The organism is Kribbella pratensis (assembly GCF_004366075.1).
Classification (GTDB): Bacteria; Actinomycetota; Actinomycetes; order Propionibacteriales; family Kribbellaceae; genus Kribbella; species Kribbella pratensis.
Window position 1 is genome coordinate 1,750,815 of the sequence record NZ_SODU01000002.1, and the last position, 57,671, is coordinate 1,808,485.

Genomic DNA, 57,671 nt, shown 5'->3' on the forward strand with positions numbered 1-57,671 from the left:
AGGACAGTGACGGTGATGGAAGGCCTCAGCGTAGCCTTTAACCCGCCGTGGCGCCGATTCACTGCGTCCGGTTTGCAGCCCTGTGGTGCGCGGCTGGCAATGCCGTCCGGCGCCGACGCCACCTGCACGCCGATCGAGCTCGCCGAGCACCAGCGGGAGCGCTACGTCCGCGTCGGTACTCGCGACGAATCCCGAACGCTCGTCGTGACTCCTCCCCACATGTCTGTCTCGTATCAATCGGCGGAGAACACCACCAATCCGTCAATTCGTCCGCTGAGGCTCTCCCGAGAGGAGATCATCGAGCAGCCAGGCATCCTGATTCTGAACCTGGATGCTGATGCAGAGCCGAAACTGCACGTCATCACCTCTGCGGGTAGCCTCCAGGTCGTTGAGCCAGTCTTCGGCCGGGCCGGCGTGTTCCACTTCAAGCTCACGCGGATCGTGGACACCCTCACCGCGAACCCGCAGGCAAAGTTGGCGCTGACCGATGATGGCAATCTGGTCGTAGCGACGATCCGCCCCAGGCAACTCTTCAGTCGCATAACCGTGAATGACGGTGTCCTTGAGCTCGCTGACTGTGTCGACGTCGAGGGCCTGAAGGCACTCGTCTACGCCACCCGCGCGCCGTGGCGAGCGCCGGCAATAGTCCCAGTGAGCGACGGACGAGTTCCCTTGCCGGAGTGGTTGGTCGATGGTGGTCCGCTCCGTGTCCTGGCCCGTGTCGACGATCCCTGGGCACCGCTACCCGTACCCGCGTGGCCCGAGGGACCGCAGGTCACCTTCGTGGAAGCCGACGGCTATGTCCTCGACGACAACGCCGAGGCAACGGCGCTGTCGGCCTACCTCGCGGGCCTTCGAGAGTTCCCGTCGTCCATCCAGGATTTCACCCGCCTGTGGTCTGTTCGCGGTCTGCTGGTCCAGCTCGGAGTGGGATCTCGGATCGACGACATCGCTCATGCGATCGACGTGGCGGTGCACAGCAGCCCGCGTGCGGCTCTTCTTGCGCTGACCAGTTCTCAGGCGCCGAACGACGCTATCCCGAGCCTTATCGTCCGGGCTCATCTGGCATGGGCGGACCTGAAGGATGCGCACGCTGAGCAGGCGCCGGAATGGTCGATGCGCGGCGCTCTTCCAGCTGCGCTCCTGTCAGGAGCGGATGCGGAGTGGTCTGCGGACGAGGTAGAGGCCGCGATTGGCGTCTGTGGTGACGCGGTGAGCGAGCTGCTCCGGGGGAACGACAGATTTGCTACGGCGGGACGCTTGGATGCGGCCGCAGACATTTTCGATCGCGAGCCAGTGCGGCGTGAGGAGTTCGTCCGTCAGGCCGGCTTGATTCCCCAGGGCCTGCTGTCGGCAGAGTCTCGGGTGATCGCAGCAATGCAGCTGGTCAAGGAGCGGCGGGACCGGCGTCTGGACTGGTCGGTGAAGAACGCGCACACGATCCTCCTCGAGTCCGACCGGATGATCAGGATGCTCGGCGACCCAGCCGCCGAGGCTGCCTTCGCCGCTCGACGCCATCTGACCGCGACCGGGGGGTGGCGGGTCATTCCGTCCATCTCGTTGGGGTTTGCGCTCGCCGCACGACATGCTGCGCGCGGCAACGAGCTCGCCGGAGGCTGGCTCGATCGGCGGTCGCGCGTCTGGACCGCCTTGGCCACAGTCGTTCCTCAACTGGTCACCATCGATCTGATCGTCGCCGAGCTGCTCACGGCAAGCTCGGTGACCAGCAAGAGTCAGGAGACGAAGCAGTGACCACGAGCATCGACGGTATCGCCACGGCTGACGAGATCAAAGGCACCTACCGGCGGTACCTGCAGTCCCTTCTGGCCGTACGCGATGCGAAGATTGGTGCCGCATTGCGAACGGCGATCGATCAGACGCCGATGCTCGACAAGGGACCGTACCTGGAGGCGACTCCGCCGTACGCTCCAGGCGTGTCCGTTGAGGGGCTCATCAGGGCAGGCGTACTCACCCCTGGCTTTGCCGATCTGGCCAGCGAAGCGCTGCCTCTCGACCGCGCCCTCTACATGCACCAGGAGCAGGCCATCCGGAAGACGGCCGACGGCCGTAATGTCGTTGTTGCCACCGGCACTGGCTCTGGCAAGACGGAGTCCTTCCTCGTGCCCATCCTGGACAGCCTGGTACGCGAGCAGGAGCGGGGCGAATTGGGTCCTGGCGTCCGGGCACTTCTCCTCTACCCGATGAACGCGCTGGCCAACGATCAGATGAAGCGCCTCCGGCAGCTGTTGGCGGGATATCCCGCGATCACGTTCGGTCGGTACACCGGCGACACCGAGAACGATGCGCAGCGTGCCCGAGAGGCCTTCGGCGAACTCAACATCGGTGAACCGATGCTCCCGAACGAGCTCTTGAGCCGGCAGGAGATGCGTGCCACGCCACCACATCTGCTGCTCACGAACTTTGCGATGCTTGAATACTTGCTCCTCCGACCCCTCGACATGGACCTCTTCGCGACCGGAGACGACTCCAGGTGGAGATTCATCGTCGTCGACGAGGCTCACGTGTACGACGGAAGCCAGGGAGCCGAGATCGCGATGCTCCTACGGCGCGTCCGTGACCGAGTCGCCCGTGACAGGCCTATTCAGTGCATCGCTACGTCGGCAACCGTTGGTGGCGACTCTGACCCGCAGGAAGTCACGCGGTTCGCATCGAACTTGTTCGGTCAGCCGTTCGAGTGGATCGACGGTGCACCTGACCGCCAGGACCTTGTGACTGCCACGCGTGTCGATGCGCCGGCCGGGCCGTTCTGGGGCCCGCTCTCAGCACGCGATTACATCGGACTGACCCAATCCGAGGACAGAGACGCTGCTGTGATCGCAGCAGCCCGTCACGCAGGATGGCAGCCAGCGGACTCTCGCCAGACGACCGCAGCAGATGCGCTGCTACACGAGCAGTCGCTGGCGACACTTCGCAGCGTGCTGGCCGCCGGTCCGCAAACCTTCGATGAAGCCGCATCCACGATCTTCGGCGCGGGGACTGAAGGTGTCGCCGGATTGGCGGCGATGGTCGAACTTGCCAGTGCCTTGCGTGCGAAGGACGGCACAGCACCGCTGTCGGCGCGGTACCACCTCTTCCTGCGGGCCACCGAGGGGGCTTTCACTTGCCTGTCGCCCAAGGGGCCGCACGTCCACCTCGCGCGGCACGACGAATGTCCGGACTGCTCGGCGCCGGTCTTCGAGGTTGGGTCTTGCAAGCGGTGTGGCGCCGTCCATGTCGTAGGTGCGCTGACCCCAGAGGCCGGCGTTGTCCGTCTCCGCCCACGCAAGGCGGGTAGCAAAGACACGTGGATGGTGCTCGGTGAGCAGCAAGCACTGACTGACGACGACGAAGACGCCGTCGCCGACGATGGCGTAGATGTCACAGCTGATGACGCCATGTTGTGTACTGCTTGTGGCAATATCGAGAAGCCGGGTACAGCGGTATGTCACGCCTGCGCATCGAGCGGGCTCCGGGCAGTACGGCGACTCAAGCAGCGTGGCGAGGACATCGCTGGCTGTTTGGTCTGCGGAGCGCGTGGTTCGGGCACCGTTCGCGTTTTCGAGACAGGTTCAGACGCTAGCGGCGCGGTCATCACAACATCGCTCTACCAGAAGCTTCCGCCGAGCGCCGATCTGAATGAGGGGCAACGGCCTGGCGAGGGCCGGAAGCTGCTGGCCTTCAGTGACAGTCGCCAGGCTGCGGCCTACTTCGCGCCGTACCTCGAAGACTCCTACGCTCGTCTGCAACGCCGACGCCTCATCACGCAGGGTCTGGCGGCGGCACGCGCTGACGAGGAACCTGTGGCACCAGACGACGTCGTGTTCACGACTCGCGCTGCTGCGTCGGCCGTCAAGCACTTCCATGGTGGTATGACCGCTCAGCAGCAAGCTCGCGCCATCGCTCCCTGGGTGATGGCCGAGGTACTTGCGACGGATGACAGACAGTCACTCGAAGGCCTTGGGCTGATGCGCGTTGCCCTCTACCGGGACCCGAGTTGGCAAGCACCGAGCCCGTTGACTGACCTGGGACTGACCGAGGACGAGACATGGGCCTTCATCCAGGAACTCATGAGGTCGGTGCGACAGCAGAGCGCAGTCACCATGCCGGACGAAGTACCCGCCAACCACGAGATCTTCGCGCCACGGCTGGGACCCATTCGGCTCCGGCTTTCGGGTCCAGAGGCTGTCCGCAAGGTGCTATCGTGGCTGCCAGGCAAGGGAACCAACCGTCGCGTCGATTACGCACGGCGTGTACTGGACTCCCTCGGCGTCGACGCCGATGCGCTCAAGCTGCTGAACGGTATATGGAACTTCCTGACCGCAGCACACACGCCGATTGACTGGCTCAAGCCGGCCACCGAGCGCGGCCTCGGGGTTGTCCATCAGATTGACCACGAGCGCCTGCGGCTCAGCTGGGTCACCGATGCCAACCCGGTTTATCAATGCGACGTATGCAGACGTACGGCGCCGTTCTCGGTGCGCGGCGTCTGCCCAGCTATCGGATGCGAGGGAACGCTCGAGAAGTTCGTGCCACCGGTGCAGGACGAGGACCACTACAGGTCGATATACCGGTCAATGCACGCCGTCTCTCTCAAGGCAATGGAGCATACCGCGCAATGGGCGAACACCGAAGCTGCCGCGATTCAGCAGAAGTTCATTCGTGGCGAGGTCAACACGTTGTCGTGCTCGACAACCTTCGAGCTGGGGGTTGATGTCGGTGACCTCCAAGCCGTCTTCTTGCGGAACATGCCTCCGAGCACTGCCAATTACCTTCAGCGTGCGGGCCGTGCTGGTCGCCGTTCCGGTACGGCCGCCCTGGTGGTGACCTATGCACAACGTCGGTCCCATGACCTGACTCGGTTCGCCGAGCCTGAAGTCATGATCACCGGTGCGGTCCGGGCACCCTACGTGCCACTCACCAATGAGCGTATCGACCGGCGCCATGCGCATTCGGTTGCAATGGCGGCGTTCTTCCGATGGCTCTTCGAGTCTACGGGGCGGATCGACAGGACTGCTGGGGAGTTCTTCCTGTCTGGCAACGACCAGGCGGCCTCGGTAACGCTGGTGAAGGGCTACCTGACCCCGGTGTCCGACGAGGTCACAGAGGCACTCCGCCAAATCCTCCCAGCCGATGTCGCTACCGAGTTGGACGTAGATGGCGGGACTTGGGCGGCCGCGCTGATTGAGCTCCTTGATACGGTACGCGCCGAGCTCGAGAACGAAATCGTCACTCTCGAGGAGCTCCAAGACGAAGCCGCGCGGAGTCAGAAGTTTCAGTTGGCGCAGCGTTACCAGCAGGTTGGCAACACTCTTCGGAAGCGGGACCTCCTTGGTTTCCTCGCCAACCGGAACGTTCTGCCGAAGTACGGCTTCCCGGTCGATTCCGTCGAGTTGCGTACCAATCTCGGCTACGCCAGCCGCGTCGGCGCCAACCTCGACCTGACACGCGACTTGTCGCAGGCGATCTACGAATATGCACCGGATGCAACTGTCGTCGCCGGCGGTCAACTGTGGACGTCACGCGGGATTTACCGGCTACCTGGGCGCGATCTCGTGGAATATCGGTACCACGTATGTAAGCGCTGCGGTGGATTCAGGCACGGCGTCGAACATGTCGAGCCCGCTTGCGAGCACTGTGGGGAGGTCGCGCACTCGGCGCCCCGGACCCTGACAATTCCGGAGTACGGTTTCGTCGCAGGGCGGGAGCCACAGAAGCCGGGACCGCGTCCGCCTCGACGTTCTTGGAGCGGCGCCGTCCATGTCCTCTCCGAGCCAGCCGAAGCCAGGTCTCACAAGATGTCGTTTCACGGCGGAGAGATCGCCGTCACTGTCGGGCCGCGCGGCCGCCTGATCGCCGTAGCTGACGGGCCTTCCAGCAGAGGCTTCTGGGTCTGTGACTGGTGCGGTCACGGGGCCGCCAGGATCTTGCATCCGAACAAGCCGCCGAAGCACAATCACCTGCTCAGGAATCTGCCATGCTCGGGCCCACAGCGACTACTGGACCTCGCCCACGATTACGAAACTGATCTGCTGACACTTGACGTTGGCCTGCCAGGCTTCCGCGGTGAGCAACAGGCATGGAAGTCAGTCCTCTACGCGATCATCGAGGCAGCGTGTGACGTGCTCGAGATCGCCCGCGACGACATCGGGGGATCGCTGTCGCCGTTCGGTGTCGACCAGTGGTCGGTGGTTCTCTTCGACGCCGTGGCCGGTGGCGCAGGTCATGTGCTGCAGATCGAGGCCAACCTCGAGCGCGTGCTAGTCGCTGCCCTGCGGCGCGTGAGCACCTGCGAGTGCGGTCCGGAGACCTCGTGCTACGGATGTCTACGCAGCTACGGCAATCAGCGCGATCACGATGAACTCTCGCGGGGCGCCGCCCAACAGATCCTGGACAGACTCCTCGCCGACGCTGGAAGTGGGGCAGCGCACGCGGAAACGGCAGACCGCAATTGAGCGCGGGACACGCGTTGAGGTTTACCTATGCGCTCTTCATGTCTCATTCATTGCCAGAGCTGTAGGAGACTCTTGTGATCGATCCGAAGGACCTCTCGCGGCGTGGATTCGAGAAGGCCCTGATGACGCAGCAGGCGCTGGCTGTGGCCAACGTCGCTCGTCTTCGTCGTGTGCATCCTGATATGAGCCCGCGTGAACTGCTCAGATACCTCGACCGCGCCTACCTGATTGCTGTCACTACGACGGGAGGTGCGGCGGGGGCGACTGCGGTGGTTCCAGGTGCGGGTATCCCAGGAGCACTAGTCGACATGGCGGCGTTTACAGAGGCCTCCGTCCTCTACGCACTCTCGTGTGCCGAAGTGCATGGGCTCCACTCGGAGGATCTGGAGCGCCGTCGGTTGTTGGTGCTGACCGTTCTTATGGGCGACAGCGCTACCGGGGCGCTCAGGACGGCGGTAGGTCGAACCGGCCCTCACTGGGCGAGGCGCATCGTGACTGCGATTCCGATCACGACAATCAATCGCCTCAACAAGCTGCTCGGACCTCGATTCATCACGAAGTACGGGACGAGGCAAGGGCTGCTGGTGTTGAGCAAGCAGGTGCCGCTTGGAATTGGTGTAGTACTAGGTGGCGCTGGCAACCATCTGATCGGTCGTGGCGTCGTTGCCTCTGCGCGTACGGTCTTCGGCGGGCCTCCGAACGAATGGGAGCCAGGGCAACCAAGTTCTGGAGGCACGACGAGATGAGCAAAGGTGCCCCTGCGGCGCGGAACTGGCGGCATACTTTCGAGGTGGTCGGGTTCCGACCGAGCGGCCAGTTCGGAGCGATGCGGGCTCGTGTCGAGGATGTCGACGCCACGGTGCTGGAGGACGGGCTCGGCCGACTTAGCATGACGTTCACTCACGTCGGGCGGCGCTCGGCGATGCAGTACGAGGTTGCCGTTCCTTTCGATGTAACCGTGCAGCAGGTGGCTCGATTGATGGCGAGCGCCTTCGAGCGAGCGCATCCTGAGACCCGCGAGAAGACCGCAACTCCGGACCTGTCCGCCGTCGACCACAATTTCGTTCGGGTGGGCGGTGTGGTCGTTGAGCGTGAGCAGGCGTTCGCTTGGGCTCACGAGTATCTGACCGGATCATCTTGGGCGTATCCCGGCTACGACGCGTACTACGCTCGTTCCGACCCGCAACGCATCGAGGACGCTGATCTGCTGGCACCTGTGCTGCTCAATGTCAGCCGTCTGACCCTGAAGGCCTACTACGGGTTGCAGAAGCACCGCGAGCGATTGCAGGACTGCCTCGCTGCAATTCCTGAGGACGCCGAGCTGATCAGCGCTGGAGACCACGACCTGGAAACGATCCGCAAGCTATTCGCTGTGCTCAATGCCCCCGGAATCCCGGATGTGCAGGGAACGATCCTGGCCAAGATCTTGCACCGTAAGCGGCCAGCCTTCATTCCGCTCTACGATGAACGCGTCCGCCGCTGCTACCAAGTGGGTCCGCGAGCCCCGCTACCCGTCAGGCGCCGTCGGCCGTGGGGAGAATTTTTCGTCACCCTCGCGATGGCTATGCGCAGTGATCTGGTCGATCAGCGCGACACCTGGACCGAGATCGCGAATCTCGCCACCAGCCCAAGGATCAGCTTGTTACGCGCGCTCGACATCGTCGCCTGGCGTGCTGGCGGTGTCGATTCAGCTCCGCATCGCTGACTTGTCGGCGTTGGCGCCATCCATGCCATGTCCCACGGTTCCGTGAATCCCGGAGTCCCGATCAGACTTTCGACTGCGAGACGAAGGTCACCGTCCGCGGGATCCGCGGCCGGTGAGGTAACTCGGGTAGACCAACCCTGAGGGCTCTAGCATCCCTCAGTCCTGCTCGGTCGACGGGGAGATGGCGGTGAGCAGCTCCTCCGCCAGGGTGCGGGCATTGGCAACTAGGTTTACGGTCGCGAATCGTATTCGGTGCCCTTGGATGACCACCTCTTCGTCGACATGCTCGCCGACGCTGGGATGCAACATGAGCCCCTCAGACCTTGTGTCAGGCTCATCGGAGTCCTGGGACATCAGGTAGGCGTAGATCTGGTACACATAGCCGCTGGCCAGTGTCGCCGTCCGGTAGTGGCCCGCCTTGGTTATCGAGGTGAACTTGGTGTCAATCACGATCCGGCGTGGTCCGGCGTCCGCCGGGCTCGGGTGCTCCAGGACAACGTCGAGCTGCATACCGGGCAGGATCGCTGCCATTCCGCCGGAGGCGGCTGTCACGTTCCACGACAGGCGCTGTCCGTGCGTGACGGTCCAGCCAGCGGGGGTGAGTCGATGCCGGTAGAAGCCGTACGCCGCGTGCTCGAACAGCCTGCGCAGGTACTGGTCCTCTAGGGAGGGAAGCGGCAGCATGCTGCCGCCTGACTCGGTCGTTGGGATTGCAAGCGCGAGTAGCAGCTCGGCGGCAGCAATCATCATCCGGTCGCGGGTGAGAAGTCGCTGGCGTTGCATGGCGGGCACCGCGCTGAGGGGCGGGCAGGGGCCGTGTACGCCGGCAGCGCCGAGCTGGAGAGCCAGAGAACGGTACTTCGGCTCGCCCGGTATCAGAACCGCGGCCCGTTCGAGGGCGGCCTTGGCTAGGCGGTTTGCGGCGGTGTCGGTGACGATTTCGTCGAATGTGCAGTTCACCTGGCCGCGTTGGAGGAGCTGGCGGCGCTCTGTCGGCAGCACATTGATACGGCCTCGAACCCGGTGGGTGGCACGTGTGGTCTGCTGGAAGCCCACCGACAGTCCGGTGTGGAGTCGTACGGTTACCTGCTCGGCGAGGATCCGAGCGACCAGGTCAGGGAGATCCTCAGGGTTCTCCTCAGGGGCGACGAGGCCCGTGCCCGCGGTGCGGTAGAGCCTGGATGCGTACAGCTGGAGTAGCCAGACGTTTCGGATCGGAATCTGCACGGCTATCCGCCCAGTAGCTTGCGGTATTCCGCCTCGGCCACGTCTGGGCGGTCGAACCAGTACTCCTCAAGGAGCGGCCGGACGTCGGTGTCGACAACACGACGCCACCAGTCTGCGGTGTCGAGCCCGGTCTGTTCGAGGCGGACCGCTGGTGTGAAGTAGCTGTGGCCGACGCAGTACTGGCGACCCAGGGCGCTGTCCTTCGTGATGGTGTCGTTGAGGCTGCGGACCCGATTCCCGCAGGTCTCGAGGACGTCGAGGTCGTAGCCGAGGCCGCTTAGGTGCTGCACCCAGTCGTCACCGAAAGCTGGCTTGAGCTCGATGAATGCGAAACGCCTACGCAGTGCCATATCCACCATGGCGAGGGATCGATCGGCAACATTCATGGTGCCGATGAGGTGCAGGTTGGGAGGGACAGCGAACCGTTCGTCCTTGTTGCGCGGGTAAGCGAGTCGGATTGCTTGTTCCGGTGAGCGCTTGTCTGCCTCGATCAGTGTCAACAGCTCGCCTAAGATCTGGGCTGGATTGCCGCGGTTGACCTCCTCGATCACCAGCACATACGGGTGTTCCGGATCTGCCTCGGCTTGGCCGCACATGTCGAGGAACGGACCATCGGCCAACTCGAGCCCCATGGTCCCGGGGCGCCAGCCACGGACGAAGTCCTCGTACGTCAGCGAGGGGTGAAACTGCACAACCTGGACACGGGTGCTTCCGCGCTCGTCGCACAAGGCCCATGCAAGTCGGCGGGCGAGCCAGGTCTTGCCGGTGCCGGGTGGGCCTTGGAGGACGATGTTCTTGCGCGAGCGCAGACGCTCAAGAATCGGTTCAAGCTCGGCGGTAGGGATGAAGCAGCCGTCGTCGCGGATGGACTCGACGTCGTACGTCTCCCCAGTGAGCTCCGGCACTGGGTCACCCGAAGCGATCGGTGTGAAGATCGCTTCGCCGTCCAAGGTATCCGGGGCGGTATCCGGCGTCGTCGCGAACAGGTATTTCCATGCCGCATGGGACAGCTCAGGGAAGGAGTTGTACGGCGTACCCGGGTCGGCCAGCCACGCTACCAACGCTTCGGTGTTCGCCAGGAATTGCTCGCCGTCGATTCGGGCGTCGAGAGACAGCGTCGCCGCAACCTCGGGAAACTGCTTCTTAAGGAAGGTGGTGTTGGTCGAATCGTAGGCCGCGAACGTGTGCGGCCGGATCCAGTAGATGCCCATGCTCAGCTTGCGAGTGCCGCCGGTAGCGCATGCATCGAAGGCGGTGACCAGTCGTTCGCGCGTCTCTTCGGTGGGCTCGGCGGCGTAGCCGATTGCGGCGCGGCACAGTTCCCACAAGGAGTCGACATCGTGAGGGCCGCGCTCGTTCTCCCACGAGACGTACCAGGAGTTGAGGTTGTTGACTACAGGGACGCCAGCGAAGGTGTCGGGATACGGCGGTTGCAGGCCGAACTCCTCGCCAAAGGCACGCGCGATGAGGGCGCGAGCTTCGTTGCGTATACCCCGGTTAAAGCTTCCTAGCACCGTGAAGGGGTCGACGTCACGCAAGGGACCGTAGCTGCCGTCGGTGCGGTGATCGGACTGCAGATACTTGAACAACTGAGGGCGCCCCGACGCTGCGGCTACCTGCCACACCTTCTCTAGAAGCGCCGCCCGATCACTCTGGTAGGCCAGGAAGGCGTCGGTGAGGCGTGGGTAGAAGTCCGCCCACGCGTAGTTGTCCTCGACGCTTGGCTGAGGCGACGCCAGGAGATGTGCGATCTCCTCCTCAGCGGTTGTGATGGCGAATAATGTTGTCGCGGCGCTGACCTCATTCTGGGCCGCCTCCGATAGCTCGGTACGAGGCACACCGGTACGCGTCCACGTCACCGGCCTCCAGTGTCGGTAGACCTGACTCTCGGGGTGAAACTCATATGGGCCGGTGACGGTTCCGATGTCCAGGGTCCTGTTAGCCCGATTGGGGCAAACGACCACGTCGCCCTCGGCCATCGCGTGCACGAACCGATAGAGAGTCCCTGCAGTTGCCGGGATCGACGTCTCGTCGAGCTCCGGCATATGCTTCGCCACCGCGGCTTTGAACGCGTCGCGCGTCGCGCCGATCTCAGCCAAGTCACCGACTTCGTCCCACCCGATCCTGACCGCCCCGTTAGCGACCGGGTTGATGTCCGGCCGATCGTTATGGATTCCCCACATTGTCGCCATAGATCGCCAGCGTAGTCCGGGTCGCAGACACTGGTCAGCAATCTACTGCCCGGAATCCTCGACGATCGTTGCGTTTGACTTCCGGAAGACGGGACCTCACGGCGCGGCCGACAGGCCGGAGCGATGGACGGTCGGGCGCGTTGACCGCTCAATGCATGTAGAGGCCGCCGTCTACGTTGAGGGTTTGGCCGGTTATGTAGGTGGATTGGTTGGAGAGTAGGTAGGCGATTGCGGAGGCGACGTCATGGGTTTCGCCGACGCGGTTGACGAGGAGGGTGTCGATCAGGTCTGCGCGTGTCTCGGGGGTTAGGGGGCCGCCCATGATGTCGGTGTTGATGGGGCCTGGGGCTATGGCGTTGACCGTGATTCCAAAGGGGCCCAGTTCTCGGGCTAGGGCTCGGGTTAGGCCTATTACGCCGGCTTTGGCTACGGAGTACGGGGTTTTGCTGTAGGTGCCGCCGCCTCGTTGGGCTGAGGTGGAGGAGATGCTGACTATTCGGCCGTAGTTGTGGCGGACCATGGACTCGGCTACTCGGCGGGTTACGTAGTGGACGCCGTTCAGGTTGGTGTTGATGACTCGGTGCCACTCGTCGGAGGTCAGTTCGAGGTAGGGGACGGGGGAGCTGACGCCGGCGATGTTGGCTAGCGCTGCTAGCGGTGGGAGGGCGGCCTCTAGTTCGTCGATCGCTGTGCGGACCTGGGCTTCGTTCGAGACGTCGGCGGTGACGGCGTACGCCGTGACGTTGTGGTTCGCGGCGATCTCCTCGGCGAGTGCCTTGCCGCCGACAGCGTCGATGTCGAGGATGCCGATGTTCCAGCCCTGCGAGGCCAAGAGCAACGCGGTGGCTCGGCCGATGCCCCGCGGGGATGCCGCGCCGGTCACGACCGCGGTACGCGCGCCGGGTGCGTCCGCGGTGTGGTCGGCGGTGTGGTCGGCGGTCACTTGGCGGCTCCGTAGTCCTGGCCGGGCTTCCAGTCGCTGAAGGCGTAGTCGGCTTCGGAGACTTTGGCGCCGGCGGCCTTGGCCTTTGTCAGGGCCTGGGCACGGTCGGCCGACGTGGCGTCGCTCAGCTTCTTCAGTTCGGCCTTGAGGTCCTTGATCGATCCGCCCAGGTAGCCCTGGACGATGTTGCCGACGTGCGGGGTGACCGGCTTGCGCAGTGCGTCGACGCGCGCTATCGCGGGGTTCTTCACGATCGCCTGGGGCATCAGGAACACGTTTTTCTTGCAGTACTCGACGCCCTTCTTGTACGCGTCGACCACGTTCGACGACGCGACGAGGTCGAGGTTCAGCGGCGGTTGGTCCATCGCCTCGACCATTCCCTTCTGGTAGTCGTCGGACATGAAGGACGCGATCAGCTTCCCGGCGACGTCGGGATTCTTGCTGTCGGCGGAAACGAAGTACGTCGCAGCCGGCCGGCCGCGGTAGCACCACGGATTCATGCCGGAAGTCGGCACCAGAATCTGTCCGGACGCGAGCTTGTCGACGATCGTCGGTGCCAGCGCCTTCGATCCACCGGCACACCAGATGCCGTCGATGAACGTCCCGACCGCCCCGGACGCGTACCGGGTGCGAGCATCGACGACACCGAAATTGTTGGAGCCCGGCATGATCAACTTGTCTTCGTTCAGCTGCTTCAGGAACTCGATCACGCCCACGTAGGCGTCATGGTGATAGGCGTACTCGCCGGTGGTGAACTGCAGCCCTTGGTATCCGGGGAAGCCGGCAGCCTGCGCCATGTCGTCGACCTGGTCACGGATGCGCCCGCCGTCCGCACCGATCGCCAACGTGAGCGGCTGGATCCCGGCCGACTTGAGCTTCCCCAACGCGTCCTTGAACGCGGCGTAGTCCGTGGGGACGTTGTTCGGGTCGAGTCCGGCCTTGGACCAGTGGTCCTTGTTCACCCACACCAGCGTCGAGCTCTGCCGGAAACTGAACATCGGGAAGCCGTACAGCTTGCCGTCCAGTTGGGTGATGCCCTCGGTGAACGCGTCCTTCGGAAGCTTGGACTTGATGTCAGCCGGGATCGTGACCTCGTGTACCCATTTGCCACTCACCAGGGCAGGCAGCGGAAGCCCGATCACGTTCGAGTAGACGTCCGGCATCTTGTTGGCCTGATGCGCGAGCTGGAACGCCTGGGTCGCCTTGGACGCGTCGTAGTACGTATGGGCGACGTTGGTCTTCAAAGACGGCGATTGGGTCTTGGCCCAGTCGTCGTTGAGGTGCTTGAACGAACTGAAGTGGTCCCACCAGTCCAGCGTTCCGGTGGCGCCTCCGCTCGTGCTCCCGGACTGAGAGCTCGAGCCGCTGCATCCGGTCGCGGCTCCGACGGCGGCGAATACTGATGCGCCGAGCAGACTGCGACGTGTCATCCCGGTCATTTCTACTCCTTAGGACTTGACTGCTCCGGAGATTCCCTCGACGAAGTAGCGCTGCAGGAAGATGAAGAGCACGACCACGGGGACGATCGAGATCACCCCGGCCGCGGCCATGCCGGACCAGTCGGTCGCGGTCTCGCCGACGAACGCCTGCATGCCGACGCTCACCGTCCGGAGATCCGGCCGGCTGAAGGTGAACACCAGTGGCAGGAAGAAGGCGTTCCAGGTCGTGATGAAGGTGAGGACCGCGACGGTCGCCGTGACCGGCATCGCCAGCGGCAGCATCACCGAGAAGAAGATACGGACGAACCCGGCGCCGTCGACGACCGCGGCCTCCTCCAGTTCGCGGGGGATCTGCCGGAAATATCCGTAGTACAGGAGGATCGCCGACACGTACGCCCCGCCGCTGAGCGCCAGGATCATTCCACCCAGCGAGTCGATCAGGTGCAGCTGCATCGAGATCTTGACCACCGGGATGATCGTGTAGCCGGTGGGGACGAACAGCGTCGCGATCAGTACGCCGAGGAACACCTTGGACCCGCGGAATCGGTAACGGGCCAGGACATAGCCCGCGGTCGCGCAGCGGATGGTGACGATGACGACGGTGATGACTGTGGTGACCACGGTGTTGATCAGGTACCGGCCGAAGTGCGCGTCGTTCCACGCCCGCGCATAGTTGTCCCAGACGAACTTCGAAGGCCACAGCTTCAGGCCGCCCGCAAACATCTCCATGTTGTCCTTGAGCGAGGCCGACAGCATCCACAGGAACGGGAAGATCCAGAGCACCGCGATACCCACCAGGAAGAGCGCGGCGATCCACCAAGGCAGCCGGTGCAACAGCCGCCGTTGCCGATCCGTGCGTACGACGACTTGCGCTGTCATCGCTGGTCTCCTCTCAGCCGGCGACCGGCGTACACGCCCCACAACTGAAGGGCTCCGACGACGGCGACCAGCAGCCCGAAGATCACCGCAGCCGCGGAGGCGTGTCCGAGTTGGGGGATCGAGGCGGCGAAGGCCCAGCGGTAGATGTAGATCTCGATGATCTCGGTGTGGAAATACGGTCCACCGCCGGTCAGGGTGTACATCAGGTCGAAGTTGTGGAAGGTCTCTTCGACCGTCAGCACGGTGATGATGATCAGGAACGGCTTGAGCATCGGCAGCGTGATGTGCCGGAAGAGTTGCCCGGTGCCGGCGCCGTCGATCCGGGCGGCCTCGTACAACTCGTACGGGATGGTCTGCAGCGCCGCGAGCCAGTAGATCATCGTGACGCCGAAGAACTTCCACACGTACAGAACAGCTGCTGTCGGCAGGGCCAGGTGCTGGTCACCCAGGAAGTCGACGCCGCCGAACCCGAGCTTCGTCAACGCCGTGCTAACCGGTCCGCTGGCCGGATCCAGGATGAAGCGCATCACCACGCCGATGATCGCCGTCGTGGTCACCACCGGGATGAAGAACGCCGAACGCAGTAAGCCGATCAGGGGCAGCTTCGGCGAGTTGAGAACCATTGCCAGCAGCAACGTGAGCAGCACCCGCGCCGGCACCACCAGCAACATGAAGAACAATGTGACCTTGAACGAGTTCCAGAACAGCGGATCGGCGAAGACTTCGCGGTAATTGCTCAGGCCAACGAACTTCTGATCGGCGTCGAAACCGTTCCACTCGACCAGCGAGTACCAGTAGCTCGCGATGATCGGGTAGATGGTGTAAACGCCGTACAGCACGACGGTCGGCACCAGGAAGATCCAGATCCAGGTGGTCCTGAGTCGTACAGATCTGCCAGTCATGATCCGGTTACCTGATCTGGCTGAGCGCGAAGGTGCGGGGATCGTTGCCGATCCGGTGGCCGGCCTCCAGCGCGGTGATCGAGGCGACCTCGTCGTCGGTCAGTTCGAACCCGCCGAGATCGAAGTTCGCGCGGATCCGTTCGGGAGAGACCGACTTGGGGATGACGAGATGTCCTTGTTGGAGGTGCCAACGGAGCACAACCTGGGCCGGCGTCACGTGATGAGCGTCGGCGATCGACGCCAGTACCGGAAGATCGAGATCGTGCCCCTGACCGAGCGGAGAGTACGCCGCGATCGCGATCGACCGCTCGCGGCACAGCTCGGTCAGGGCGCGCTGCTGATAGCTGGGATGCAGCTCGATCTGGTTGACCGCCGGAACGATCTCGCTCTCCTTGGCCAAGCGGTTCAGGTGTTCGGGCAGGAAGTTCGACACGCCAATCGCCCGTACCCGCCCGTCGGCGTAGATCCGCTCCAGCGCACGCCAACTGTCGACATAGCGATCGGCAGTCGGGTGGGGCCAGTGCACGAGATACTGATCCGCGTAGTCCAGGCCGAGGCGCTGCAGCGTTTCGTCGTACGCCGTCAGTGCCGACTCGTAACCGTGCTCCCCGTTGCGCAACTTGGTGGTGACGAACAGTTCGTCGCGCGGAAGACCGCTGGCCCGTACGGCGGCACCCACACCGGCCTCGTTGTTGTACGCCGCCGCAGTGTCGATGTGGCGGTACCCGACCTCGATCGCCTGCTCGACCACGCGCTGGGTGTCGCTCGGCGGGACCTGGAAGACGCCGAAACCACGCTGGGGAACCTGTACGCCGTTGTCAAGTGTGATCATCGCGGTCAGCTGCTCGGTTCGAGGATCAACAACGATGCCGACGGCAACGGCAGCGAGACCTCAAGAGACACCTCGCCGTCGACCGTGAGGCTGCGTTCCGGTTCGAACTCCTCGAGACCCTGCCGGCTCTTGATCGTGGCCAACTGTTCGGCGGTCGGGTCCTGGGGCGAGCCGAGCCCTTGCCAGACGGTGAAGGCATTGCTGTGGTCGGCGTCGATGCGCAGATGCCGCAACCGGTACGATCCCGCAGCCAGATTGCGCAAGGTCAAGTTCACCGGTGTCAGGTCAGGGCTGGTCTGGTACTGGTCGTCGATGTGCCGCCAGACCAGTACGGCGACGCTCCCGTCCTCCGAACGCGAAGCCAGGGCGTCGACTTCCTCGGGCATGCTGCTGCCGTCGGTGCCCTCGAGCTCGCTGACCTGCCAGGCCGCGTCCGAGGTCGTGCGGAGACGGTCCTGCCCTAGCAGCGACAGCATCCGATAGGCGTTGAGGAACGGCTTCTCGACGCCGCCAGCGGTGAGGAAGGAGCGGGTGCCTTCGAAGTAGCGTTCGGCCTCGAAGTAGAAGCTCCACGAGGTGGCGTACGCGACCTGCGCCGGCTCAGTCGCGTTCAGATCGAGGATCTTCTTCATCAGCTTCGCCTGGAAGACCGGGTAGTACTCGGTGTTCTGGAAGCTGTAGTTGCGGTTGTCGTAGCGTCCGAAGTGCGCCGGCACCGCCGCGTCGCACTCGTCGACGATCACCGGCAGCTCGGCGTACGCGTCGTACGAACCGATCAGCCGGTTGAACTCGCGCAGGTCGTACAGCATCTTCGTCGACGACGGGCTGAGCTGCTCGGCCGCTGGCTCGGCGAACGGGCGGTAGTCGCGGGTCGGGAAGTGGCAGCCTTTCGTGTGGTACGAGATGAAGTCCAGCGGCTCGCCGCGACGCGAGGTGTAGTCCAGGAAACCCTGCAGGAAGTTCAGTCCGCCGCTGGTGACAGCCGGTCCGCCGACCTTCGCCTCGGGCAGCACGGCCCGGATGGCCTGGACCGTTGCGGTGTAGAGCTCGTTGTACTGGTCGAGGGTGCCGCGCCAGTAGTCGATGTCCGGCTCGTTCCACAGCTCCCAGAGCCAGGTCTTCACCTCGGCCTCGCCGTAGCGGTCGATGCAGTGCCGAACCGTGGCGCTGATCAGGCCCGCCCACTTCTCGTAGTCCTTGGGCGGATATCCCCAGGCGCCCGCCTCGTAGTTGGTGTAGGCCGTCGGGCTCGGTACGACGGTCAGCTCGGCGGCCTCGGGTGGCAGCAGGTCGCGCGGTGTGAAGCCGAGCTCCACCAGTAGGTGGTGTCCGGCGCCGACAATCGCGTCGTACGCCTGATCCAGCAGGGTGAAGTCGTAGTACGGGTTGCCGTCGGCGTCCTCGTGGTAGACGTTGCCGGAGCTCCAGTGCGGGATGCCGAATCCGCTGCCGGAGCAGTACATGTAGTGCGGCCGGACGAAGTAGCCGGCGCCGGAGAAGTCGGCGAAGGTCTGCAGCAGGCGCTTTCCGGTGGGCATGTACGTCCAGTTGAACTCGTCGTACCCGAAGCTCTCCCAGATGCGCGCCAGCGGGCCCTCGATCTCCGCGGCGTCGACCTCGATCGTCGCCGCGGTGACGTGCGGAGCGTCGGGGTTCCGGGGAGCGGCGGGCGGGAAGGGGCCAAGTGCCCTGCGTCCGGTGTGAACCGCTGTGTCTGTGGTCATCGGCGTCGTGACCTCTCTCTGCCTGAGCGGGAGCTTCAGAGTCTGCTCGGCACTTCGTTTACTGTCAATGGGTAACTGTTTACAATCTACAGTGATGCTCGGGAGGGGTTAGAGTGCATCGGATACTGGCGGTAACTGGCTTGAGGAGGTGGTCGGCTTGATCCCCGACGATGTCGTGTCCCCGCTGCCGTCGCAGCGCGCTCTCGGTGATCTGGTGACCGACGTGCTCCGGGAAATGATCACGGGCGGCCGGTTCCAGCCGGGCCAGCATCTCAAGGAGACCGAGCTGGCCGAGGCGCTCAAGGTCAGTCGCGGTCCGATCCGGCAGGCGCTGGCCCGGCTCGAGGAAGAGGGGCACGTGGAGCTCCGGCGGCACCGCGGGGCGTTCGTCAGCACCTTGACCAGGACCGATGTCGAGGAGGTGCACACCCTTCGCGGCGCGATCGAACGACTGGCCGCCGGCCGTGCGTGCACCCGGATGCAGGGCGCGGGCTTCGCCGAGATGGACGAGGTCCTGGAGCAGATGAAGAGCGTCGACACCAAGATCGATCCGGAGGACGCCGTACGGCTGGACCTCCAGTTCCACGACATCATCTACGCGTATTGCGACCACTCGCGCGTGCAGCGCGTCTGGGAATCCATCCGCGGGCAGGTGACCGTTTTCCTGCGCGCGCGGAACGCGAGTTTCCCGGATTTCCTGGAGGTCGGCTACAGCGAGCACAAGGAGCTGCGCGACGCGCTCGCTCTGGGGGATCCGCAAGCTGCGCAGGACGGAATCGACAAGCACATCCTCGGCGCGTACGAGCGACTGAAGCGACTCAACCTGCCTGACCGCTGACCTGCTCGAGTGTGGTTTGTGGAATGGTTGCAGGATGGTGGATCCACGGGCGCAGCGGACGATCGATGCGTTGCTGAGCGCTGCGGAAGAGCTCTTCGCTGCTCGGTCCGTCGCTGACGTCACGGTCGAAGAGATAGCGGCGACTGCTGGTGTCGCGGTCGGGTCGGTTTACAACCATTTCGGATCGAAGGCCGGGCTGTACGCCGCCCTGGTCGAGCGGGCCGTTGTCGTGGATCGGCAGTTCATGGATCTCGCGTACGTCGAGGGCCGCGGACCGGTCGAGCAGTTGTACGCCGCGGCCGATGAGTATCTCGCGTTCTATCTGGCGAATCCGGAGTACTTCCGGATGCTGGCGTTTCCGGCGGAGCCGGGGAGTTACGCCGCGGGACAGGAACTCGCGGACCGGTTGGCGGACTCCGTGGACGAGCAGAACCGGCGGATGGTCGACGCGATCAAGCGCGGTATCAAGGCCGGCACGATCCGTAAGGTCAACGCGGCGGACATGGCAACGGTGCTGTGGTCCTCGTGGAACGGGATCATCAGCCTGGGCTGGCGGCAGGATCGCCTGCAACGTAACCCGAGACAGCTGAAGCGCCTGCTCCGCGCGGCGACGGACGCCTTCGCCCGCGGTCTGCTGGTCGAACGCGACTGAGATTGCGGCCGGCAACGGCCGGTGCTAGGGTGCGGACACTTCTTGCAATGATTACAAGAAGGAGGTCGCGGCGTGATGACGGACTCGCGCGATGCGCGGTTGGGTACGGCGTACGAGGTCGAGTTGCCGGCCGGCACGTTGCGGTACCACGCAGTCGGGGACGGTCCGCCGATCGTCTTTGTGCATGGGTATCTGGTGAACGCGAACCTGTGGCGGAAGGTCGTGCCGCTGTTGTCGGGGCAGTTCCGGTGCATCACGCCGGACTGGCCGTTGGGGTCTCATCTGGTGCCGATGAACCGCGACGCCGATCTGTCGCCGCCCGGAATCGCGACGTTGATCGCGGATTTCCTGGTCGCACTCGATCTGCGGGATGTGATCCTGTTCGGCAACGACTCGGGCGGCGCCTACAGTCAGCTCGCTGCGGCGACGTACCCGGAGCGCATCGGAAGGCTGGTGCTGGCCTCGTGCGAGACGCCGGACTGCACGTGGCCGCCGACGCCGGGCGGCTTTCCGCTGCTCAAGCGGACGGCGGTACATCCGTTGACGTACCGCGCGCTGTATCAGGTGCTGCGATGGCCCGGGAGTTGGCGATGGCGGAACACGTACGGCTGGCTGGCCAAGTACCCGATCGACGAGGTCACGATGCGCAGCTACATCGATCCGGTGCTGAACGATTCGGCGATTCGGTGCGACGGGCGGAAGGCGATCGGCTCGGTCGACGAGCGGTACAGCCGGGCTGCCGCCGCAACGCTCGTCGAGGAGTTCGGTAAGCCGGTCGACTTCCTCTGGGCTGGGGAGGATCACGTGTTCCCGACGGCGCACGCGACGGCGTACGCCGAGCGGCTCGGGACCCGGGTGCAACTGATCCCGGACTCCTTCACGTACGTCGCTGAGGATCAGCCCGAGCTTGTCGCGCGGGAAGGGTTGGCGCGATGGCAGCAATAGGTTCGCCGGACTGGGTGGCTGAGACCAACGGTGCGCTGGGGTTGCGGGATCAGGTGCGTTTCGTCGCTCAGGCGATCGTTCGGGAGCTTGCGCCGCGGCATCGGGGTGGAGCCGTGCTCGCTGTGGATCGAACTCCGCCGAGCACGGTCGTCGCGCAGCACGTCACCGACTTCGCTCGGACCGTCCTGCCTGCGCCCTTGCTGCACCACAGCATGCGCTCGTGGCTGTGGGCGTGCATGCTGGCCGACCTCGATCGGATCGAGTACGACGATGAGCGCCTGTACGTCGCTGCGCTGTTGCATGATGTCGCGCTTTCCGACTCGCATCGTCCCGGTCCGGCGGCTGCTTGCTTCGCCGTACATGGGGCGACGGTCGCGCGTGATGTCGTGATCGGGGCGGGTGGAGGTGCTGCGTTCGCTGACGATGTGGCTGATGCGATCGCGGCGCACTTCAATGTCGCCGTACCGCTGTCGTGGGGTGCCGAGGCGCACCTGCTGCACGCGGGCACGCATCTTGATGTGGTCGGGTTGCGGCGGTTGGAGATCGCCCGGAGCAGCGTCGACGAGGTTCACGCGCGAGAGCCTCGGGCTGGGTTCGCCGGCCATTTCCTCGCTGTGATGCGTGAGGAGGGGCGGCTTCGGAAGTCGTCCCGAGCCGGGTTGCTGTGGCGCCTCGGGATGGAGCGCTCGGTCCGCCGGGCCGAGCGGGCAGTTGCATGCGAGGACCAGCCGTAACCGGGAGGAGGGGTGGAGTCTTCGTCGGCTCAGTGTGCGACCATCGGCTGATGGAGGTCTTGCGTGTCGAGGAGTTGGCGGCCGTTCACCTGGAGTTGGCTGGGGAGAGTGACAGCGGACGTAGTGCGACGACGTTGTACACCCGCCCCGGGGCCCGGTTGCGGCAGACGTTGATCGCGCTGGATGCCGGTCAGACTCTTGGCGAACATCAGAGCCCCGGTGACGCATCGCTGATGTGCCTGCAAGGGGACGTCGTCCTGCGGGCAGGTGACGCCGAGGTCGAACTGCGGGCGGGAGATCTCGTGGCGGTACCTCCACAGCGCCACGACGTACACGCTCGAACTGCGTCTGTTCTGCTGTTGTCAGTTGCGCTGCACTGAGGACTTCGCGGACCGGTCAGGACACCGAATCGATGCGGTGTTCAGTGGCGGCGAAGGTGAAGGTGTCGCCGGGGTGGAGGTCCTTGAGGGCGGCGTAGAGGGGTGCGTCGGTCGTCATGCCTTCGTACGTGACGCCGTCGCACTCGAACGGTGAGCTGACCACGCCGACGACATAGTGGTTGTCGTCGAGTACGACGATCGCACCCGGCCGGATCTCGCTGGTCGGGGCGAAGTCGATGCTCTCGGCCTGCGCCACGGTGCTGTGCTGACGTTCCGCGACGTCCTCGTAGAGTCCTCCCAGGTCGCCGGCTTCGTCGGACTGCGACTGGTCGTCGACGGAGAACGAGGAGTCGGGGTCGAGTCTGGCCGCCGAGTCCTCGCGGCCCACGGCGGCGTCGGTCGCGCGGAGGTGTGCCTCGAGATGCGCGACCAGAGCCTCCTTGACCCGCAGTTTCGCCTTGCCGTCCATCGCGCACCCTCTCCTTGCCGTCGCGAGCTCGTACCGCACCAAGTGTCTCGCACGACATCACGTCTGCTGGGTGACGGAAAGTTCCGGAACCAGTTCCGGAACCGGCAGGGGGTGTTGGCGGGTGGATTCCGACCTTAGAGTCAGCGTGCCTGTAAGGGCTTTCCCAGGTGGTTGGAGGGTTTGTGAGGCGGACTCTTGGGCTGGCGGTCGTGGTCGGGGTAGTGGCGGCCGGGCTGGCGGCGGGTGGTGGACCTGCGATGGCGCAGCGCGGGGCGGTGGTCAGTGGGTCGTACTCGAGCGGTGCGGCACACGCCTGGCAGCCGTTGCCGACGACGTACGTCGGGAATGACGCCGGTACTGCGGACGCGACGGTCGTGATCGATCCGAGTGTGAGCAGGCAGAAGTACACCGGTGTGGGTTTCTCGCTCGACGAGACGAGCGTGTCGAACCTGTGGAAGCTGACGCCGCAGGAGCGGGAGCGAGCGGTCCGGCTGCTCGTGGATCCGAAGACCGGCGCCGGGTTCGACCGGTTCCGGTTGACGATCGGGAGCCCGGACCTGATCGAGCATCTGCCGTTCTGGTCGTACGACGAGTTGCCGGCCGGTGTCACCGAGGATCGGAACCTGAAGTATTTCTCGATCAAGCGGGACGTGGACGCACACATCGTCGACACGGTGCAACTGATCCAGAAGTACAACCCGCGGGCCACGTTCTTCGCGTCGGCGTGGAGTGCGCCGGCGTGGATGAAGACCAACAACCGGTTCACCGGAGAGGTCGCGCTGAAGCCGGGCAGTACGACGTCGTACTACCAGGTCGGCAAGCTGCGCGACGACTGCATCGACGTGTTCGCGAAGTACTACGTGAAGTACCTGCAGGCGTACGCGCAGCGCGGCATCAAGGTCGACGCGCTGACGCTGCTCAACGAGCCGGGGATCGACGTGGTGTACCCGGCGATGGACATCAGTGTCGAGCAGCAGCAGAAGCTCGCCGTCGCGATCAAACGCGAGGTGCGGCGCGCCGGGCTCCGCACGCAGCTCTACGTGCACGACTTCAACTTCTGGGACTGGCGCGTCCCGAACAGCACGGAAACCAAGAACTACTACCGGATCTTCAACGATCCGGAAACCCGGAAAGCGTCGGACGCGATCGCCTTCCACCCGTACTGGGGCGACCCGACGGTGATGCGCGACGCGTACGAGGAGTTCGGAAAACCCGTGCACATGACGGAAACGAGCGACCTGAATCCGGAAACGATTCTGAACTATTTCCGCCTCGACGCGTCGTCGTACGTCCTGTGGGCGCAGACCACCGACCAGGACGGCGGCACGCTGCACTGGACGCCGGCGCGCGACAACAACATCGACTGGGAAGAGGTCGGCCGGACGACGAAGTGGCCGAACCGGCTCGTGAAGGTCGACACGACGACGAAAACGTTCTCCGTGCGGGACGAGCTGTACGCGATGGGGCAGTTCGCGAAGTACCTCGGGCCGGAGCACACCCGTGTCGAATCGAGCGCCACCGCGAACGGCATCAGCAACGTGGTGTTCAAGGACCGCGGGGACAACTTCGTCGCGATCGTGGGGAACGCCAACGCTGCGCCGAGCACGGTCCGCATCACGCTGGCGGGCAAGTCGTTCACCGTGACGGTGCCGGCCAACGCGTACGCGACGTACCGGTGGCACGGCGATGTCCCGTCGTCGCACCACAACCGGGCGCCGCAGTTCACCGACGTTCCGAACGTCACCGCCGACCAGTACCAGACCACGCAGCTCCAGTTGCAGGCGACCGATCGCGACCAGGATCGGCTCGCGTACTACGCGACGGATCTGCCGGCTGGCGTCAGCCTCGACGCGAGCACCGGTCTGGTGCGCATCCACCCGACCGTCGCCGGCGAGCAGGACCTGAAGTTCCGCGTTACGGACGGCGTGGCGCATGACGAGGTCACGGTGCACCTCACCGTGAACCCACGCGGCGCGCCGGTGGGTGAGAAGGTCGAAGCGGAGTCGTACGTCGCTCAGCACGGCTGGACCGATGGCGGCGCCAACTTCGTCGAGAGCAACCCGGCCGCGAGCGGCGGCAAGAACGTCGGCTGGACTGCGGCCGGCAACTGGTTGCAGTACCGGGTCGACATCGCGCGGGCGGGCATGTACGACCTCGAGTTCCGGGTCGCGAACGGGACGGGCGCTGTTGCTGCGGACGCGATATCCGTGCGCGACGCGGCCGGGACTGTGCTGGCGAAAGTCTCGGTCCCGGACACCGGGGGATGGGCGAGTTATCAGTCCGTTCAGACGCAGGTGACCCTGCCGGCTGGGGATCAGGTGATCACCGTGTACTGCGAGACGGGCGGCTTCAACCTGGACTACCTGCGTCTGGCAGGCTGACAGGTCGACGCCTCGCCGTTGCGCAAACGATTGCACAACCCGTCGGAAACGTGTCACCCTTGATGCCCAGAATCGCTGCACATTGCATCGTGAGGAGCGCCAGGGTGACACGTATCGCCTTTCTGCATACCGGGGCCGTCGTCATTCCGACATTCGCGGCGCTTGCTGCCGAGCATCTGCCTGGCGTGGAGGTGCAGAACCTGCTCGACGACAAGATCGTCGCCGATCTGGGTCGGGGTGCTGCGGCTGAGCAGGTCGCCCAGCGGCTCGCTGACCTTGGTGGTGCCGCGGTTGCGGCCGGCGCGGAGGCGGTGATGTTCACCTGTTCGTCGATCTCGCAGCACGCCGGTCCGCTTGCCGATCGTCTTGGCGTTCCGGTGTATCGGGTCGACGAGGCGATGGCGGACGAGGCCGTTCGTGCTGGTGACCGCGTGAGTGTGATCGCGACGCTGCCCACGACCGTGCAGCCGACGGCAGCACTTCTGCGTGAGCGGGCCGAGCTCCAAGGACGCGACGTCGAGATCGACGAGGTCGTCGTACCGGGTGCGTTCGAGGCGGCCGTCGCGGGAGATCGCGGTCGTCACGACTCGCTGGTGGCGGAGGCGATCAAGGCGGCGTCCGGGGACGTGGTCGTCCTCGCGCAGGCGTCGATGGCCTCGGCGGCCGAGGGGCTCGACCTCGCCGTCCCGGTCCTCACCAGCCCCGAACGTGGCATCCGCCGCCTGGCCGAACAGCTCAAGTAAGCCGCCGTCCGGCCGAGGGGCTCAGCCGCAGCTCAGTCGGCGGGGCGGGATCGCTTGCGGCCGCCGATTGTGCGGTCGAGGACGCCGTAGCCGGCCAGGCCCAGCACCGAGACGGCCACCAGGAACAGCACGACCGCGACCGTGATGTTCGCCGGCCGCGCGATCAGCCCGGCGACGGCCAGGACCACGCCGATCACTGCGAACGAAACAACCAGTCGTCGGCTCATCGGCTCGTACATCACGACGCCGATGCTATCCGGCGCACAGCTCCGCGAGTCACCCCATGCACTGGCGCATGGCCGGCGCGCAACCCAGACTGGCGGCATGGGTGGGGGAATGGTGGCGATGCTGTTCTCGGACATCGAAGGGTCGACGCTGCTGCTGCACCGGTTGGGAGACCGGTATCTGGAGGCGCTGGAAGATCATCGGCGGATCCTGCGCGCGGTCTGGACGGCGTACGGCGGGACCGAGATGGGGACCGAGGGCGACAGCTTCTTCGTCGTGTTCGGGACGGCCGGCGCGGCGGTCCGGGCAGCCGTCGACGGGCAGCGGCGACTGGAAGAGCACCGATGGCCCGACGGCGAGCGGTTGCGGGTGCGGATGGGGATTCATACCGGTACGCCGGGTGTGTACGACGGCGACTACTGGGGCATGGACGTCCATCTCGCCGCACGGATCGGGGCCGCCGCACACGGTGGGCAGATCGTGGTGTCCGCCGTCACCGGTGAGCTGACGCAGCTGCCCGACGGGGTCACGCTGCGCGATCTCGGCACGCACCATCTCAAGGACATCCCGGAGCCCGAGCACCTGCTCCAAGTCGCCATCGACGGGCTAAAGGCCGAGTTTCCGCCACCACGCACTCTCGGTACGTCGAGCAGCCTGCCGGCACCTGCGACACCGCTACTAGGGCGCGAACAGGATCTCGACCGCGTCACCGGTCTGCTCGACCGCCCCGACGTACGCCTCGTCACCCTGACCGGACCGGGCGGGTCGGGCAAGACCCGCCTGGCGATCGGCGTCGCCGCGGAGTCGACCACGAAGTTCCCGGGCGGGGTGTACTTCGTTCCGCTCGCGGCGGTCACGTCCGCGCGGGTGCTGTGGACGACGATCGCCGAAGTCCTCGACATCCCGCCGCGGGAGCGCGGCCGGATCGTCGCCTACCTCGCCCAGCGGACCCTGCTGCTCGTCCTCGACAACCTCGAGCAGCTCCCCGACGCCGGCAAGGTTGTCGCCGAGATCATCGAAGGCGCGCCGCACGTCAAGCTGGTCGCCACCTCCAGACGAGCGCTCGGCCTCACCGGCGAGCACCTGCACCCGGTGCTACCACTCACAGATGCCGCCGTAGAACTTTTCGTGCAGCGCGCCCAGGCCGTCCGGCCGACGTTCACGCTGACCGACGAGAACTCGGCCGACGTGGTCGCGATCTGCCGCCGGCTCGACGGGCTCCCGCTCGCGATCGAGCTGTGCGCGCCGCGGGTGCGGCTGCTCAGCGTCAAGGAGTTGCTCTCCCGGATCGATCAGGCCCTCGACATCGCGTCCACGAGTACGGTGACCCCGGAACGTCAGCGGACGCTGCGGGACACGATCGCCTGGTCGTACGAACTGCTCGGCCCCGAACACCGCCGTACCTTCCGTTGCCTCGCCGTCTTCGCCGGCGGCGCCGACCTGGCCGCGGTCGAGAAGGTTGCTACCGGCATCGATCCGGTCGACGCCCTCGCCGAGCTGCACGACGCCAACCTGATCACGCTGTCCGACGGACCGGACGGCACCCGCGTCCGGATGCTGGAGACCATCCGCCGGTACGCCGCCGACGAGCTGCAGCCGACCGCCGAAGCCGAGGCGGTCCACCGCGAACACGCGACGTACTACGCCGACCTCGCCGACCACCTCGAGGCGATCAAGAAGACGATGTCCGATCCGCCTGTCGAGCGGGCCGAGGCTGACCTCGACAACTTCCGCGCCGCGCTGACCTGGGCGACCGAAAACGACGTCAGGACAGGTCTGCGCCTGTGCTCGGCGCTCGGCTGGGTCTGGCTGTTCGGCGGCTACATCGCCGAGAGCCGTGCCTGGCACGAGCAGGTGATCGCGGCTGCCGGTACGACGTCGTCGCCGGAACTGGCCGCCTGCCTGCGCGGGTTGAGCAACCTCCTGCTCATGCAGGGCGAGACGGACCGCGCCGACCACCTGACAACCCGCAGCCTGGAGATCGCCCGGGAGCTGGACGACCCGGCCGGTATCGCGTTCGGAATGACCGTGCTCGGGTCGGTGCAACGTCAGCAGGGCGATCTCGACGCTGCGCGGGCGACGCTCACCGAGGCGGTCGAACGACTCCGCACCCTCGACGACGACTGGCGCCTGGCGCGGGCGCTCAGCCACCTCGGCGGCATCGAGGAGGATCTCGGGAACCTGGAGCATGCCGAGGACCTGCTTCGCGAGTCCCTCACGATCACCGAGTCGATCGGGGACGCCCACGAGATCGCAGCACAGGGACAGAACCTCGCGTATCTGCTGATCCTCGCGGGCCGGCTCGACGAGGCCGCCGAGCTCGCCCGCGGGCTGCTGCCGACCGTGCTGGCGCTCGGCAGCCCGAGTCTCACGATGGCGTTCTCGAACACCGTCATGAACCTGCTGATCCGGCGCGGCGACCCGGTCGGCGCCGCACGCCTGTTCGGCGCGGAGGAGGCGATGGGCGAACGGCTCGAGATCCCCAACCCGTACCTGGAGGAAGAACTCGCGGAAGCCCTCGAACTCGTCGGCGACACGCTGTCCCGCGAGGCCTGGGAACGTCACCGTCACACGGGCCGCACCGAACGCGTCGAGGAGCTCCTCGACCGGTTGTCACTCTGAACGTACCCAATGGGTGTTTCAAGTGGTTGACCACTGACGGGGCCAACTACATACTGCTTGCACCGCCGTCGGCGGGCTGTGGGGGCAGCTGGGGTGTTCATGGGGAACATGGGGGGCAAGTTATGCAGGTTTTGAGGTTGATTCGTGCTGCGCTGATCACGGGGATCGTCGGGGGGACGCTCGCCGTCCCGGTGGCGGCCTCGGCCGAGGATCTGCCGAGCACGAGTGTTGCGGTCAGTTCGGTCATGCCCAGTCCTGGGGAGACGATCACGGCGACCCAGACGGTCACCAACATCGGGGGCTTCACGCTCGTCAACGCCCAGGCGGCGATGTACGCCTTGGACCAGTCGCTGACAGACTGGTTCCAGCTGGTCAGCTGTAGTGGGGCGACGACGAACTGCTTCGTCGCCGACGGGCAGAACTTCCGGGCCGCGCTCGGCGATCTTCCGGCGGGCGAGAGCCGGACCGTGGTCTGGACGCTGCGGGTGCGGGACGACACGAGGACCGATCCGTTCAGAATGCGCATCCAGCTCCGGGCCGACAACTATGCGTTCGACATCCTGGACGGCCCGAGAGTCGACATCGTGCCCGGCGCGGCCGACATCGCGGTGACGCTGAACGCCTCGGTGCGGTCCGGGCTGGTGCCCCGGATCACGTACACGGTCACGATCAAGAACAACGGGCCGGGCGCCGCGACCGGTGTGCGTGTGCTCGGCACCGTCCCGAGCAATCTCACGTACGCCGCCGGCGGGACCTGCACACGGGTGGGGACGACCCGGACCGCGAACTGCGATGTCGCGTCGCTGGACAGTGGCGCGAGCACGACCCGGACGTTCGCGGGTGATGCCGGTGTGCTGACGATCGGCACGCTGCAGGCGACGGCCGCGCGTACGGCGAGTTCGCCGGACGATCCGGTGGCGACGAACGACAAGGCGACGCGGACCTGCACAGCACTCACCGGGCTGATCGTGCGCTGCTGACAAGTCACTGAAGTACCTACGACGGCCGGCGGCCGCGGGCTCAAGTCCCGCGGCCACCGGTTTTTGTGTGTCGGCGCCTTGCATCGAGGGGCTGGTCAGGTTTACGGTCCGGGTTAACGTTTAAGTGAGTGTTAGTGAGCACTTCTTCGAAACTTGGAGCAACTATGATCAGTCGGCGACGGTTCCTGCAGGTGACCGGTGCGGCGATTGCCACCTCCACGCTGGCGGCCTGTGGCGACGGCGGGGCGGCAGGAGGAGGCGCCAAGGCGTCGGGCGACCTCAAGCTGCCGACGTACAAACCGTTCGAGGGTCTGCACCCGGACTTCCCGGGGGCCGAGTCCGGCCTCGAGCCCGGGTTCCTGAGGTTCCCGGCGGACGCGGTCGCGAGCGTGAAGGCGCCGCCGCTGAAGAGTGCCGTCACCGCGCTGACCGAGACGTTCGCGACGCCTCCGCCGCCGATGGGCAGCAACCCGATGTGGCAGGCGCTGAACTCCGCGCTCGGCGGTGAGCTCCGGCTGACCATCGGCACCGATCCGGGCTACCCGGAGAAGTTCGCGACGCTGCTGGCCAGCGACTCGCTGCCGGACCTGATGTGGCTGCCGCCGAACCAGGGCATCCCGAACATCGGCCCGATGCTCGAGGCGAAGTTCCAGGACCTGACCAAGTACCTGTCCGGCGACGCCGTCCTGGAGTACCCGAACCTGGCCGCGCTGAAGCCGGCTTCCTGGCGGACCGCCGTGGTGAACGGGAAGATCTGGGGCGCCCCGATCCCGTCGACGCCGTTCGGTCAGGTGATGATGGGCAACCCGAAGACCTGGGCGAAGGTCGGCGGCCTGCAGTGCACCACCGCGGACGAGTTCTTCGCCAAGTGCAAGGAGCTGACCAACGGCACGAACTACGCGCTCGAGCCGGCGATCATCAACATGCTGCACATGTTCGGCGAGTGGTTCGGCGCCCCGAACGCCTGGCGCGTGAACCAGGACCGGTCGCTGACGCACCTGTACGAGACCGACAACTACAAGGCCGCTGTCGAGTACGCCGCCAAGCTCTGGGCGGCCAGGGTGTTCTACCCGGACCTCAACCTGGCCGACGCGACGCCGAAGACCGTGAACGGCCAGATCGCCGCGCAGGTCGTGGTCGGTCCGCGGGCGACCGCCGACTTCCGGAACCTGGACCCGACGCTGTTCGTGGACACGATGATCCCGTTCGGCCACGACGGCAAGGCGAAGCCGGTCTACGACATGGGCTACGGCACGGTCGGGTTCACGCCGTTCAAGAAGACCGACGAGGGCCGGATCCGCGAGCTGCTCGCGCTGATGGACTATCTGTCGGCGCCGTTCGGCACCAAGGAGTACCTGGTCAAGAACTTCGGCGTGGAGGGGCAGCAGTACCAGCTGGACGCGAACAAGAACCCCGTGCTGACGAAGGCCGGTCAGCAGCAGGCGCCCGGTCTGGTCAGTGCGCTGCAGATCATGAACTCCCCGGAGAGCGTGATCTTCAACCCGGCGTACCCGGACGACACCAAGAAGATCTACGCGACCGAGCAGCAGCTGCTGAAGTTCGCGATGCGGAACCCGACGGCCGGCACGTACTCCGACACGTCGAGCAAGGTCGGCCCGAAGCTGACCGCGGCGTTCCGGGACACGATCGTCGACATCGTCACCGGCCGGCAGAAGCTCGACGCGTACGACGAGGCGCTCAAGCGCTGGAAGTCCGGCGGCGGTGACAAGATGCGTGACGAGTTCGCGGCCGTGCTCCCGGCGAGCGTTCCGGTCACCGGGTCCTGATCGATGCTGAAGGCGAACTCGGACAAGCGGCGGGCCAAGAACGGCCTGCCGCTGAAGGCGAAGTGGCGCCGGGACTGGCAGATGGTCCTGCTGATGATTCCCGGCGTCGTCTTCCTGCTGGTGTTCTTCTACCTGCCGGTGATCGGCAACGTGGTCGCGTTCCAGGACTTCCAGCCGTACCTCGGCATCATGCACAGCGAGTGGAACGGCCTGCAGAACTTCGTCAACCTGTACGCCAACCCCGACTTCTGGGACGCGTTGCGGAACACGTTGCTGCTGGCCGCAGTCCAGTTACTGCTGTTCTTCCCGGTGCCGATCGGGCTGGCACTGATCGTCGACTCGCTGGTCAGCAACCGCTTCCGGCGCTGGTTCCAGACGATCGCGTACCTGCCGCACTTCCTGTCCTGGGTGCTGGTCGTGACGCTGTTCCAGCAGTCGCTCGGCGGAGCGGGGTTCGTCAACAACCTGCTCCGGCAGGCGGGACTGGACCCGATCCCGTTCATGACGAATCCGGACACCTTCCCGCTGCTCGTCGTCGCGCAGCTGATCTGGAAGGACGCCGGCTGGGCGATGATCATCTTCCTCGCGGCGCTGACCACCGTGGACGTCTCGCTCTACGAGGCGGCCGCGGCGGACGGCGCCGGGCGCTGGCGGCGGCTGTGGCACATCACGCTGCCGGCGCTGCGGACGGTCATCGTGCTGCTGCTGATCCTGCGGATCGGCGACATCCTCAGCGTCGGGTTCGAGCAGTTCATCCTGCAACGCGACTCGGTCGGTCCAGGTGCTGCCGAAGTACTGGACACGTTCACGTACTACGCCGGAGTGGTCGGCGGGGACTGGAGCAGCGGGGCCGCAGCCGGCCTGGCCAAGGGCGTGGTCGGTGCGTTGCTGCTGTGGGGTGCCAACTCACTCGCTCACCGGCTCGGCGAGCCGGGAATCTTCCAGAGGCGCACATGAGACCTGTGTGGAAAGAGAATCCGTCACCGGGCTACCAGGCGATCAAGGCGGTGATCCTGGGTGGGTTCGCGCTGGTGATCGTCGTACCGATCCTGGTCGTGATCTCGACGTCGCTGGCCAGTGACAAGGACATCATCGACGCGGGCGGGTATGTGCTGTGGCCGTCGCATCCGACGGTGAAGGCGTACCAGACGCTGTTCAGCGGCGGTCTGATGGGCAGGGCGATCCTGGTCAGCGTGTTCGTGACGATCGTCGGTACGGCGATTGCTCTCGCCGTCACCATCGCGCTCGCGTACGCGACGTCGCGACCGGTGCTGTTCGGGCGGCCGGTGCTGTTGATGGTGCTGTTCACGTTGCTGTTCGCGCCGGGCATCATCCCGATGTTCCTGGTGGTGAAGCAGCTCGGGCTGCTCGACAGCCTGTGGTCGCTGATCCTGCCCGGCGCGTTGGGGGCCTTCAACTTCGTCGTACTGCGCACGTTCTTCATGAACGTGCCGGGCGAGTTGCTGGAGAGCGCCCGGATCGACGGCGCGAGCGACTTCACCATCCTGCGGCGGATCATCATGCCGCTGTCGAAGGCGGTGATCGCGGTCGTCGGGCTGTTCTACGCGGTGGGCTTCTGGAACGCGTTCTTCAACGCGCTGCTGTACCTGAACGACACGTCGAAGTGGCCGGTCCAGGTGATCCTGCGGACCTACGTCCTGCAGGGCAAGTCGCTGTCCGCCGACCAGCTCGGCGTCCACCCGCCGCCGCAACCCCAGTCCCTGCAGATGGCGGTCGTGGTGGTCGCCCTGGTGCCGATCGCCATGGTGTACCCGTTCCTCCAACGGCACTTCACCAAGGGTGTAATCACCGGTGCCGTCAAGGGTTGATCTGCAAGAATCGATATATGTCCTCACCTTTGGCTGAGCGGCCGACGCTGCGGATGGTGGCGAAGGAGGCCGGTGTCTCGGTCGCGACCGTGTCCTACGTGCTGTCCGGACGGCACCGCAGCCACACGATCAAGGACTCGACCGCGGACCGGGTCCGCGAGGCCGCGTCGCGCCTGGGCTACCGGCGCAACGACGCGGCCCGCGCGATCCGGACCGGCAAGTCCGATCTCGTCCTGCTGTCGCTGAACGTCCTCGCGGACCCGTGGTCGCAGGCCGTTGCGGCCACGGTCAGTACGGCGGTGTCGCCGCTCGGGAAGACCGCGCTGATCGTCGCGGACGGCGACTGGCGGACCGTGCTGTCCAACCGGACACCGGACGTGATCTTCATCGACAGCATCAAGCCGGACCCGGAGCAGATCGCCGAGCTCGAGGCGTTCGCGGCGCAGGGCGTGCAGATCGTGGCGTTCAGCGAAACCCTGGAACCGCAGGGGTTCGACGTGATCCGGTCCGGCGCCGAGCCGCGTTGCCACCTCGCGGTGGAGCACCTGCTGGAGCACCACGATCGGGTCGGCGCGCTGACCTCGCGGACCACCGGCTTCGCGCGCTTCGATGCGTACGTCAACACGCTGCGCGCGGCCGGCAAGCCGATCAGCAGCGACGACATCGAGGTCTTCGAGCAGCATCCGGAGGGTGCGTACCGGGCCGCGATGGCGCTGCTGTCCAAGCCCGATCGGCCGACCGGGCTCTACTGCACCACCGATTTCGCCGCGATCGCCGCCGTCCGGGCGGCGCACCGGCTGCGCATCGACGTACCGGGGGATCTGGCGATCGTGGGTGTCGGGAACACGCCCGAGGGCGAGCACCTGGACCCGTCGCTGTCCACTGTCGGACCTGTCGGCTTCAACGAGGCGCTCGCCCGGATCATCGTGAGCAGACTGACCGACCGGGAGGGCGCACCCGGCGAAGTGTTCGACTTCCCCTGGCAACTCATCGTCCGGGAGTCGTCTTGAGTCAACGTCCGGTGACCGCGATCCTCAACCGCACCGGGGAACGCGTTGCACGCGCCGCCGTCTGACGACTGGGAGCCGGTCGACATCGGCGAGTCCGACACGTCCGTCTACCGCCGAGATAACACCTTCGCCAAGTGCTGTGGCCCATCCGGCATCGCCGAGCTGACAGCCGAACGCGACCGCATCACCTGGCTCGCTTCAACGGGCTTCCCCGGCGCGACGGTGGTGGACTGGCTCGAGCCGACCTCGCCCCAGCCTGACGGTCTCGGGTCGTCCTCGGGTGGGGCATGTCTGGTGACCTCTGCGGTGCCGGGGGTTCCCGGCGACACCCTTCCGCCGGCGTCGCACGATCGTGCCACGCGGCGGCTCGGGGCGACTCTTCGTGAGCTGCATTCGCTGACCGACTGCCCGTTCGAGCGGCCGCTGGCGGAGGTGATCGCGACGGCGACCGACGTCGTACGGCGTGATGCCGTGAACCCGGCGTACCTCACCGACGAATGGCGCCGCCTGCGGCCGTCGGAGCTGCTCGCCCAAGTGGTTGCTGAGCGCCCCTATATCGAGAGCGTCCTGGAGCCGGTCGTCTGTCACGGCGACGCCTGCCTGCCGAACATCTTCTTCGATCCCGAGACCCTCGAAGTCACCGGCCTCATCGACCTCGGTCGTCTCGGAGTCGCCGACCGGTACTCCGATCTCGCCCTCACCACGATCCAGCTCCACGACGAGTGGTCCGCCGACCCGGCGCCGTTCCACGAGGCGTACGGCGTACCGCATCCGGACCCGCGCCGCCTCTATTTCTTCCGTCTCCTCGACCCGCTCACCTGGGGATGAACATGAGAGTCGAACTCGTTGCCTTCGTCGTCTCCCGCGAGCACGCCTTCGAAGGACGCCCGCAGGACGGCCCGCGCCCCGACCCCGAACGGGTCGCGCGCACCGAGATCGAGGTCCGCGCCGACCTCGGCATCGTCGGCGACCGCTACTACGCCCAGGCAATCCACAAGAACGCGGCCGTCACGCTCATCGACGCCGCCTCCCTCGACGAGGTCGAGCGCGTCCTCGACCTGGACGCACCCCTCGACCCGCACCTCACCCGGCGCAACATCACCCTGCGTGGCTTCCCGATCGACGAACTCGCCGCCCACCGCGCCTCGGACGGCACCCGCATACCCGGCCGTCGCTTCACGCTGGGCTCGATCACCTTCCAGGCGAACCGCCCGGCCAACCCGTGCGCGTGGATGGACGAGGTCCTCGCACCCGGCGCGATGAAGGCGCTGCGCAGCCACGGCGGCATCCGCGCAACCCCACTCACTTCCGGCACACTCCGCCTCGGCCCAACAGACCTCAACGTCCTGGACTGAGAGGCTTTCGCTCGACTTTTGGTCCCGCGGCTTACCGTCGGAGTGTGAGGCTGGTGGGTGTGCTCGTCGCGCTGGCGGCGCTGGCCGGATGCAGCGACACGGCTCCGGCCAATGACTCGGTCCTGCCAACCAACCGAACCACCCCGACCACCAGCCCAAACCCACCCACAGAACCCGCCACGACACCCTCGCCCACGCGCACCACGCCCCGCCCGACCCCCACTGTGTCCGGCCCGGTGAGCATGTCGATCCCCGCGATCGGCGTACGGAACCTGCGGGTCGTCGGGTACACCGGCACCGCGGACGACCGGCCAGGCACCCGGATCCAGAACCGCGGTGTCGCCGCCAGCCCACGCGGCCGCGCCGGCGGCGTCGGACCTGGCGAGATCGGGAACTTCATCGTGACCGGCCACCGCGTCAGCCACGGACGACCGCTGGAACGAGCGCCGGAGCTACAGAACGGCGACCACGTCGTCATCACTGCAGGCGGAACGGTGTACGACTACGTCATCACCCGGACGATGACGATCTCGTTCCGCCGGCCCGTCGAGAAGGCTCAACAGAATGCCGCCGTACCCGGCAACCCCGGCGCGGAACCGACGAAAGCGATGCTCACGATCTCCACCTGCGCCACTCCCGAGGACCACGCAGCAGGCAACTACTGGCACGACGAACTGGGCAACCCCGAACACCGCATCAACAAAATAGGCACCCTGGTCGCCACCCGCTGATCGTTCAGTGGGTCGGCTGCAGGTCGCGGATCAGCGTCGTGGGCTTGCCGGCGAGCGCGGCCGGGAGGAGCTTGCGGAGAACCGGCAGGCGGAGGAACCGAAGCAGCACGCGACGCGCGACCAACTCGAACCGGGACTGCGGCAGGAACCACCGCGCGGTGGACCGCGCGACCTTCTGCTTCTCCTCGACGACAGGTCGCCATACGCGTTCGTACTCAGCCAATCCGTCCTCGATCGACGACGAGCTCACCAGCTTCTCCGCGAGCAAGAACGCCCCGGCGACCCCGAGCGACGCGCCCTGCCCAGCCAGCAGCGACACCGCCCCACAAGCGTCACCGACCAATGCGACCCGCCCCGAACTCCACCGGGGCATCACGATCTGCGCGACCTGGTCGTAGTAGATCTGGTCGTCGGCCGGGCACAACTCCAGCGCCCGCGGCACCACCCAGCCGAGATCGCCGTACGCCGACCTGATCGCCGCCCGGGTGTCGGCCGGCGTCACGGGATCCGCCGTACGGTGCACCGCGAACGACGCCACTCGCCCGTCCCGCAGCGCGTAGAACCCGAACTGGCTGCCCATCGTGTCCGTCAGACAGAACCGCCCGCCCACCTCGGCGTGGATCTCCGGCGCGTCGAAGCTGTAGGCCGCGGTGTGAAAACCGAGGAACCGCAGGTACGTCGACTCCGGCCCGAACACGAGCCGGCGTACGGCGGAATGGATGCCGTCGGCACCGATCAACAGCTCCCCGTCGAGCGTCGACCCGTCGGCGAGCTCGACCCGTACGCCGTCTGAACGCGGCGTGACGCCCGTGAGCGTGGCGCCGTACCGCAGGTTCACGTCGCCCGGCAGGTGTTCGCGCAGGACCTGTTCGAGATCCGGTCGCATCATGCTGAGCACGTCGCCTTCGGCGAACTGCAGGATGTTGATGCCCGCCTGCTGGCGGCCGTCCTCGTCGACCAGGACCGCTTCTTCGACGTGGTACGCGACCTCTTGCATCGCGGGCAACAGTCCCATCGCGCACATCGCGTCGTATCCCGGGCCGAAGAAGTCGATCATGTAGCCCTGCGGGCGGGGACCGGGACTGCGTTCAAGGACGGTGACGTCCTGGCCGAGCGCCGACAAGCGGTTCGCCAGCGCAAGTCCGGCGATCCCGGCTCCACAGATGATCGCGTGCATGTCAACTCACCAGCCTTCGCAGAACGGTAGTCAGGGCTGGGGATTCCGGCCCGAGGGTCCGATGCAGGAGCAGGCCGTCGATGGTTGCCGCGAGGACGGCGGCGGTCGCGGCCGGCTCGACGACCTGGTGGATCGTGAGCCAGTCGGCCAGGCGGGTCCGGAAGTCCGTCACCAGGCCGGCGATCTGCGTGTGCAGACGCTCGTCGCGGGTCGCGGCCAGGTAGGTCTCGGTGAAGAGCAGCGACATCGGGTCGGTCCCGTCGTACTGCTCGATCGAGGCCAGCAGCGCGTCGATCGCGACGGCCGGTGTGGTCGCGGACGTGAAGAGTTCGTCGGTCGTAGTGAGCACCTGCCGCATGGCGCTGATCGCGGCCTCGGTCAGCACGTCCTGCACGGACGAGAAGTGGTAGTGCACGACGCTCGGGGTGACACCGGCGCGCTCGGCCAGGATCCGCGTGCTCACCGCCGACCAGCCGCGCTCGGGGATCAGCTCAGCCGCAGCAGCCAACAGCCGCTGCCGCACCTCCTGACCTTGTTTCGCCGTCGGCGCCATCGCATTCCTCCAGGGCGATCGTCCTGTACGATCGTCCTGATCGTAGAACATGCCGCAGTGGGAGGGCAAGCAGGCCCGGAGCTACTTGCGGCCGAACTTCCACCATTTCGGCTTGTTCATCTTGATCTCGTCGGCGGTCATCGGGGGCGGGACCGGGGGACGGGACTCCTCGGTGAGGAAGTTGCCGGACTCGGTGTCGTACGGCGTGACGCCGAGGCGGCGGCTGATCTCCATCACGATCGGGATCGACCGCGGGCCGTCGTTCAGGTAGAAGGTGATGTCGCGGACCTCGACGCCCTTGCCGATCGTCATCTCGACGTCGTACTCCGGACTTCGCAGCGCCAGCCAGGACGGTTTGCTCGTGTCGACGTCCGGCACCACTTCCCGGACCTTGGCCACCACGTCGGTCGCCAGACCGACCGCCGGCGGCTCGTAGTCGACCGGAATGTCGTCGAGGCGCCGTACGCCTCCTGGCCCGCGCATCGCATACACAGCCCAACTCATGCCCCCAGCATGCCAGGCGGCTCAGCGCTTGCGGGCGGCGAGCCACAGGGTAGTGGGAGTAAAACGGGATGTGCCTGGAATTTTCGTTCAGCACAGTGGGGGAATGACTCAACTTGATCCGGTGATTCGCTCTTTCTATCGGGACCGGTACGTCGAGGACGATCGGCTGGTCGTCCGCGGGCACGGCCGGCTCGAGTTCCTGCGTACCCAGGAGTTGCTGCGGCGGTGGCTCCCGCCTGCGTCCGTCGTACTGGATGTCGGTGGTGCGACCGGCGTCCACGCGCGATGGCTTGCGGCGGACGGGCATCAGGTCACGCTGGTCGACCCGGTTCCGGAGCATGTGGAGCAGGCGGCGACGATCGGGACGTTCGCGGCAGAGGAGGGCGATGCGCGGGCACTCCGGCAGGGGGATGCGAGCGTGGACGTGACGCTCCTCCTCGGTCCGCTCTACCACCTGGTCGACGCGGCGGATCGTGCGCGGGCGTTGGCGGAAGCGGTACGGGTGACGCGTCCCGGTGGGGTAGTCGTCGCCGCGGGCATCAATCGGTACGGCGGCCTGCTCGAGGCCGGCAGCAACGGCACCCTCACCGAGGAGCGACTGCCCCTGTTCCTCGACGCCTTCGCCTCCGGCAGCATCGACGGCACCAACGGCTTCACCGTCGCCTACTTCCACCACGCCGAAGAACTCGCCACCGAACTCACCACAGCCGGCCTCACCGACGTAGAAGTCCTCGGCATAGAAGGCCCCGCCAGCAACATCCTCGAGAACGCTGCCCCGGACGCCATCGAAACCCTGCTCCCCGCCGCCGTCCTCCTCGCCCGCCAGGTCGAATCCGACCCCAAACTCCAAGCCGCCAGCCCCCACTTCCTCGCCCACGGCCGCGTATCCGACTGAACGCGGTCCGTAGTCGTCAAGCGGTGCGTGGTCGCGGAATGGTGTCAATAGGTGCAATGCGGTTCTCGGGATGGCGGTCCAGGCCGTAATATCGTGCGGCGGCCGGCACTGGGGGTGTTCCGGCCCTTCTGATGCATCGGGTGGGACCGGCGGACGGCCGGTAACTGGGGAGAAGCGGGAAGTTATGGCGGACAAGCCGGCACCCAAGCCTGGGCACTTCCTGCCAGGCGGCGACGGGGACCAGATCGCGGGCGACGACCGGAAACCGGGGGTTTCCGCACCGTCGACGGCCTCGTCGAACGCACCCTCGGGGGCGCCGTTGGCGGCACCCACGCCGCGGCTCGGCGGGGAAGCGCCGCCGACGCCGCCGCAGTTGAGCGGGTCCCGGATCGACTCCCGTCGTACGACGCTTCCCGGCGGCCGTCTCGGTCCGCCGCCGGCCGACGACCGCGCCGCCGCGGCGTACCGGGAGGTGTTCCACCCGCAGCCGGTGCCGTTCGTCCCGAAGCAGCGGTCCAAGGGGCTGATCGCGCTGATGGTCGTCGCGGTGCTGGTGTTCCTCGGCGGCGGCGCGACGTTCGCGGTCAAGGTGCTCTCCTCGCCCAGCTTCAACCTCCCGAATCCGAACGGCACGCCGTCCGCGAAGTCGAGCGGCGCGCCGACGACCAAGGGCCCGATCGGCAAGGGGACGCCGGGCACCGACATCGTCGGCAAGAACCCGATCTACGCCGCCGGGGCGCTGGCCGTGGCGAAGTGCCCGGAACCCGCGTTCCGGCCGACGTCCATGGAAAACGTCCGCTCGTACTACCAGGCGCTGACCGCGTGTATGGACAAGGCCTGGGAGCCGATCGTCACCAAGGCCGGGTTCGAGTTCCGGTCGCCGAACCTGGTCATCTTCTCCGACGGTGACGAGACCGCCTGCGGCGTCCAGCACGACCTCGCCCTGTACTGCCAGGACGAGCACGGTGGCAGCGCGACCATGCCGTGGCAGGAGCTCGTCGAGGAGTATCCGAAGAACAAGGCCGAGGTACGCGCCGAGATGGCCCAGTCCTTCGGCTTCGTGTACGGCGTACACCTGCAGAACCTGACCGGGATGGCCGAGGCCTCCGACAACCTCGCCGACACCGCGGCGAGCAAGGCCGCGCAACTGGAGATGAACCGGCGTGCCGCGCTCCAGGCGTACTGCTTCGGCGCGGTGTTCTTCGGCGCGGCCAGAACGAGCTTCCCGTTGCGCGGCGAACTGCTGAGGCAATGGAACGGACTCATCCAGCGGCGCGGCGACGAGAACACCAAGGACAAAGTCCGCGACCACGGTTCCAGCAAGAGCCTTGCGCTGTGGATGAACCAGGGCCTGGCGACAACCAACCCCGGGTCCTGCAACACTTTCGTCGCAGCATCCGCCAAGGTCAGCTGAGCGAGATAGGAACGATCGATGCCTGACTCCGAGGAAGGTGTGCCGGGGCCCGGGCACTTCGCGTCCGGCGAACCGGCAGCCGGCACACGCCCGCTGACCCTGAAGAGCACGCAGCCGGGTGGCCTCGGTCGAGCCCGCTCGGTGTCGCTCGACGACACCCCGGTACGTCGTAAGGCACGTCCGCTGCCGACAGAACCGGGTACGACGAGTGAGTACAGCGGCCCGCCCGCCGCGCCGCGGACCGGCGTACCGCTCACGCCGCTGACCGGCACCCGCCGCGTCGGCGGCCCCCGCCCGACCGGCTGGCACTCGAACCCGTCGCGCTCCGGCGCCCAGTTCACCACCGAACCACCACCGGCCGCCCCGCCGCGACAGTACTCTCGGCCGGTCATCGTCGGCTTGTCGATCCTGGTCATCCTGATGCTCACCGGCGCCACCATCGCCGGATTCCGCCTCGTCGACTCCTACGGCAACGTGGAAAATCCCCTCGCCCAACCCTCGGTGCGAAAGTCCCAGGCCCCACTCCCCATCCCACCGAACCCGACGGTCACCGTCACCAAACAGGGCGTTCCGGACGTGGTCCGGCTGCAGCAGAACAAGATCTACACCGCCGGCAAGGTCGGCGCCGTGAGCTGCAAGGAGCCGGCGATCAAGCCGGACTCCCAGTCGGCGATCCTGCGGTACTACAGGGCTCTCGCACCCTGCCTGGACAAGGCCTGGGCGCCGGTGCTGCAAAAGTCCGGCTACCCGTTCCGTCCGCCGAAGGTGGTGCTGCAGACCAGCCAGAACACCTCGGCGAGCTGCACCGGCGAGGAGGACGTCGCGTTCTACTGCCCGGCTGACGAGACCATCTACGTCAGCTGGAAGGAAGACGCCAAGTTCTACAAGACGGATCCGCTCGCGGCGCGAGTGTGGATGATGGACACGATGGCGCACGAGTACGGCCACCACGTGCAGAAACTCACCGAGATGCTCACCGCCGCCGGATCCCGCGAGGGTTGGGCGAAGACGAAGGCGGAGGAACTCGAGTGGAGCCGGCGTACCGAGCTGCAGGCGAGCTGCTTCGGCGCGGCCTTCCTCGGCGCGAACAAGAAGGCTCTCGGCCTCTCCGGCCGCAAGCTGAAGCTCTGGGAATGGGAGACCCAGCACAGCGGCGACGAGTACAACCCGAAGAAGATCCGCGACCACGGCTCCCGCAAGAACTACTGGCTCTGGTCCGAACCCGCCTTCAAATCCGCCGACCCCAAGGTCTGCAACACCTTCACCGCCCCCGCCGCCAAGGTGAGCTGAGCGTGCGCCGAGCGGCTTTGGTTGGGGTCGTCGGGCTGCTTGTGGCGATTGCCGGTGGATGCGAGCGGACGGATGGCGCGCTCCCGGACCCGGTGACACCCGGCACCAGTACGACGCCGAGTCCGACACCGAGCCCGAGTGCGACACCGACGACTAGTCCGACACCGAGGACGAGTCCGACTCCGAGTCCGAAAGCGAGTCCTAAGCCCAAGGCTGTGCCGGGCAAGCCGGCGGCTACTCCGACGTACAGCCCACGGGGGCAGAAGTACCTGGTGCGCAACAGGATCTACTCGGCGGGACAGGTTCCGGCGGTGGCGTGCGTAGTGCCAGACGTCGTGCTGCGATCGCAGAAGGCCGTGCAGCGGTACTTGAACGCGTTCCAGGACTGTCTGCAGCGAGCGTGGAAGCCAGTGGTAGTGCGTGCGGGCGTCAGGTTCCGGCCGTCGGCCGTGTACGCCGTCCGCCAGGGATCGAAGACGGCTTGCGGCACCTTCGCCGAGAAGGACCACGCCTACTACTGCCCCGCGGATTCAGGGATCTACTTCGACTGGGAGGAGCTCGGCCAGTGGGAGGACTACGGCCACGTGGCGGCGCAGGTGTACACCCTGGTCACGATGGCGCACGAGTTCGGGCACCACGTGCAGGAACTCGTCGGGATCTCGACGTATTACGACGATCGATGGGGCGAGGTCGCCGGATCGGCTCACCTCGAGCCGATGCGTCGCCACGAACTGCAGGCGTCCTGCTTCGGCTCCGCCTTCCTCGGCGCTAATCAGACCCCCCTCGACCTGTACGGCGCCAGGTACGAGGCGTACCTGTCGGAGGCGTCGTACGGTGACCACCCGCCGGCGACCGCGCGGGATCACGGATCGCCCCAAAGCAATACCGAGTGGGCGGCGGCCGCTTTCACCGCCATGTCGCCGGCCGCCTGCAACACGTGGGTCGCCCCGCGGGCTGGGTGAGCTGAGATGCGTCGTACGGCACGTGTGGTGGCAGTGTTCGTCGCCGTGGTGTTGGCCGGTGGCTGCACTCGAGAGGTTGCCGCGCCGGAGGTGACTCCAACCGCGACTCCGACTGCGACCACGGCTCCGGTACAAGCGCCGGTCGGGAAGGCGGTGCAGGCACCGGAGCCGATCAAGGACGAGCTCCTGCTGTACAACCCGCTGTACAGGGCAGGTCAGATCGCAGCTGTCAGTTGCTCGCTGCCGACAGCGAAGCTGGCGAACAAGCAGGCGATGATCCGCTACGCGAACGCCTTTGTGGCCTGCCTGGACAGGGCTTGGGCGCCGGTGATCACCCGCGCGGGATTCGACTTCGTCCGGCCGTCCGCCGTGTACTCGTCGCCGGCGGGAACGAAGACGGACTGCGCAGTGATGGACAAGGAGTACTACGGTCTCTACTGCTCCTCCAACCACGGCATCTACTTCAACTGGCCGGAGTACATCGTCGAGGGAGCGTCCCAGGAAGACACCCGAGCGTCGGTGCAGTGGCTGATCGCACACGAGTACGGCCACCATGTGCAGGAAGTGACGGGCATCCTCGACCAGTACCACGAGCGCTACTCCTCGGCTCGGGATGCAGCGCAGGAGCAGGTAGAGGAGCACCGCAGCGAGATGCAGGCGCACTGCTTCGCGGCGGCGTTCTTCGGGGCCAACCGGGAGACGTTCCGGATCCACGGGGAACGTCTCGATCACTACGGGCATCCCGGGTACTACCGTCGTGCCGCCGACTCGATCAACTTCGACAGGTGGTTACGGCAGGCGTTCAAGGCGAAGGGCCCGAGCGGTTGCAAAACCTGGGCGGCGCCGGCGGGCAGTGTTACCGGAGTTTGAGTTTGAAGCCTTCGTGGGTGTTGGCGAAGCCCAGGTTTGTGTAGAAGCGGTGGGCGTTGGTGCGGGATTTGTCCGACGTGAGCTGGACGAGGCTGCAGCCGCGGGTGCGGGATTCTTCGACGGCCCATCGGACGAGCATGGTGCCGAGGCCGGAGCCGCGGGCGGGAGCGGCGACGCGGACGGCCTCGATCAGGCCGCGGGTGGAGCCGCGGCGCGACAGGCCGGGGATGATCGTCAGCTGGAGCGTGCCGATCACCTCGCCGTTGCGGTCAGCAACCATCAGCAGTTGGTTGGAGTCGGCATCGATCTGCTCGAACGCCGCCAGGTACGGCGTCAGGTCGTCGAGCGACTCGCGGGTGGCGCCGAGCTGGTCGTCGGCGATCATCGCGACAATCGCGGCGACGTCGGAAGCGGTGGCGCGGCGGATGACGACATCGTTCATAGGTACAGGATCGCAAACGCCTGAAGCGGTTCAGTCGGCAGGGTAAGCACCGAAGTACCGCCATGGTGATTGCCTTACGCAAACACCTTTCCTTGTCCGGCGCGCCTGGAACGTTGTTTGCCCAAGGCATCGAAGGGTACGAGTGATACTGGACACCACTGCATCCGCCCGTGCCGGGGTTGGGGCAGTTGTGCGCCGACAGCGGATGCGGGCCAGTCCGGAAGGAACATCCGATGTCAGCGTTAGCAATCGACTTCACCCAGCCGTTCGAGGATGCGTTCAGCAAACTGCTGTCGTTCATCCCGAACCTGCTGGGCGGCCTGGTCATCCTGGTCGTCGGCTACTTCGTGGCCAAGATCCTCGGCAATCTCGTCGGCAAGCTGCTCGGCCGCGTCGGCTTCGACGGCTGGATGGAACGGGCCGGCGTCTCCGGTGTGCTGCAACGGTCGGGCACGGGGCTGACCGCTTCGGCGATGCTGGGCAAGGTCGTGTTCTGGTTCGTCTTCCTGATCAGCTTCACGATGTTCGCCTCCGCACTCGGCGTTCCGGAGATCTCGAACTTCATGAGCGACATGCTCGGCTACATCCCGCGGATCTTCGCGGCGATCGTGATCGTCTGCCTGGCGGCGTTGTTCGCCAACTTCCTGGCCGCGGTCATCCGCGGTGCGACCGGTAACGAGACCCTGGCCAAGGTGGCCCGGTACGCCGTCCTCGTGTACGCCGCGTTCGCCGCGCTGACCCAGCTCGGTGTCGCGGTCCAGCTCACCGGCAACACGCTGCTGATCGTCCTCGCGGGCGCCGCGCTTGCTCTCGGTCTCGCTTTCGGTCTCGGGGGCCGCGAGATGGCCGGCCGCGCACTGAACAACCTGTTCGACAAGGACAAGATGGTCAAGCCGGCCGCGCAGAACGGGATGGACGGTACGACGGCGTACCCGCAGCAGGGCGACTACCAGGGCCAGGGAAACTACCAGGGCCAGGGCAACTACGAGGGCGGCTACCAGCAGCCCACCCAGCCCACCCAGCCCGCCCAGCCCACCCAGCCCACCCAGCCCGAGCAGCATCCGGCCGCCCACAGCTCCGGCAACTGGTCCAACGGCACCCCGTCGAACGGCACCTGGCAGCAGGGCCAGTAACCAAGAAGTTCACACCGAGGCGGTTCTCCTCACGCGGGCGGCAATCCAACCGGGTTGCCGCCCGTCCCTGTGAGCGAAGGTGGTCGCTGCGTGTGATTCGCAGCTCGACAGGATGTGTCAGGTGGCCGGGTAGTGCACCTGAGCGTGAATACGTCCGCGTGTACAGCGTCTCGCCGGTGCTCTACCTGTCGAGCTGCCGATCGCCGAGCCGAACCCTCGGTGGGACGGCGCGTCACCAGTTGCGGGGCACTTGCTCCACGCAAACCGTCGTAGGTTGGCACCTGTCAGCTGTTGTCGGGGCCGGCTTTGCGGACCTCTTCTACCTTTGTCATGGCTTCGCGGAGGTCGGCCAGCCAGGTTTCGCTGTGCTGGGCGACGAGTTTGACGCACCAGCCGAGGGCGTCGCTGCGGGAGCGGGCCACGCCGGCGTCGACGAGGGTGTCGAGGACCTGGCGTTCGGGCTGGCGGAGGCGGGTCATCACCGGCGCGGACAGCGAGGTGAAGACGGTGCGGGTCTCGCCGCAGCGCAGACCCCACGCGACCTTCCGCCGGGTGGCGTGCTCGAGTTCGCGGGCGATCTCGATCCGGCGCTCGCGGGTGTCCTCGCGGAACTGCTTGATCCGGCCTTCCTCGGCGGCGGAGCGCTCGGCCGCGCTCACGTCCTTGTTCTGCTCGGGTGCGGGGATCCGGCCGACGATCAGGATCTCGTCCCGGTCGATCTCGAGTTCGATCTCACCCTCGAACCAGTCGCCCGGCAACCGTCCGGTCAGCCAGCCCCGCACCTTCTCCTGCTCGGTCTGTGTACTCATGTAATCATGATTACATCCAAGCAGGTCGAGCTCAAGTAATCACCAGTAGGTCACTGTGTACGCCGCGTGCGCGTCCCCGTCCGACAATGCGACATGCGAGATGCCGATCCGCAGGATCCGCCCGGTGGCGTCGTTCTTGTACGTCGTGTACGTCGTACCCGCCGCACCCTCGGCCGAGATCCGTCGCCAGTGCGATCCGCCCGTCGCGGAGATGTTGTGCAGTTGCCCGACGACCTTCGGCGTCGCGTAGTAGGCGGTCCACTTCGCGTCGCCGCGCCCCCAGGCCCGGACGAGGTTGTCCGACCACTGGACTGCGTTCCAGGCCTTCGGCTCGCCGGCGAACTTGGCGGTGTACGCGGCATGCCAGCCGTCCGCGGCGCGCAGACCGACGTTCTGTACGCCGATCGTGAGGTTCCCGCCGCGGGCGTCGTCGTGGTACGTCACGTAGATCGTGCCCGCGGCGCCTTCGGTGGAGACGCGCCGCCAGTGGATCCCGCCGCGCGTCGTCTGTGCGTAAAGGGTGCGTGCTGCCGCTGTGGATGCGTAGCAGTTGGTCGCCGCGGTGTCGCCGCGACCCCAGGCGCGAACGAGCCGGTCGGCGTACGACACCGCCGAGATGCTCTTGGCGGACTGCAGTTGGCTGCAGCTGGTGGTGGTGCCGGCGTTCGCCGGCGCGGCGCCGGTGAGAAGCAGCGGTGCGGTGACCGCGAGTGCTGTCGTGCTACCTAGACCAATGATCCTGCGAATCATCATCGACCTCCCGAGTGGATGTGGTCCTACTGGTGGGACGCCACACCGCACTCGGGAGTTTGCATCGGATTCGAATGAAACAGGCCTGCAACATCAAGCAGCCGGCGGTGGCGCGAACGCCGCACGTAACCGTTCCTGAGCGCTCGTTCCGGCGGCCGTGTGGTCAAGACCGAGCAGGGCCGCACCGACCACCGGCGGTATGTCGACCACGCGCGGAATCGCCTTCGGGGCAACGTCGGCGAGCAGCTTCGTGACCCGGTCGAGAAGAATCGAGTGGCCTGCCGTCAGCACGCCGCCGCCGAGGACCACGGTGACCCGCTCGCCGAGCAGGTCGAGCCGCCGCAACGCGCTCGACGCCATCGCGACGATCTCCTCGGCCTGCTGCTGAATGATGCCTAGGGCAACAACATCGCCATCGGCCGCGACCTGGAACAGCACCGGCGCGGCCTCCAACTGCCGCTCGGCCGGCAGCTCACCGAAGTGGAACGCCTCGATCACCGCGGTCAGGGACTCCATCCCGTAGTGCATCGGCAATGCGGTGAGCAGTGCGGTGGCGGGTCCGCGACCGTCGTCGGCCCGGGACGCCGACCAGAACGCCTCCTCGGCCAGCTGTGCTCCGCCACCCCAGTCGCCGGTCAGCTTGCCCAGGGCTGGGAACCGCGCGGTCCGCCCGTCCGGCAGCATTCCGGAGCAGTTGATGCCCGCGCCGCAGACAACCGCGACACCACGCGGCTCGTCCACCCCGGAGCGCAGCAGCGCGAAGGTGTCGTTGGTGACGTACACCGACTCGGCCCAGCCGCGGTCCTCGAAGACAGCGGTCAGTCGCTCGACCTCTATCGGCAGGTCGGCGTTGGCCAGGCACGCCGAGATCTGCTGCACCAACGGTACGTCGCCGACGCGCAGGCCGGCCGCGGCCGCCGCAGCCCGGACCAGTGGCTGCAGTCCGTCCACAGCGGCCGCGGCGCCGATCCGCTGCGGTTCGAACCCGCCGCCACGCGCCGTACCGAGTACTGCCCCGTCGGCTGCGACGAGAGCGACGTCGGTCTTGCTGTTGCCGGCGTCGAAGGCGAGAACACCGCCTGGGACTAGCGCGCCCACGGGAGGTAGTCCTTGTTGTGCGCCAGCAGTTTGTCCGTGAGCTCCTGTGCGATGGAGATCTGCCCGACCAGTGGATGCGCCAGCAGAGCTTGGAACACTCGCTCCGATCCGCCCTTCACGGCAGCCTCCAGCGCCAGGTCCTCGTACGCCGTCACGTGGGCGACCAGTCCGGCGTACAAGGGCTCCAGTGGGGAGACCGGCTCCGGTGTCGTGCCCTGTGCGTTGACCGTGGCCGGCACTTCGATCACAGCGTCATCTGGCAAGAACGAGAACGTGCCGTTGTTGAGAGTGTTGACGACCTGCACGTCGCCGGTGTCGTTCAGCAGGGACGAGGCGAGGGCGACGGCCGCCTCGGAGTAGTACGCGCCGCCGCGCTTCTCGAGCAGTGCGGGCTTCTCGTCGAGCTGCGGGTCGGCGTACATGTCGAGCAGCTCCCTCTCGAGTGCAGCGACCTCAGCGGCTCGGGACGGCTTTGTCAGCAGCTCCTGCACCACGGCGTCGTGTGCGTAGTAGTAGCGCAGGTAGTACGACGGCACGACGCCGAGCTGTCGCACCAGGTCCGGTGGGAGGTGCAGGTCATCCGAGATCTCGGACAGGTGTTCTTCTAGAAGTTGCGGCAGCACATTCGAGCCGTTGACGCGGACCGCGCGCTCCCAGGTGAGGTGGTTGAGCCCGACGTGGTCGAGCGACACCTCCTCCGGTGTCACTCCCAGCATCGCGGCGAACCGGCGCTGGAACCCGATGGCCACGTTGCACAGCCCGACTGCCTTGTGCCCGTGGGACAGCAGGGCCCGCGTCACGATCCCGACCGGGTTGGTGAAGTCGATGATCCACGCGTCCGGATTGGTACGCCGTACTCGCTCGGCAATGTCCAGCACGACAGGTACCGTCCGCAGCGCCTTCGCGAGACCGCCGGCACCTGTGGTCTCCTGACCCACGCAACCGCATTCCAGCGGCCACGTCTCGTCCTCGTTGCGTGCAGCCTGCCCACCGACGCGCAGCTGCAGCAGTACGGCGTCCGCGCCCTCGATCCCCGCGTCCAGGTCCGACGTGGTGATCACCCGGCCGGCATGTCCTTGTTTGGCGAAGATGCGCCGCGCCAGACCGCCGACCAGCTCGAGCCGGTCGGCCACCGGATCGACGAGCACAAGCTCCGACACCGGCAACGTGTCCCGCAGTCGGGCGAAGCCATCCACGAGCTCAGGCGTGTAAGTGGATCCGCCACCAACGACTGCGAGTTTCATCTGTTGACTCCTAGGTGATGGGTGGACCCGCGGTATCGAAGACCTCGTCGCGGGTGGTGCTCAGGGCGGACTGCAGTGCTCCGGAGAGCACGGGGTCGGTGCTGATCGCGGTCATCAACAGCTGCGGCCGCGGTACGGCGAGATCGGCGAGCTCGTCCTGGACCAGCCCGCGCAGGCGTTCGCCGCCCGCGGTGATGACGCCACCGGCCAGCACGATCAGCTCCGGGTCGACGACCGCGACGATCGCGGCCAGACCGACCGCGAGCCGGTGTGCGAACTCGTGCAGTACGGCGTCGCCCGCGCCCTCGGTCTGTAGTGCGGCCGCGATCGCGGCTTCCGGCGTACGGGCTTTCAGGCCGTGCTCACGGGCGAGCTCCAGGACCGGTTCGCCGCCGGCGAGTTCCTGGAAACCGCCGGCGTTGTTGCGTCCGACGTTGCGGACCAACGGCGTACCCGGAAGCGGCAGGAACGCCACCTCGCCGGCGCCGCCGGTCGCGCCGCGGTGCAGGCGGCCGTTGATGACGATCGCGGCGCCGATGCCTTCCTCGCCCCAGAGCAGCACGAAGTTGTCGTGCTCCTGGGCGTGGCCGACGCGCTGCTCCGCGATCGCGGCCAGGTTGACGTCGTTCTCGACCTCCAGCGGTACGGCGATCGCCGCGGCCAGCTCCTCGAGCAGGTGCGGGGCGTGCCACCCGGGCAGATGCGTCGCGTACCGCAGCCGGCCGGTCGTCGGGTCGAAACCGCCAGGTGTGCCGATCGAGACCCGGTGCAGGCGCTCACGGCTCAGGCCCGCCTCGCCGGCCGCGCCCTCGATCGCCTTGATGACCCGGTCGACCGTGCCCTTGGCGCTGCGGCCCGGGGTGGCCAGCTCGTAGCGGCCGACCACCTTGCCGGTCAGGTCCGCGACGGCGGCACGGATGCGGGTCGGCGTGACGTCCAGACCGCCGACGTACGCGATGCTGCCGTTGATCTCGTACAACTGCGCGTTCGGGCCGGGACGGCCGGCGGTGGTGCCGCTCGGGCGGACCAGCCGGGCCGCCTCCAGCCGCGCGAGCAGCTGGGACGCGGTCGGCTTCGACAGCCCGGTCAGGTTGCCCAGCGTGGTGCGGGAGAGCGGGCCCTGGCTGAGCAGCAGGTCCAGGGCGGCGCGGTCGTTCATCGCGCGGAGCAGGCGCGGCGTTCCGGGTGTTGTTGCCATGTGCCAACCCTGCCTCCCTTCGCCGCCCGCGGGTACTCGCCGCGCTGATCGTCCGGACTGTTAGGAAAGTTTCCTATTAGCCCGAGACCGTACGGCGGACTGCGTCCGGGTGTCAATCACCCGAAGGGGATCAGGGAGCTACGCCTGGTCAGCGAGGAGGGCGAACGACACCAGCCAGTGCGTCGACATGAAGTCCCCGTCGGTGACCGTCGGCAGCACCGCATCGACCTGACGGTCCGCGCCGGCTCGCAGTACCTCGGCGACATCCGACAGCGCCGGCGCGATCGTCCGCAGCTGCCACGCCCGTGACAAGGCCAGCCCGGACAAGTGCGCCAACTGCCCGTCACCGGTGTCATCCGTCACCGGCACCTCAAGCAGGCGCTGATGCGCGTCGCCGCCCAGCCCCGGCAGGAATGCAGACAGCCAACTGACGAACTCGGCGTCCGGCAGCACGCGCCGCATCAGCTCCGCCTCGGACAGCGCCGGTGACAAGAAGTCAGTCCCCGATGGCTCGAACCGGGTGTCGTACGCCGTGTCGCTCCCGAACCACTGCAGCGCGCGAGCGCGGATCGCCTCGACCACGTCAGCGCGCGCCAGCTCGCCGTACGCCTCGTGCAGGAGCGCGAGAGCGAACGCGGAGTTGAGGTGTACGCCGTGCCGCACCGGGTAGGCCTGCTTCGGCAACCAGGCGAGGACGAGGTCGGCGATGACATCGCCGAGCGGAGTGAGCGCGTCTGCCCACTGGGTCTTGCGGGTGGCGGCGACCAGCATCGCCGCCCAGGCCCAGCCGTACGGGCGTTCGTACGACGGACGCTCCCGTAGGTACGCGGCCTCGGTGGCGATCGCGTCGGGCGTCAGGCGCCGGTCGAGGACCTCGATCGGGCGGCGGCCGACCTGGTCCGGCGCCAACGTGAGCAACCGGACCAGGGACCACTGCATGTGTGCGCTGGAGTGCCAGTCGTAGGACCCGTGGAACGCCGGGTGCAGACGATCCGGGGTCACGTCGACGTCGTCCGGGCCCTGCGACGCGTGGGCCGTGCCGTACGGGTACGGCGTCTCGAGCACCTCGCAGGCGAGGTCGGCCCAGGCGGCGGCGTACTTCATGAAACTCCTTAGAATGCGAAGAAATACATGATCAGGATGTTGCAGCCCAGCAGCGGGATCGCGGTCGGGATCTGCGCCTTGATCGGCCCGTACTGGTCCTTCATTTCGAGCAAGGCCGCTGGGACCAGGTTGAAGTTGGCCGCCATCGGCGTACACAAGGTGCCGCAGAAGCCGGCCAGCATGCCGACCGCGAAGATGATCGCGGGCGTGCCATGGAACTGCTCGTGCAGCAGCGGCCAGCCGACCGCGGCCGTCATGACCGGGAACGCGGCGAACGCGTTGCCCATGATGATCGTGAAGACCGCCATGCCGATGCAGTACAGGGCGACCGCGGCGATCAACGAGCCCTTCGGGACCAGGTGGTCGGTGACCCGCCCGACCGCCTTGCCGACGCCGGACGTGTTGAACAGCAGGCCTAGCGTGGCCAGCATCTGTGGCAGGATCGCCGCCCAGCCGATGTGCTCGAGCAGACGACGCCCCTCGTGCACCGGCACGGCCGGGGACTTCGGCCGGAGCAGCACCATGCCGACGATCAGCGCCAGGATCGACGCGACCCCCAGACCGATGATGGTGGCGGAGCCGGTCTGCAGCAGCAGCTTGCCGTCGCCGAGCTTCACCTTCGCGAGCCAGGCCCCGAAGATCGCCGCGACGACCGGGATGACCAGCGCGGGCAGGAACAGCTTGTTGCCGAACCGGTCGGCGAAGTGCACGCGCTCGGCGGGAGTCGTCGTACGCTCCTCGCCCTTGCCCGGGAAGCCTGAGCCGGCCAGGACCGCGAGGCCGATCACCGCGATACCGAGCAGCCAGGACGGCGCCTGCTTGTTCACCACGAAGGTGCCGTAGCCGAACGAGAGGCCGAGGATGCCCCAGAACGCCGCGCTGCCGACCCGCTTCGGGTTGCTGCGGTCGTTGAGCACCTGCAGCGCGATCAGGACGAAGAAGATCCCGCACAGCCAGTAGAACCACTCGACCTTGATCATCGCGCGGCCTCCGTCGTCGCGGCCTTGTCCTCGGCTGCGAGCTTGTCCAGCCGGCGATCGAGGAGCAGCAGACGGGTGCCGTGGATGAGCAGCGCGCAGATCCCGGTCGGGATCGCCCAGAGTGCGATGTCGATCGCTTCCAGGTGCAGGCCGTACGTCGTGTCGACGAAGCCGGTGATCAGCAGGATCGAACCGATCGCGACGAAGATGTCCTCACCGAAGAACAGCCCGACCGTGTCGGCGCTGGCGGCGAAGCCCTTGATCTTCTCCTGGAGTTTCTCCGGGAGCTTGCCGTAGCGGCGTTCCGCGGCGCCGGCGGCCATCGGGTGGATGAGCGGCCGGACCGCCTGCGCGGGACCGCCGATGCTGGTCAGACCGAGGGCCGCGGTGCCTTGCCGGATCAGCAGGTAGATGGCCAGCAAGCGGCCGGTCGTGACGACCTTGAGCTTGCCGATCAGCTTGCGGGCCTGGTGTTGCAGGCCGTAGCGCTCGATCAGCCCGATGACGGGCAGTGTGACGATGAAGACGGTGACGGACCGGCTGCCGGCGAAGCCGTCGCCGAACGCGTTGAGGATCTTGACCGGAGACAGTCCGCCGATCAGGCCGGCCACGATGCCGGCCGCCGTGACGACCAGCATCGAGTTGATCCGGAGGGCGAACCCGACGACTACCACCGCGATGGCGAGCAGAACCCACATGGTTCCTCCCGGAGGGACAGGGCGATTCCGCTCACCATAGGAGATTGTTGAACGATCCTGCAATGCATCATTCGAACAAATCTTTCCTAAACACGACAACGCGCCGTGACCACGAGGTCCCGGCGCGTCGTCGTACCGCTGAAAAAGTGGGGTTAGGGGAGGCGCCAGTCGATTGGCTCGGCGCCCTGCTCGGCGAGGAGGGCGTTGACGCGGCTGAACGGGCGGGAGCCGAAGAAGCCGCGGTCGGCGGACATCGGGCTCGGGTGCGCGCTCTCGACGTACGGTGTGCTGCCCAGCATCGGCTTGAGCGTCTGGGCGTCGCGTCCCCAGAGGATCGCGACCAGCGGGCCGCCGCGGTCGACCAGCGCGTGGATCGCCTGCTCGGTGACGCTCTCCCAGCCCTTGCCGCGGTGTGCACCTGACTTGCCCGGCTGCACGGTCAGCACTCTGTTGAGCATCAGTACGCCTTGGTCGGCCCAGGGTGTGAGGTCACCGTTGGACGGCGCCGGTACGCCGACGTCCGCCATCAGCTCGCGGTAGATGTTCGCGAGACTGCGTGGGATCGGCCGTACGTCGGGGGCCACCGAGAAACTGAGCCCGACCGGGTGTCCCGGTGTCGGATACGGGTCCTGCCCGACAATGAGCACCTTCACCTGTTGCAGCGGCCGGTGGAACGCGCGCAGCACGTTCTCCCCGGCCGGCAGATAGGCCCGCCCCGCGGCGAGCTCCCCACGGAGGAACTCACCCATCCGCGCCACAGTCTCTTCGACCGGAGCCAACGCCTCAGCCCAGTCCGGCGCCACCAGATCCGACAACGTCTTAGGACTCACCCGCCACAGTCTCGCAGTACTGCGGCTCGCAGTGCACCTCGGGTTGTCGCCTGTTGTTCGCGTGTCGCTCGAACGCTGGTGTGGTTGCAGACGGTACAAAGGTCGCGGCCCCGCGGAGGTATGAGCTCGCGGGGCCTTTGCATGCCTCAGGTAGCCAAGCGGCGGAGGGCTGCGGCGTAGCGGGTGGCGGCGTAGTGCTGGGCCTTGCGGGTGATGGGACCAGCCGGATGGGTGTACCAGGTGGCAGGGCGGCTGTAGGCGCGGATAGCGGCGTACACGCCGTCCTGGTCGCGGGTGACGAGAAAGGACTCCTCGCCGGCCTCGGGGTGGCCTTCCAAGGTGCCGTACGCGAAGCCGATGCGGTCCGGTTCGTTGACGACCCGGACGACCCGGCACGGAACTGGCAGGCCTAGTTGAGTCTGTGTTCGGAGGCGACGGATCAGCATGCCGGGTCCTAGGCGGCCCAGCGAGTCGGTGCCGACCTGCGGTGGTGTGGCGGTCGCAGTCACCGGTATGCCGGCCGCGCGGTGCATGCGCCACGTCAGCAACGCGTCAGCAGCCCGCTGGAACACCTCGTCCCCGTCGCCGATCCGCTGCCGATACTCCAGTCGGTGGAAGCCCTCGGGCGTCTCGTCGTACTGCGTGCACCCCACCTCGTCGTACGTGAACCGCAACCCCGCCAGGTCTTCCAGCTTCATCGGGCTCCTTCCCGTCGCATCGCCAGTACGCCGCACAGCGCAAAGCCAACCGCATTCGCCACGCCGTGCGTGGCAACCATCCACTCCAACGGCAGGTACGGCGTGTCCACCACATGTCCCAGTGCCCAACTGACAGCGAGCAGCATCGTCAGCACGAGCACGGAGCCGGACACCGTCAACAGGATCGCTGTAGTCCGGTCCGCACGTTGCGACCGCTTCCACAGGTTCCAGCCGACCAGCCACATGCCTGCGGTCAGTACGACGGCTCCTACGAGCTCCACCGGGTCGCCGAGGAAGAACCCGAGCAGAACGATCGCAGTACCCAGTGGAACACTCACGGCCGCTAGACCGTCCGCAGCGAGGTAGGCCATCAGCGCGGCCGCGAAGCCAGCGAAATGGAAGTGGGCGACCGTCAGCGACAGCACGGTCAGGTTGAAGCCGAACAGCTCGTACGACGAACGCTCGGCGACCAGTGCGAGCGCCGCGATCGACGGCGTGGCCAGTGCTGTGTAGAGCGCCACCTGTCGTGTGCTGACGGTCCTGTGCTGGAAGAAGTGCCGTGCAGCCAGTGCGATGAGCACGAGCGTCCCGGCAAAGTAGACCGACGCCAGCACGATCGACACCGCACCACGTGGCAGCCACAGAGCCACCGCACCAGGAACGGCGAACGCGAACCACCAACGAGTGCTGGTGGTTCGCGTCGGCAGGAGGGTGAGGCCGAGGGGTACGACGATGAGCATCCCCAGGCTCACCACCGCGTGGACGAGGACGGTCAACTGCTCTTCAGGCCGCTGGTGTTGTCTTCCTTGAGCGCGTTGAAGAGCGCCTTCGCCTTGGCGGTGTCCCACTTCACCGCGTCGCCCCGGTTGCAGCACAGCCGGAAGTTGTCGTCGCTGGTCGGCACGCTCAGCGCGACGCCGCCGCTGCCGGAGATCGCCTGCATGCCGCGGGCGAACCGGACGAAGTCGAACAGGCTCATGTCCTTGTCGACGGTCAGTGCGTCGACGCCCTTGGTCGCGACGTTGTAGTACCGCACCGGGTTCAGGAACGTCGACGGTGAGGCGGCCTTCTTCGCGACCGCGCCGACCATCTGCCGCTGCCGCTCGGTCCGGCCGAAGTCGTTCTTGCCGTCGGCGTGCCGCGAGCGCACGTACCCGAGCGCGTTCACGCCGTCCAGTTGCTGGCAGCCGGCCGGCAGGTTGATGTGCGCCTTGTCGTCGTTCATTGCCTTCGGCAAGCACATCGTGATGCCGCCGACGCTGTCGATCACCGACGCGAAACCGCCGAAGCCGACCTCGACGTAGTGGTCGATGCGCAGCCCGGTGTTGTTCTCGATCGTCTGGATCAGCGCCGCCGGACCCTTGTTGAAGGCGGCGTTGATCTTCTGCTTGCCCTCGACGCCGGGGATGTTCACCGCGCTGTCGCGCGGGATGCTGATCAGCACCGTCGGGCCGGACTTCGGGACGTGCATCAGCATGATCGAGTCGGTCCGCGGCGGGCCGGCGTCGCCGCCGGTGTGCAGCCGGGCGCGCTCGGCCCGGCTGAGGTCCTCGCGGGCGTCCGATCCGACCATCAGGTACGTCGTACCGGGGGTCTCGGCCGGCCGCTCGCCGGTGGGCATCGCGTCGAGCTTGTCGATCCGGCTCCAGGCGTAGAGCGGGACGGCGATCAGCATCGCAACGATCAGCAGGACGATCAGTCCGACGGTCCGGAGGAACCAGTTGCGGCGCTTCTTCGGGCGTCGCGCCGGGTTCGCCTGTCGCGGGTCGATGGGCTGCGTTTCACTCATAGCCATGACCGTATCGGTGACCGGCCCTCCGGCACGTCACCCCAGTGAATGGTTTTACACGTCGGAAAGTCGATGGCGCCTCCTTCAAAGGGAGGAAATCCGCCCGGAGATCGAACCGGACCGCCGGAACGCGACCGGCGACATCCCAACCCTGGCGGCGAACAGACGGCTGAAGTACGCCGGATCGTCGTAGCCGACCCGCCGCGCGACGGCCGCAACGGACAGGCCAGTTCTGCACGGATGCAAGAGTCCAAGAAGCCGGGGCGGGTGTCCATTCCGCTGAGCGCCGTGCGCCGGTGGAATGGAGGTGTGCTGACGTCTAACGGATATGTGCTCGATGAGCGGCGGTTGGGTGAGCTGGTTGCGGTGCCTGAGGAGGAGCGGGGCGATCGGGCGCAGCTACGCGCACGATTGCAGCGGGACGGGTACCTGTTCCTGGCCGGTCTGCTGGACCCTGCCGTGGTGCTGGCGTTCCGGGAGTACTACTTTGGGTTGACGGGGCCTGTCGCGGACAGAGCGTCGTACCGGAAGGTGCTGTTCGAGGAGATCGTGCCGGGGGCCGAGTACGCGGCCTTCTGTGCGCAGCCGGCGTTGAAGGGCTGGTTCGAGTGGTTCCTCGGTGGTGAGCCGTTCCTGCACCGGCGGAAGATCATCCGGCAGACAGCGCCGGGCGAGAACGGCATCGGTACGGCGACCCAGGCGCACTACGACCTCGTATACCTGCGCGGCGGCAGCGACCACGTGCTGTCCGCGTGGATCCCACTGGGCGACTGCCCGGTCAGCCGCGGCGGACTGACCTACCTGGAGGGCAGTCATCACAGAGTGCTCGAGGAAGAGGCGGCCGGCCGGCTCAAGCGCCCGGCTGCGTCCATCACCGCGGACCTGCCCGCTCTAGCCACGCAGTACGACGCCAACTGGCTGGTCACGGACTACGCCGCCGGAGACGTCGTCGTACACACCGCACACACCGTCCACGCGGCACTCGACAACGTGTCGACGGAGCTCCGCCTGTCGACCGACATCCGCTACCAGCGGGCCGACGACGCGATCGACAACCGCTGGCAGAACCACTGGCACGACCAAGACGGTCTCTGATCACGGACACTTCTCGCTAATGACAATCATTTCGGTTAAGGTGCTTCTCGGAAGTGTGAACCGAGTCTGAGGAGAGCCGTGAACCGGAACGAACTGATCGCCGGCGTGGCGCAGAAGGCGGGTATCCCGCGAGGCCAGGCCGAGAACGTCATCGACGCGCTG

Annotated in this window: 55 protein-coding genes (2 of these 55 cut by a window edge); 28 read left to right on the plus strand and 27 right to left on the minus strand. The window is 66.5% G+C overall.

Annotation, left to right across the window (positions count from 1 at the left end; genetic code table 11):
* From EV137_RS23360 to EV137_RS23375, 4 genes are all read left to right on the plus strand, one after another.
* On the plus strand, positions 1-1,752 hold the 3' portion of the coding sequence (locus tag EV137_RS23360; protein WP_134130723.1) for a hypothetical protein. The gene continues 1,572 nt to the left of window position 1, outside the view; only the last 1,752 of its 3,324 coding nucleotides appear in the window; the start codon falls outside the window, past its left edge; the stop codon is at positions 1,750-1,752.
* Positions 1,749-6,452, plus strand: a complete 4,704-nt coding sequence (locus EV137_RS23365) for a DEAD/DEAH box helicase (RefSeq protein WP_134130724.1) — start codon at positions 1,749-1,751, stop codon at positions 6,450-6,452. Before EV137_RS23360 ends, EV137_RS23365 begins: the two co-directional genes overlap by 4 nt.
* A gap of 74 nt (positions 6,453-6,526) precedes the next feature.
* Positions 6,527-7,198 carry a hypothetical protein gene (locus EV137_RS23370; RefSeq protein ID WP_202871084.1) on the plus strand — a complete coding sequence of 224 codons (672 nt, stop codon included), beginning with the start codon at positions 6,527-6,529 and terminating at the stop codon, positions 7,196-7,198.
* Positions 7,195-8,157 carry a DUF6308 family protein gene (locus EV137_RS23375; protein ID WP_134130725.1) on the plus strand — a complete coding sequence of 321 codons (963 nt, stop codon included), beginning with the start codon at positions 7,195-7,197 and terminating at the stop codon, positions 8,155-8,157. Before EV137_RS23370 ends, EV137_RS23375 begins: the two co-directional genes overlap by 4 nt.
* A gap of 156 nt (positions 8,158-8,313) precedes the next feature.
* Here the strand turns inward: EV137_RS23375 and EV137_RS23380 are convergent, their stop codons facing one another.
* The 8 genes from EV137_RS23380 to EV137_RS23415 all read right to left on the minus strand — a co-directional run bounded on the left by EV137_RS23380 (position 8,314) and on the right by EV137_RS23415 (position 18,295).
* A complete protein-coding gene (locus tag EV137_RS23380) occupies positions 8,314-9,384 on the minus strand; it encodes a 5-methylcytosine restriction system specificity protein McrC (protein ID WP_166679985.1) in 1,071 nt (356 codons plus the stop codon).
* A 2-nt stretch (positions 9,385-9,386) separates the two neighbouring features.
* Positions 9,387-11,576 carry an AAA family ATPase gene (locus tag EV137_RS23385; protein WP_134130727.1) on the minus strand — a complete coding sequence of 730 codons (2,190 nt, stop codon included), beginning with the start codon at positions 11,574-11,576 and terminating at the stop codon, positions 9,387-9,389.
* 148 nt (positions 11,577-11,724) lie between these two features.
* Entirely contained in the window at positions 11,725-12,519 is a 795-nt protein-coding gene (locus EV137_RS23390; protein ID WP_134003652.1) for an SDR family NAD(P)-dependent oxidoreductase, read from the minus strand.
* Positions 12,516-13,958, minus strand: a complete 1,443-nt coding sequence (locus EV137_RS23395) for an ABC transporter substrate-binding protein (protein WP_134130728.1) — start codon at positions 13,956-13,958, stop codon at positions 12,516-12,518. The genes EV137_RS23390 and EV137_RS23395 overlap by 4 nt, the downstream gene beginning before the upstream one ends.
* Before the next feature lie 9 nt (positions 13,959-13,967).
* Positions 13,968-14,837 carry a carbohydrate ABC transporter permease gene (locus EV137_RS23400; protein WP_134130729.1) on the minus strand — a complete coding sequence of 290 codons (870 nt, stop codon included), beginning with the start codon at positions 14,835-14,837 and terminating at the stop codon, positions 13,968-13,970.
* Positions 14,834-15,739, minus strand: coding sequence for a carbohydrate ABC transporter permease (locus EV137_RS23405; RefSeq protein ID WP_134003658.1), 906 nt, complete (start codon positions 15,737-15,739; stop codon positions 14,834-14,836). The genes EV137_RS23400 and EV137_RS23405 overlap by 4 nt, the downstream gene beginning before the upstream one ends.
* Before the next feature lie 7 nt (positions 15,740-15,746).
* Positions 15,747-16,571, minus strand: a complete 825-nt coding sequence (locus tag EV137_RS23410) for an aldo/keto reductase (RefSeq protein ID WP_134130730.1) — start codon at positions 16,569-16,571, stop codon at positions 15,747-15,749.
* A 5-nt stretch (positions 16,572-16,576) separates the two neighbouring features.
* Complete coding sequence (locus tag EV137_RS23415) at positions 16,577-18,295, minus strand: GH39 family glycosyl hydrolase (protein WP_134130731.1); 1,719 nt, start codon at positions 18,293-18,295, stop codon at positions 16,577-16,579.
* Between the two features lie 157 nt (positions 18,296-18,452).
* Here EV137_RS23415 and EV137_RS23420 point away from each other — a divergent pair, with 157 nt between their 5' ends.
* The 5 genes from EV137_RS23420 (at position 18,453) to EV137_RS23440 (ending at position 21,844) form a co-directional block, all read left to right on the plus strand.
* Positions 18,453-19,133, plus strand: coding sequence for a GntR family transcriptional regulator (locus EV137_RS23420; protein ID WP_202871085.1), 681 nt, complete (start codon positions 18,453-18,455; stop codon positions 19,131-19,133).
* Between the two features lie 34 nt (positions 19,134-19,167).
* Positions 19,168-19,785: a TetR/AcrR family transcriptional regulator gene (locus tag EV137_RS23425; protein ID WP_202871086.1), complete on the plus strand. Its 618-nt coding sequence runs from the start codon at positions 19,168-19,170 to the stop codon at positions 19,783-19,785.
* A gap of 75 nt (positions 19,786-19,860) precedes the next feature.
* Positions 19,861-20,730, plus strand: coding sequence for an alpha/beta fold hydrolase (locus tag EV137_RS23430; protein ID WP_134130732.1), 870 nt, complete (start codon positions 19,861-19,863; stop codon positions 20,728-20,730).
* Complete coding sequence (locus EV137_RS23435) at positions 20,718-21,464, plus strand: HD domain-containing protein (protein ID WP_134130733.1); 747 nt, start codon at positions 20,718-20,720, stop codon at positions 21,462-21,464. Before EV137_RS23430 ends, EV137_RS23435 begins: the two co-directional genes overlap by 13 nt.
* Positions 21,465-21,514: 50 nt before the next feature.
* On the plus strand, positions 21,515-21,844 hold the full coding sequence (locus tag EV137_RS23440; protein WP_166679986.1) for a cupin domain-containing protein: 330 nt from the start codon (positions 21,515-21,517) through the stop codon (positions 21,842-21,844).
* A gap of 16 nt (positions 21,845-21,860) precedes the next feature.
* On the opposite strand, the gene EV137_RS23445 is transcribed toward EV137_RS23440, so the two are convergent.
* Positions 21,861-22,313, minus strand: a complete 453-nt coding sequence (locus tag EV137_RS23445) for a hypothetical protein (RefSeq protein ID WP_134003669.1) — start codon at positions 22,311-22,313, stop codon at positions 21,861-21,863.
* Between the two features lie 182 nt (positions 22,314-22,495).
* Between EV137_RS23445 and EV137_RS23450 the strand changes: the two genes are divergently transcribed.
* Together EV137_RS23450 and EV137_RS23455 are read left to right on the plus strand one after the other, a co-directional pair.
* Positions 22,496-24,694 carry a carbohydrate-binding protein gene (locus tag EV137_RS23450; RefSeq protein ID WP_202871087.1) on the plus strand — a complete coding sequence of 733 codons (2,199 nt, stop codon included), beginning with the start codon at positions 22,496-22,498 and terminating at the stop codon, positions 24,692-24,694.
* A 104-nt stretch (positions 24,695-24,798) separates the two neighbouring features.
* Positions 24,799-25,437 (plus strand): aspartate/glutamate racemase family protein, encoded by a 639-nt coding sequence (locus EV137_RS23455; protein ID WP_202871088.1) that lies wholly within the window; start codon positions 24,799-24,801, stop codon positions 25,435-25,437.
* Between the two features lie 32 nt (positions 25,438-25,469).
* On the opposite strand, the gene EV137_RS40715 is transcribed toward EV137_RS23455, so the two are convergent.
* On the minus strand, positions 25,470-25,679 hold the full coding sequence (locus tag EV137_RS40715) for a hypothetical protein (protein WP_166679987.1): 210 nt from the start codon (positions 25,677-25,679) through the stop codon (positions 25,470-25,472).
* A gap of 82 nt (positions 25,680-25,761) precedes the next feature.
* Between EV137_RS40715 and EV137_RS23460 the strand changes: the two genes are divergently transcribed.
* From EV137_RS23460 to EV137_RS23500, 9 genes are all read left to right on the plus strand, one after another.
* Complete coding sequence (locus tag EV137_RS23460) at positions 25,762-28,284, plus strand: ATP-binding protein (RefSeq protein ID WP_166679988.1); 2,523 nt, start codon at positions 25,762-25,764, stop codon at positions 28,282-28,284.
* A 137-nt stretch (positions 28,285-28,421) separates the two neighbouring features.
* Positions 28,422-29,264: a DUF11 domain-containing protein gene (locus EV137_RS23465; protein ID WP_202871089.1), complete on the plus strand. Its 843-nt coding sequence runs from the start codon at positions 28,422-28,424 to the stop codon at positions 29,262-29,264.
* A 164-nt stretch (positions 29,265-29,428) separates the two neighbouring features.
* Positions 29,429-31,051 (plus strand): type 2 periplasmic-binding domain-containing protein, encoded by a 1,623-nt coding sequence (locus tag EV137_RS23470; protein ID WP_134130736.1) that lies wholly within the window; start codon positions 29,429-29,431, stop codon positions 31,049-31,051.
* A 3-nt stretch (positions 31,052-31,054) separates the two neighbouring features.
* The gene (locus EV137_RS23475) at positions 31,055-32,008 is read left to right on the plus strand and encodes an ABC transporter permease (RefSeq protein WP_238175503.1); all 954 of its coding nucleotides are present in this window, start codon (positions 31,055-31,057) and stop codon (positions 32,006-32,008) included.
* Positions 32,005-32,880, plus strand: coding sequence for a carbohydrate ABC transporter permease (locus EV137_RS23480; RefSeq protein WP_134130737.1), 876 nt, complete (start codon positions 32,005-32,007; stop codon positions 32,878-32,880). The genes EV137_RS23475 and EV137_RS23480 overlap by 4 nt, the downstream gene beginning before the upstream one ends.
* A 17-nt stretch (positions 32,881-32,897) precedes the next feature.
* Entirely contained in the window at positions 32,898-33,890 is a 993-nt protein-coding gene (locus tag EV137_RS23485) for a LacI family DNA-binding transcriptional regulator (protein WP_202870279.1), read from the plus strand.
* A gap of 45 nt (positions 33,891-33,935) precedes the next feature.
* Positions 33,936-34,718, plus strand: a complete 783-nt coding sequence (locus EV137_RS23490) for an aminoglycoside 3'-phosphotransferase (RefSeq protein ID WP_134130738.1) — start codon at positions 33,936-33,938, stop codon at positions 34,716-34,718.
* 2 nt (positions 34,719-34,720) lie between these two features.
* Entirely contained in the window at positions 34,721-35,245 is a 525-nt protein-coding gene (locus EV137_RS23495; RefSeq protein ID WP_134130739.1) for an MOSC domain-containing protein, read from the plus strand.
* A 242-nt stretch (positions 35,246-35,487) separates the two neighbouring features.
* Positions 35,488-35,976, plus strand: coding sequence for a class E sortase (locus tag EV137_RS23500; protein WP_134004418.1), 489 nt, complete (start codon positions 35,488-35,490; stop codon positions 35,974-35,976).
* Between the two features lie 4 nt (positions 35,977-35,980).
* On the opposite strand, the gene EV137_RS23505 is transcribed toward EV137_RS23500, so the two are convergent.
* From EV137_RS23505 to EV137_RS23515, 3 genes are all read right to left on the minus strand, one after another.
* Complete coding sequence (locus tag EV137_RS23505; RefSeq protein ID WP_134130740.1) at positions 35,981-37,153, minus strand: FAD-dependent monooxygenase; 1,173 nt, start codon at positions 37,151-37,153, stop codon at positions 35,981-35,983.
* 1 nt (position 37,154) lies between these two features.
* Positions 37,155-37,706: a TetR/AcrR family transcriptional regulator gene (locus tag EV137_RS23510; protein ID WP_134003687.1), complete on the minus strand. Its 552-nt coding sequence runs from the start codon at positions 37,704-37,706 to the stop codon at positions 37,155-37,157.
* A gap of 81 nt (positions 37,707-37,787) precedes the next feature.
* A complete protein-coding gene (locus tag EV137_RS23515; protein WP_133784832.1) occupies positions 37,788-38,210 on the minus strand; it encodes a hypothetical protein in 423 nt (140 codons plus the stop codon).
* A 103-nt stretch (positions 38,211-38,313) separates the two neighbouring features.
* Here EV137_RS23515 and EV137_RS23520 point away from each other — a divergent pair, with 103 nt between their 5' ends.
* The 5 genes from EV137_RS23520 to EV137_RS23540 all read left to right on the plus strand — a co-directional run bounded on the left by EV137_RS23520 (position 38,314) and on the right by EV137_RS23540 (position 43,641).
* A complete protein-coding gene (locus EV137_RS23520; RefSeq protein ID WP_134130741.1) occupies positions 38,314-39,105 on the plus strand; it encodes a class I SAM-dependent methyltransferase in 792 nt (263 codons plus the stop codon).
* A gap of 184 nt (positions 39,106-39,289) precedes the next feature.
* Positions 39,290-40,519, plus strand: coding sequence for a neutral zinc metallopeptidase (locus EV137_RS23525; protein ID WP_134130742.1), 1,230 nt, complete (start codon positions 39,290-39,292; stop codon positions 40,517-40,519).
* 18 nt (positions 40,520-40,537) lie between these two features.
* Positions 40,538-41,809 carry a neutral zinc metallopeptidase gene (locus EV137_RS23530; RefSeq protein ID WP_134130743.1) on the plus strand — a complete coding sequence of 424 codons (1,272 nt, stop codon included), beginning with the start codon at positions 40,538-40,540 and terminating at the stop codon, positions 41,807-41,809.
* A 272-nt stretch (positions 41,810-42,081) separates the two neighbouring features.
* Positions 42,082-42,771 carry a neutral zinc metallopeptidase gene (locus EV137_RS23535; protein WP_166679989.1) on the plus strand — a complete coding sequence of 230 codons (690 nt, stop codon included), beginning with the start codon at positions 42,082-42,084 and terminating at the stop codon, positions 42,769-42,771.
* 6 nt (positions 42,772-42,777) lie between these two features.
* Entirely contained in the window at positions 42,778-43,641 is an 864-nt protein-coding gene (locus tag EV137_RS23540) for a neutral zinc metallopeptidase (RefSeq protein ID WP_134130745.1), read from the plus strand.
* Here the strand turns inward: EV137_RS23540 and EV137_RS23545 are convergent.
* On the minus strand, positions 43,628-44,083 hold the full coding sequence (locus EV137_RS23545; RefSeq protein ID WP_134130746.1) for a GNAT family N-acetyltransferase: 456 nt from the start codon (positions 44,081-44,083) through the stop codon (positions 43,628-43,630). The two genes, EV137_RS23540 and EV137_RS23545, sit on opposite strands and share 14 nt — an antisense overlap.
* Positions 44,084-44,316: 233 nt before the next feature.
* Here EV137_RS23545 and EV137_RS23550 point away from each other — a divergent pair, with 233 nt between their 5' ends.
* Complete coding sequence (locus EV137_RS23550) at positions 44,317-45,216, plus strand: mechanosensitive ion channel family protein (protein WP_134130747.1); 900 nt, start codon at positions 44,317-44,319, stop codon at positions 45,214-45,216.
* Between the two features lie 284 nt (positions 45,217-45,500).
* On the opposite strand, the gene abmR is transcribed toward EV137_RS23550, so the two are convergent.
* From abmR to EV137_RS42050, 13 genes are all read right to left on the minus strand, one after another.
* Positions 45,501-46,025 (minus strand): ATP-binding transcription factor AbmR, encoded by a 525-nt coding sequence (abmR, locus tag EV137_RS23555; RefSeq protein WP_134003702.1) that lies wholly within the window; start codon positions 46,023-46,025, stop codon positions 45,501-45,503.
* Between the two features lie 39 nt (positions 46,026-46,064).
* Positions 46,065-46,778, minus strand: a complete 714-nt coding sequence (locus EV137_RS23560; RefSeq protein WP_134130748.1) for a hypothetical protein — start codon at positions 46,776-46,778, stop codon at positions 46,065-46,067.
* A gap of 90 nt (positions 46,779-46,868) precedes the next feature.
* Positions 46,869-47,873: an N-acetylglucosamine kinase gene (locus tag EV137_RS23565; protein ID WP_134130749.1), complete on the minus strand. Its 1,005-nt coding sequence runs from the start codon at positions 47,871-47,873 to the stop codon at positions 46,869-46,871.
* Entirely contained in the window at positions 47,861-49,117 is a 1,257-nt protein-coding gene (locus EV137_RS23570) for a 6-phospho-beta-glucosidase (RefSeq protein ID WP_134130750.1), read from the minus strand. The genes EV137_RS23565 and EV137_RS23570 overlap by 13 nt, the downstream gene beginning before the upstream one ends.
* Positions 49,118-49,127: 10 nt before the next feature.
* Positions 49,128-50,315: an ROK family transcriptional regulator gene (locus tag EV137_RS23575; RefSeq protein WP_134130751.1), complete on the minus strand. Its 1,188-nt coding sequence runs from the start codon at positions 50,313-50,315 to the stop codon at positions 49,128-49,130.
* Positions 50,316-50,453: 138 nt separating this feature from the next.
* Positions 50,454-51,419, minus strand: coding sequence for a DUF2891 domain-containing protein (locus EV137_RS23580; RefSeq protein WP_134130752.1), 966 nt, complete (start codon positions 51,417-51,419; stop codon positions 50,454-50,456).
* An 8-nt stretch (positions 51,420-51,427) separates the two neighbouring features.
* Positions 51,428-52,399 carry a DUF979 domain-containing protein gene (locus EV137_RS23585; protein WP_134003714.1) on the minus strand — a complete coding sequence of 324 codons (972 nt, stop codon included), beginning with the start codon at positions 52,397-52,399 and terminating at the stop codon, positions 51,428-51,430.
* A complete protein-coding gene (locus EV137_RS23590; RefSeq protein ID WP_134130753.1) occupies positions 52,396-53,097 on the minus strand; it encodes a DUF969 domain-containing protein in 702 nt (233 codons plus the stop codon). Before EV137_RS23590 ends, EV137_RS23585 begins: the two co-directional genes overlap by 4 nt.
* 152 nt (positions 53,098-53,249) lie before the next feature.
* Positions 53,250-53,927, minus strand: coding sequence for a uracil-DNA glycosylase (locus EV137_RS23595; protein ID WP_134003718.1), 678 nt, complete (start codon positions 53,925-53,927; stop codon positions 53,250-53,252).
* Positions 53,928-54,073: 146 nt separating this feature from the next.
* Positions 54,074-54,625, minus strand: a complete 552-nt coding sequence (locus EV137_RS23600) for a DUF1990 domain-containing protein (RefSeq protein ID WP_202871091.1) — start codon at positions 54,623-54,625, stop codon at positions 54,074-54,076.
* Positions 54,622-55,401, minus strand: coding sequence for a YndJ family protein (locus tag EV137_RS23605; protein ID WP_134130754.1), 780 nt, complete (start codon positions 55,399-55,401; stop codon positions 54,622-54,624). Before EV137_RS23605 ends, EV137_RS23600 begins: the two co-directional genes overlap by 4 nt.
* On the minus strand, positions 55,398-56,414 hold the full coding sequence (locus tag EV137_RS23610; protein WP_134003722.1) for an LCP family protein: 1,017 nt from the start codon (positions 56,412-56,414) through the stop codon (positions 55,398-55,400). Before EV137_RS23610 ends, EV137_RS23605 begins: the two co-directional genes overlap by 4 nt.
* Before the next feature lie 84 nt (positions 56,415-56,498).
* Positions 56,499-56,660 carry a helix-turn-helix domain-containing protein gene (locus EV137_RS42050; protein WP_375372035.1) on the minus strand — a complete coding sequence of 54 codons (162 nt, stop codon included), beginning with the start codon at positions 56,658-56,660 and terminating at the stop codon, positions 56,499-56,501.
* Between the two features lie 63 nt (positions 56,661-56,723).
* On the opposite strand from EV137_RS42050, the gene EV137_RS23620 reads away from it, so the two are divergent.
* On the plus strand, positions 56,724-57,509 hold the full coding sequence (locus tag EV137_RS23620) for a phytanoyl-CoA dioxygenase family protein (RefSeq protein WP_134130755.1): 786 nt from the start codon (positions 56,724-56,726) through the stop codon (positions 57,507-57,509).
* A 78-nt stretch (positions 57,510-57,587) separates the two neighbouring features.
* On the plus strand, positions 57,588-57,671 hold the 5' portion of the coding sequence (locus tag EV137_RS23625) for an HU family DNA-binding protein (protein WP_134130756.1). It continues 210 nt past the right edge of the window; 84 of the gene's 294 nt are visible here — the first part of the coding sequence; its start codon is at positions 57,588-57,590; its stop codon lies off the right edge, out of view.

Bases quoted from the DNA above. Each gene is read 5' to 3' on its own strand.
- EV137_RS23375 (WP_134130725.1), top strand. From the start codon at position 7,195: ATGAGCAAAGGTGCCCCTGCGGCGCGGAACTGGCGGCATACTTTCGAG.
- EV137_RS23385 (WP_134130727.1), bottom strand. From the start codon at position 11,576: ATGGCGACAATGTGGGGAATCCATAACGATCGGCCGGACATCAACCCG.
- EV137_RS23395 (WP_134130728.1), bottom strand. From the start codon at position 13,958: ATGACCGGGATGACACGTCGCAGTCTGCTCGGCGCATCAGTATTCGCC.
- EV137_RS23400 (WP_134130729.1), bottom strand. From the start codon at position 14,837: ATGACAGCGCAAGTCGTCGTACGCACGGATCGGCAACGGCGGCTGTTG.
- EV137_RS23405 (WP_134003658.1), bottom strand. From the start codon at position 15,739: ATGACTGGCAGATCTGTACGACTCAGGACCACCTGGATCTGGATCTTC.
- EV137_RS23410 (WP_134130730.1), bottom strand. From the start codon at position 16,571: ATGATCACACTTGACAACGGCGTACAGGTTCCCCAGCGTGGTTTCGGC.
- EV137_RS23415 (WP_134130731.1), bottom strand. From the start codon at position 18,295: ATGACCACAGACACAGCGGTTCACACCGGACGCAGGGCACTTGGCCCC.
- EV137_RS23425 (WP_202871086.1), top strand. From the start codon at position 19,168: ATGGTGGATCCACGGGCGCAGCGGACGATCGATGCGTTGCTGAGCGCT.
- EV137_RS23430 (WP_134130732.1), top strand. From the start codon at position 19,861: ATGACGGACTCGCGCGATGCGCGGTTGGGTACGGCGTACGAGGTCGAG.
- EV137_RS23435 (WP_134130733.1), top strand. From the start codon at position 20,718: ATGGCAGCAATAGGTTCGCCGGACTGGGTGGCTGAGACCAACGGTGCG.
- EV137_RS23440 (WP_166679986.1), top strand. From the start codon at position 21,515: ATGGAGGTCTTGCGTGTCGAGGAGTTGGCGGCCGTTCACCTGGAGTTG.
- EV137_RS23445 (WP_134003669.1), bottom strand. From the start codon at position 22,313: ATGGACGGCAAGGCGAAACTGCGGGTCAAGGAGGCTCTGGTCGCGCAT.
- EV137_RS23460 (WP_166679988.1), top strand. From the start codon at position 25,762: ATGGGTGGGGGAATGGTGGCGATGCTGTTCTCGGACATCGAAGGGTCG.
- EV137_RS23470 (WP_134130736.1), top strand. From the start codon at position 29,429: ATGATCAGTCGGCGACGGTTCCTGCAGGTGACCGGTGCGGCGATTGCC.
- EV137_RS23475 (WP_238175503.1), top strand. From the start codon at position 31,055: ATGCTGAAGGCGAACTCGGACAAGCGGCGGGCCAAGAACGGCCTGCCG.
- EV137_RS23480 (WP_134130737.1), top strand. From the start codon at position 32,005: ATGAGACCTGTGTGGAAAGAGAATCCGTCACCGGGCTACCAGGCGATC.
- EV137_RS23485 (WP_202870279.1), top strand. From the start codon at position 32,898: ATGTCCTCACCTTTGGCTGAGCGGCCGACGCTGCGGATGGTGGCGAAG.
- EV137_RS23495 (WP_134130739.1), top strand. From the start codon at position 34,721: ATGAGAGTCGAACTCGTTGCCTTCGTCGTCTCCCGCGAGCACGCCTTC.
- EV137_RS23500 (WP_134004418.1), top strand. From the start codon at position 35,488: ATGTCGATCCCCGCGATCGGCGTACGGAACCTGCGGGTCGTCGGGTAC.
- EV137_RS23505 (WP_134130740.1), bottom strand. From the start codon at position 37,153: ATGCACGCGATCATCTGTGGAGCCGGGATCGCCGGACTTGCGCTGGCG.
- EV137_RS23510 (WP_134003687.1), bottom strand. From the start codon at position 37,706: ATGGCGCCGACGGCGAAACAAGGTCAGGAGGTGCGGCAGCGGCTGTTG.
- EV137_RS23515 (WP_133784832.1), bottom strand. From the start codon at position 38,210: ATGAGTTGGGCTGTGTATGCGATGCGCGGGCCAGGAGGCGTACGGCGC.
- EV137_RS23520 (WP_134130741.1), top strand. From the start codon at position 38,314: ATGACTCAACTTGATCCGGTGATTCGCTCTTTCTATCGGGACCGGTAC.
- EV137_RS23525 (WP_134130742.1), top strand. From the start codon at position 39,290: ATGGCGGACAAGCCGGCACCCAAGCCTGGGCACTTCCTGCCAGGCGGC.
- EV137_RS23530 (WP_134130743.1), top strand. From the start codon at position 40,538: ATGCCTGACTCCGAGGAAGGTGTGCCGGGGCCCGGGCACTTCGCGTCC.
- EV137_RS23540 (WP_134130745.1), top strand. From the start codon at position 42,778: ATGCGTCGTACGGCACGTGTGGTGGCAGTGTTCGTCGCCGTGGTGTTG.
- EV137_RS23545 (WP_134130746.1), bottom strand. From the start codon at position 44,083: ATGAACGATGTCGTCATCCGCCGCGCCACCGCTTCCGACGTCGCCGCG.
- EV137_RS23550 (WP_134130747.1), top strand. From the start codon at position 44,317: ATGTCAGCGTTAGCAATCGACTTCACCCAGCCGTTCGAGGATGCGTTC.
- abmR (WP_134003702.1), bottom strand. From the start codon at position 46,025: ATGAGTACACAGACCGAGCAGGAGAAGGTGCGGGGCTGGCTGACCGGA.
- EV137_RS23560 (WP_134130748.1), bottom strand. From the start codon at position 46,778: ATGATGATTCGCAGGATCATTGGTCTAGGTAGCACGACAGCACTCGCG.
- EV137_RS23570 (WP_134130750.1), bottom strand. From the start codon at position 49,117: ATGAAACTCGCAGTCGTTGGTGGCGGATCCACTTACACGCCTGAGCTC.
- EV137_RS23575 (WP_134130751.1), bottom strand. From the start codon at position 50,315: ATGGCAACAACACCCGGAACGCCGCGCCTGCTCCGCGCGATGAACGAC.
- EV137_RS23580 (WP_134130752.1), bottom strand. From the start codon at position 51,419: ATGAAGTACGCCGCCGCCTGGGCCGACCTCGCCTGCGAGGTGCTCGAG.
- EV137_RS23585 (WP_134003714.1), bottom strand. From the start codon at position 52,399: ATGATCAAGGTCGAGTGGTTCTACTGGCTGTGCGGGATCTTCTTCGTC.
- EV137_RS23590 (WP_134130753.1), bottom strand. From the start codon at position 53,097: ATGTGGGTTCTGCTCGCCATCGCGGTGGTAGTCGTCGGGTTCGCCCTC.
- EV137_RS23600 (WP_202871091.1), bottom strand. From the start codon at position 54,625: ATGAAGCTGGAAGACCTGGCGGGGTTGCGGTTCACGTACGACGAGGTG.
- EV137_RS23610 (WP_134003722.1), bottom strand. From the start codon at position 56,414: ATGAGTGAAACGCAGCCCATCGACCCGCGACAGGCGAACCCGGCGCGA.